Annotated in this window: 59 protein-coding genes and 1 tRNA gene (1 of these 60 only partly in view); 28 read left to right on the top strand and 32 right to left on the bottom strand. The window is 65.3% G+C overall.

The window, feature by feature from the left end; all coding sequences use genetic code 11:
• Positions 1-6 precede the first annotated feature (6 nt).
• The 7 genes from Q1U94_RS03990 to Q1U94_RS03960 all read left to right on the top strand — a co-directional run bounded on the left by Q1U94_RS03990 (position 7) and on the right by Q1U94_RS03960 (position 7166).
• On the top strand, positions 7-657 hold the full coding sequence (locus Q1U94_RS03990; RefSeq protein ID WP_300542173.1) for a 50S ribosomal protein L25/general stress protein Ctc: 651 nt from the start codon (positions 7-9) through the stop codon (positions 655-657).
• 96 nt (positions 658-753) lie between these two features.
• Positions 754-1353, top strand: a complete 600-nt coding sequence (gene pth / locus Q1U94_RS03985; protein ID WP_300542171.1) for an aminoacyl-tRNA hydrolase — start codon at positions 754-756, stop codon at positions 1351-1353.
• A gap of 66 nt (positions 1354-1419) precedes the next feature.
• Positions 1420-2517, top strand: a complete 1098-nt coding sequence (gene ychF, locus Q1U94_RS03980) for a redox-regulated ATPase YchF (protein WP_300542170.1) — start codon at positions 1420-1422, stop codon at positions 2515-2517.
• A 413-nt stretch (positions 2518-2930) separates the two neighbouring features.
• Complete coding sequence (locus Q1U94_RS03975) at positions 2931-3368, top strand: group III truncated hemoglobin (RefSeq protein WP_300542168.1); 438 nt, start codon at positions 2931-2933, stop codon at positions 3366-3368.
• A gap of 96 nt (positions 3369-3464) precedes the next feature.
• Positions 3465-4709 carry a multidrug effflux MFS transporter gene (locus Q1U94_RS03970; RefSeq protein ID WP_300542166.1) on the top strand — a complete coding sequence of 415 codons (1245 nt, stop codon included), beginning with the start codon at positions 3465-3467 and terminating at the stop codon, positions 4707-4709.
• Between the two features lie 49 nt (positions 4710-4758).
• On the top strand, positions 4759-5637 hold the full coding sequence (locus Q1U94_RS03965) for an enoyl-CoA hydratase-related protein (protein WP_300542164.1): 879 nt from the start codon (positions 4759-4761) through the stop codon (positions 5635-5637).
• Positions 5638-5684: 47 nt separating this feature from the next.
• Positions 5685-7166 carry a triacylglycerol lipase gene (locus tag Q1U94_RS03960; protein WP_300542163.1) on the top strand — a complete coding sequence of 494 codons (1482 nt, stop codon included), beginning with the start codon at positions 5685-5687 and terminating at the stop codon, positions 7164-7166.
• On the opposite strand, the gene Q1U94_RS03955 is transcribed toward Q1U94_RS03960, so the two are convergent.
• The 4 genes from Q1U94_RS03955 to rlmJ form a co-directional block, all read right to left on the bottom strand.
• Entirely contained in the window at positions 7163-8068 is a 906-nt protein-coding gene (locus Q1U94_RS03955) for a PhzF family phenazine biosynthesis protein (RefSeq protein ID WP_300542161.1), read from the bottom strand. The genes Q1U94_RS03960 and Q1U94_RS03955 overlap by 4 nt on opposite strands.
• Positions 8069-8076: 8 nt before the next feature.
• Entirely contained in the window at positions 8077-8838 is a 762-nt protein-coding gene (locus Q1U94_RS03950) for an ABC transporter permease (RefSeq protein WP_300542159.1), read from the bottom strand.
• Positions 8835-9761, bottom strand: a complete 927-nt coding sequence (locus tag Q1U94_RS03945) for an ABC transporter ATP-binding protein (RefSeq protein ID WP_300542157.1) — start codon at positions 9759-9761, stop codon at positions 8835-8837. The genes Q1U94_RS03950 and Q1U94_RS03945 overlap by 4 nt, the downstream gene beginning before the upstream one ends.
• Before the next feature lie 102 nt (positions 9762-9863).
• A complete protein-coding gene (gene rlmJ / locus Q1U94_RS03940; RefSeq protein WP_300542155.1) occupies positions 9864-10757 on the bottom strand; it encodes a 23S rRNA (adenine(2030)-N(6))-methyltransferase RlmJ in 894 nt (297 codons plus the stop codon).
• A 118-nt stretch (positions 10758-10875) separates the two neighbouring features.
• On the opposite strand from rlmJ, the gene Q1U94_RS03935 reads away from it, so the two are divergent.
• A complete protein-coding gene (locus Q1U94_RS03935) occupies positions 10876-12354 on the top strand; it encodes a peptidase S10 (protein WP_300542153.1) in 1479 nt (492 codons plus the stop codon).
• Here the strand turns inward: Q1U94_RS03935 and Q1U94_RS03930 are convergent.
• The 8 genes from Q1U94_RS03930 to petA form a co-directional block, all read right to left on the bottom strand.
• Positions 12351-13007 (bottom strand): hypothetical protein, encoded by a 657-nt coding sequence (locus Q1U94_RS03930; RefSeq protein ID WP_300542151.1) that lies wholly within the window; start codon positions 13005-13007, stop codon positions 12351-12353. The two genes, Q1U94_RS03935 and Q1U94_RS03930, sit on opposite strands and share 4 nt — an antisense overlap.
• Positions 13008-13032: 25 nt before the next feature.
• Positions 13033-13560 carry an adenine phosphoribosyltransferase gene (locus tag Q1U94_RS03925; RefSeq protein ID WP_300542149.1) on the bottom strand — a complete coding sequence of 176 codons (528 nt, stop codon included), beginning with the start codon at positions 13558-13560 and terminating at the stop codon, positions 13033-13035.
• A gap of 21 nt (positions 13561-13581) precedes the next feature.
• The gene (locus Q1U94_RS03920) at positions 13582-14223 is read right to left on the bottom strand and encodes a glutathione S-transferase family protein (RefSeq protein WP_300542147.1); all 642 of its coding nucleotides are present in this window, start codon (positions 14221-14223) and stop codon (positions 13582-13584) included.
• Position 14224: 1 nt separating this feature from the next.
• A complete protein-coding gene (locus Q1U94_RS03915; protein WP_300542145.1) occupies positions 14225-14623 on the bottom strand; it encodes a lysozyme inhibitor LprI family protein in 399 nt (132 codons plus the stop codon).
• 83 nt (positions 14624-14706) lie between these two features.
• Entirely contained in the window at positions 14707-15579 is an 873-nt protein-coding gene (locus Q1U94_RS03910; protein ID WP_300542143.1) for an S-methyl-5'-thioadenosine phosphorylase, read from the bottom strand.
• Between the two features lie 102 nt (positions 15580-15681).
• Positions 15682-16482, bottom strand: a complete 801-nt coding sequence (locus tag Q1U94_RS03905; RefSeq protein ID WP_300542141.1) for a cytochrome c1 — start codon at positions 16480-16482, stop codon at positions 15682-15684.
• A 16-nt stretch (positions 16483-16498) separates the two neighbouring features.
• The gene (locus tag Q1U94_RS03900) at positions 16499-17770 is read right to left on the bottom strand and encodes a cytochrome b N-terminal domain-containing protein (RefSeq protein ID WP_300542139.1); all 1272 of its coding nucleotides are present in this window, start codon (positions 17768-17770) and stop codon (positions 16499-16501) included.
• Positions 17767-18411: a ubiquinol-cytochrome c reductase iron-sulfur subunit gene (gene petA, locus Q1U94_RS03895; protein ID WP_300542137.1), complete on the bottom strand. Its 645-nt coding sequence runs from the start codon at positions 18409-18411 to the stop codon at positions 17767-17769. The genes Q1U94_RS03900 and petA overlap by 4 nt, the downstream gene beginning before the upstream one ends.
• Positions 18412-18484: 73 nt before the next feature.
• Here petA and Q1U94_RS03890 point away from each other — a divergent pair, with 73 nt between their 5' ends.
• On the top strand, positions 18485-19063 hold the full coding sequence (locus Q1U94_RS03890) for a tRNA (cytidine(34)-2'-O)-methyltransferase (protein WP_300542135.1): 579 nt from the start codon (positions 18485-18487) through the stop codon (positions 19061-19063).
• Between the two features lie 97 nt (positions 19064-19160).
• Positions 19161-20591 carry an erythromycin esterase family protein gene (locus Q1U94_RS03885; protein ID WP_300542133.1) on the top strand — a complete coding sequence of 477 codons (1431 nt, stop codon included), beginning with the start codon at positions 19161-19163 and terminating at the stop codon, positions 20589-20591.
• A 24-nt stretch (positions 20592-20615) separates the two neighbouring features.
• Here the strand turns inward: Q1U94_RS03885 and Q1U94_RS03880 are convergent, their stop codons facing one another.
• The gene (locus Q1U94_RS03880; RefSeq protein ID WP_300542131.1) at positions 20616-21029 is read right to left on the bottom strand and encodes a hypothetical protein; all 414 of its coding nucleotides are present in this window, start codon (positions 21027-21029) and stop codon (positions 20616-20618) included.
• Between the two features lie 128 nt (positions 21030-21157).
• Between Q1U94_RS03880 and hemF the strand changes: the two genes are divergently transcribed.
• The gene (gene hemF, locus Q1U94_RS03875; protein ID WP_300542129.1) at positions 21158-22057 is read left to right on the top strand and encodes an oxygen-dependent coproporphyrinogen oxidase; all 900 of its coding nucleotides are present in this window, start codon (positions 21158-21160) and stop codon (positions 22055-22057) included.
• Here hemF and Q1U94_RS03870 read toward each other — a convergent pair.
• From Q1U94_RS03870 to Q1U94_RS03850, 5 genes are all read right to left on the bottom strand, one after another.
• Positions 22054-22626 carry a hypothetical protein gene (locus Q1U94_RS03870; RefSeq protein ID WP_300542127.1) on the bottom strand — a complete coding sequence of 191 codons (573 nt, stop codon included), beginning with the start codon at positions 22624-22626 and terminating at the stop codon, positions 22054-22056. The two genes, hemF and Q1U94_RS03870, sit on opposite strands and share 4 nt — an antisense overlap.
• Before the next feature lie 195 nt (positions 22627-22821).
• Complete coding sequence (locus tag Q1U94_RS03865; RefSeq protein WP_300542125.1) at positions 22822-24063, bottom strand: CCA tRNA nucleotidyltransferase; 1242 nt, start codon at positions 24061-24063, stop codon at positions 22822-22824.
• Complete coding sequence (locus Q1U94_RS03860; protein ID WP_300542123.1) at positions 24060-24377, bottom strand: DUF6111 family protein; 318 nt, start codon at positions 24375-24377, stop codon at positions 24060-24062. Before Q1U94_RS03860 ends, Q1U94_RS03865 begins: the two co-directional genes overlap by 4 nt.
• A 3-nt stretch (positions 24378-24380) precedes the next feature.
• Positions 24381-24998: a CoA pyrophosphatase gene (locus tag Q1U94_RS03855; RefSeq protein WP_300542121.1), complete on the bottom strand. Its 618-nt coding sequence runs from the start codon at positions 24996-24998 to the stop codon at positions 24381-24383.
• Complete coding sequence (locus tag Q1U94_RS03850) at positions 24985-25560, bottom strand: DUF1285 domain-containing protein (RefSeq protein WP_300542119.1); 576 nt, start codon at positions 25558-25560, stop codon at positions 24985-24987. Before Q1U94_RS03850 ends, Q1U94_RS03855 begins: the two co-directional genes overlap by 14 nt.
• An 84-nt stretch (positions 25561-25644) precedes the next feature.
• Here Q1U94_RS03850 and Q1U94_RS03845 point away from each other — a divergent pair, with 84 nt between their 5' ends.
• From Q1U94_RS03845 to Q1U94_RS03815, 7 genes are all read left to right on the top strand, one after another.
• Complete coding sequence (locus tag Q1U94_RS03845) at positions 25645-26643, top strand: MoxR family ATPase (protein WP_300542117.1); 999 nt, start codon at positions 25645-25647, stop codon at positions 26641-26643.
• A 3-nt stretch (positions 26644-26646) separates the two neighbouring features.
• Entirely contained in the window at positions 26647-27543 is an 897-nt protein-coding gene (locus Q1U94_RS03840; protein ID WP_300542115.1) for a DUF58 domain-containing protein, read from the top strand.
• Positions 27544-27548: 5 nt separating this feature from the next.
• A complete protein-coding gene (locus tag Q1U94_RS03835; RefSeq protein WP_300542113.1) occupies positions 27549-30269 on the top strand; it encodes a DUF4159 domain-containing protein in 2721 nt (906 codons plus the stop codon).
• The gene (locus Q1U94_RS03830; protein WP_300542111.1) at positions 30266-32326 is read left to right on the top strand and encodes a hypothetical protein; all 2061 of its coding nucleotides are present in this window, start codon (positions 30266-30268) and stop codon (positions 32324-32326) included. Before Q1U94_RS03835 ends, Q1U94_RS03830 begins: the two co-directional genes overlap by 4 nt.
• A gap of 81 nt (positions 32327-32407) precedes the next feature.
• Positions 32408-32608, top strand: a complete 201-nt coding sequence (locus Q1U94_RS03825) for a hypothetical protein (RefSeq protein WP_300542109.1) — start codon at positions 32408-32410, stop codon at positions 32606-32608.
• Positions 32609-32717: 109 nt separating this feature from the next.
• On the top strand, positions 32718-33218 hold the full coding sequence (locus Q1U94_RS03820; RefSeq protein ID WP_300542107.1) for a hypothetical protein: 501 nt from the start codon (positions 32718-32720) through the stop codon (positions 33216-33218).
• Positions 33219-33370: 152 nt separating this feature from the next.
• Positions 33371-33928 carry a hypothetical protein gene (locus Q1U94_RS03815; RefSeq protein ID WP_300542105.1) on the top strand — a complete coding sequence of 186 codons (558 nt, stop codon included), beginning with the start codon at positions 33371-33373 and terminating at the stop codon, positions 33926-33928.
• 3 nt (positions 33929-33931) lie between these two features.
• On the opposite strand, the gene queE is transcribed toward Q1U94_RS03815, so the two are convergent.
• Both queE and queC read right to left on the bottom strand, forming a co-directional pair.
• Positions 33932-34567 (bottom strand): 7-carboxy-7-deazaguanine synthase, encoded by a 636-nt coding sequence (queE, locus tag Q1U94_RS03810; protein WP_300542103.1) that lies wholly within the window; start codon positions 34565-34567, stop codon positions 33932-33934.
• Positions 34564-35277 (bottom strand): 7-cyano-7-deazaguanine synthase QueC, encoded by a 714-nt coding sequence (queC, locus tag Q1U94_RS03805; protein WP_300542101.1) that lies wholly within the window; start codon positions 35275-35277, stop codon positions 34564-34566. Before queC ends, queE begins: the two co-directional genes overlap by 4 nt.
• 38 nt (positions 35278-35315) lie before the next feature.
• On the opposite strand from queC, the gene cutA reads away from it, so the two are divergent.
• On the top strand, positions 35316-35645 hold the full coding sequence (cutA, locus tag Q1U94_RS03800) for a divalent-cation tolerance protein CutA (RefSeq protein WP_300542099.1): 330 nt from the start codon (positions 35316-35318) through the stop codon (positions 35643-35645).
• Positions 35646-35745: 100 nt separating this feature from the next.
• The gene (locus Q1U94_RS03795; RefSeq protein WP_300542097.1) at positions 35746-37368 is read left to right on the top strand and encodes an ATP-binding protein; all 1623 of its coding nucleotides are present in this window, start codon (positions 35746-35748) and stop codon (positions 37366-37368) included.
• 25 nt (positions 37369-37393) lie between these two features.
• On the opposite strand, the gene Q1U94_RS03790 is transcribed toward Q1U94_RS03795, so the two are convergent.
• The 4 genes from Q1U94_RS03790 to Q1U94_RS03775 form a co-directional block, all read right to left on the bottom strand.
• Positions 37394-37648, bottom strand: coding sequence for a hypothetical protein (locus Q1U94_RS03790; RefSeq protein WP_300542095.1), 255 nt, complete (start codon positions 37646-37648; stop codon positions 37394-37396).
• A 203-nt stretch (positions 37649-37851) separates the two neighbouring features.
• A tRNA-Met gene (locus Q1U94_RS03785) sits at positions 37852-37928 on the bottom strand.
• 97 nt (positions 37929-38025) lie between these two features.
• Entirely contained in the window at positions 38026-40083 is a 2058-nt protein-coding gene (locus Q1U94_RS03780; RefSeq protein WP_300542093.1) for a methyl-accepting chemotaxis protein, read from the bottom strand.
• Between the two features lie 131 nt (positions 40084-40214).
• Positions 40215-40550 (bottom strand): energy transducer TonB, encoded by a 336-nt coding sequence (locus Q1U94_RS03775; RefSeq protein ID WP_300542091.1) that lies wholly within the window; start codon positions 40548-40550, stop codon positions 40215-40217.
• Between the two features lie 329 nt (positions 40551-40879).
• Between Q1U94_RS03775 and Q1U94_RS03770 the strand changes: the two genes are divergently transcribed.
• Positions 40880-41947, top strand: a complete 1068-nt coding sequence (locus Q1U94_RS03770; protein ID WP_300542089.1) for a malate/lactate/ureidoglycolate dehydrogenase — start codon at positions 40880-40882, stop codon at positions 41945-41947.
• Here the strand turns inward: Q1U94_RS03770 and Q1U94_RS03765 are convergent.
• On the bottom strand, positions 41944-42438 hold the full coding sequence (locus tag Q1U94_RS03765) for a thioesterase family protein (RefSeq protein WP_300542087.1): 495 nt from the start codon (positions 42436-42438) through the stop codon (positions 41944-41946). The two genes, Q1U94_RS03770 and Q1U94_RS03765, sit on opposite strands and share 4 nt — an antisense overlap.
• A 248-nt stretch (positions 42439-42686) precedes the next feature.
• A complete protein-coding gene (gene lpdA, locus Q1U94_RS03760) occupies positions 42687-44114 on the bottom strand; it encodes a dihydrolipoyl dehydrogenase (protein WP_300542085.1) in 1428 nt (475 codons plus the stop codon).
• A 188-nt stretch (positions 44115-44302) separates the two neighbouring features.
• Between lpdA and Q1U94_RS03755 the strand changes: the two genes are divergently transcribed.
• The gene (locus Q1U94_RS03755) at positions 44303-44992 is read left to right on the top strand and encodes a 2OG-Fe(II) oxygenase (protein ID WP_300542083.1); all 690 of its coding nucleotides are present in this window, start codon (positions 44303-44305) and stop codon (positions 44990-44992) included.
• 96 nt (positions 44993-45088) lie between these two features.
• A complete protein-coding gene (locus tag Q1U94_RS03750; RefSeq protein WP_300542081.1) occupies positions 45089-46594 on the top strand; it encodes an aldehyde dehydrogenase (NADP(+)) in 1506 nt (501 codons plus the stop codon).
• A gap of 734 nt (positions 46595-47328) precedes the next feature.
• On the opposite strand, the gene Q1U94_RS03745 is transcribed toward Q1U94_RS03750, so the two are convergent.
• From Q1U94_RS03745 to Q1U94_RS03735, 3 genes are read right to left on the bottom strand one after another with little or no spacing between them, the layout of a single operon-like run.
• The gene (locus Q1U94_RS03745) at positions 47329-48594 is read right to left on the bottom strand and encodes a dihydrolipoamide acetyltransferase family protein (protein WP_300542079.1); all 1266 of its coding nucleotides are present in this window, start codon (positions 48592-48594) and stop codon (positions 47329-47331) included.
• Between the two features lie 3 nt (positions 48595-48597).
• Entirely contained in the window at positions 48598-49611 is a 1014-nt protein-coding gene (locus Q1U94_RS03740; protein ID WP_300542076.1) for an alpha-ketoacid dehydrogenase subunit beta, read from the bottom strand.
• A 3-nt stretch (positions 49612-49614) separates the two neighbouring features.
• The gene (locus Q1U94_RS03735) at positions 49615-50844 is read right to left on the bottom strand and encodes a thiamine pyrophosphate-dependent enzyme (protein WP_300542074.1); all 1230 of its coding nucleotides are present in this window, start codon (positions 50842-50844) and stop codon (positions 49615-49617) included.
• 185 nt (positions 50845-51029) lie between these two features.
• Here Q1U94_RS03735 and Q1U94_RS03730 point away from each other — a divergent pair, with 185 nt between their 5' ends.
• Positions 51030-51509: an Lrp/AsnC family transcriptional regulator gene (locus Q1U94_RS03730; RefSeq protein WP_300542072.1), complete on the top strand. Its 480-nt coding sequence runs from the start codon at positions 51030-51032 to the stop codon at positions 51507-51509.
• On the opposite strand, the gene Q1U94_RS03725 is transcribed toward Q1U94_RS03730, so the two are convergent.
• Complete coding sequence (locus tag Q1U94_RS03725; protein ID WP_300542070.1) at positions 51506-52078, bottom strand: TetR/AcrR family transcriptional regulator; 573 nt, start codon at positions 52076-52078, stop codon at positions 51506-51508. The two genes, Q1U94_RS03730 and Q1U94_RS03725, sit on opposite strands and share 4 nt — an antisense overlap.
• A 53-nt stretch (positions 52079-52131) precedes the next feature.
• Here Q1U94_RS03725 and Q1U94_RS03720 point away from each other — a divergent pair, with 53 nt between their 5' ends.
• From Q1U94_RS03720 to Q1U94_RS03710, 3 genes are read left to right on the top strand one after another with little or no spacing between them, the layout of a single operon-like run.
• Positions 52132-52509, top strand: a complete 378-nt coding sequence (locus tag Q1U94_RS03720; RefSeq protein ID WP_300542069.1) for a hypothetical protein — start codon at positions 52132-52134, stop codon at positions 52507-52509.
• 4 nt (positions 52510-52513) lie between these two features.
• Entirely contained in the window at positions 52514-52882 is a 369-nt protein-coding gene (locus Q1U94_RS03715; RefSeq protein WP_300542067.1) for a hypothetical protein, read from the top strand.
• Positions 52883-52896: 14 nt separating this feature from the next.
• Positions 52897-53343, top strand: coding sequence for an ABA4-like family protein (locus Q1U94_RS03710; protein WP_300542065.1), 447 nt, complete (start codon positions 52897-52899; stop codon positions 53341-53343).
• Between the two features lie 132 nt (positions 53344-53475).
• Here Q1U94_RS03710 and Q1U94_RS03705 read toward each other — a convergent pair whose 3' ends face one another.
• On the bottom strand, positions 53476-54666 hold the full coding sequence (locus tag Q1U94_RS03705; RefSeq protein ID WP_300542063.1) for a thiolase family protein: 1191 nt from the start codon (positions 54664-54666) through the stop codon (positions 53476-53478).
• A gap of 44 nt (positions 54667-54710) precedes the next feature.
• Here Q1U94_RS03705 and Q1U94_RS03700 point away from each other — a divergent pair, with 44 nt between their 5' ends.
• Complete coding sequence (locus tag Q1U94_RS03700; protein WP_300542061.1) at positions 54711-55217, top strand: CPBP family glutamic-type intramembrane protease; 507 nt, start codon at positions 54711-54713, stop codon at positions 55215-55217.
• On the opposite strand, the gene mnmA is transcribed toward Q1U94_RS03700, so the two are convergent.
• Positions 55214-55411, bottom strand: partial view of a tRNA 2-thiouridine(34) synthase MnmA gene (gene mnmA, locus Q1U94_RS03695; protein WP_300542059.1) — the 3' end only. The gene runs 1017 nt beyond the window's last position; only the last 198 of its 1215 coding nucleotides appear in the window; its start codon lies beyond the right edge, outside the window; the stop codon is at positions 55214-55216. The genes Q1U94_RS03700 and mnmA overlap by 4 nt on opposite strands.

Here is a 55411-nt window from a genome sequence, read left to right as displayed (position 1 = left end):
GGACCGATGAGCTCCAACATCGTTCTCAACGTCGACGTTCGTGAAGGCACCGGCAAGGGCGCGGCGCGCGCTGCCCGCCGTGAAGACCTGGTCCCGGGCGTTCTCTATGGCGGCAAGCAGGGTCCGGTCGCGATCAATCTGCGCGGCAACCAGATCCGCAAGGCACTGCTGACCGGCCAGTTCATCTCCCACATGATGGAGCTCGAGCACGAAGGCAAGCGCCAGAAGGTGATCGCCCGAGACATCCAGTTCCACCCGGTTTCCGACGCCCCGCTGCACGTGGACCTGTTCCGGGTCGACGAGAACACCCGGATCGACGTCGAAGTGAGCGTGCACTTCATCAATGAAGAGAAGTCCCCGGGCCTCAAGCGCGGCGGCGTTCTCAACGTGGTGCGTCACGTCGTCGAACTGAACTGCCCGGCCGGCTCCATTCCGGAGTCGATCGAAGCCGACCTGACCGGCCTGGATATCGGCGATTCCATCCACATCTCCGCGATCCCGCTGCCGAAAGGCGTCGAGCCGACCATCACCGATCGCGATTTCACCGTGGCGACCCTGCAGGGTTCGCGCGCCGTGCTGACGCCGGAGACCGAAGAGGTCGAAGAGGCGCCGGAAACCGAGGTTATCAACCAGAAGAGCGAAGACGACGAGGAATAGTCCTCGACACATCGTCTGGTCCGGACCACACGATCAGCGAAGCCGGCCCGGCTTCGCTGATTTTGTATCCGGGCCTTGAAACGGGAGCGTCGGGCGATGATGATCCTGGCCGGGCTCGGCAATTACGAGCCGAAATACCTGAGAAACCGTCACAATGTCGGCTTCATGGCGATGGATGTGATCGCCCGTGCCTGGAGCGCCGGTCCCTGGCGCAAACGCTTCCAGTCGCTCGCCAGCGAACTGACCGTGGGACCGGACAAGCTGCTGCTCCTCAAGCCGCAGACCTTCTACAACAATTCCGGCCATGCCGTGGGAGAGGCCGCGAACTTCTTCAAGGTGCCGCCGGAGAATGTGGTGGTCTTCCACGACGAGCTCGACCTGGCGCCCGGCAAATTCCGCATGAAGACCGGCGGCGGCGCGGCCGGAAACAACGGGATCAAGTCGATCGCCCAGCAGATCGGTCCGGATTTCCGCCGGGCCCGCATCGGCATCGGCCATCCCGGCGACAAGGGCCGGGTGACCGGCTATGTCCTGTCCGACTTTGCCAAGGCGGAAGAGGGCTGGCTGATCGACCTCCTGGATGCCATCGCCGGCAGTATCGACCTCCTGGCCCGCGGCGAAGTCGACGCCTTCCAGACCCGGGTCACGCACAAGGCGCCGGCGCCCGGCACCACCCGGCCGGACCGTCCGGACTGACAGACCGCTCGCATCGCGTCAGCTCTTTCCCTATAAGGCGCGCTCGAACCAGGAAGGGATATCCAAATGGGATTCAAATGCGGCATCGTCGGGCTTCCCAATGTCGGCAAGTCGACCCTGTTCAACGCGTTGACCCAGACCGCGGCGGCCCAGGCGGCGAATTATCCCTTCTGCACCATCGAGCCGAATGTTGGCGATGTGGCGGTGCCCGAGCCGCGCCTCGGCAAGCTGGCCGAGATCGCGGGCTCGAAAGAGGTGATTCCGGCGCGGATGAACTTCGTCGATATCGCCGGTCTGGTGGCCGGTGCATCCAAGGGCGAAGGCCTGGGCAACCAGTTCCTCGCCAATATCCGCGAGACCGACGCCATCGCCTATGTGCTGCGCTGTTTCGACGATGACGACATCACGCACGTAAACAACAAGATCGATCCGCTGGCCGATCTGGAGACGGTCGAGACCGAGCTGATGCTGGCCGATCTGGAAAGCCTTGAAAAACGCCGCACCAATCTCGAAAAGAAGGCCAAGACCGGCGACAAGGAGGCCAAGGCCAGCCTCGTCCTGATCGACCTGGCCCTGGAACAGCTCAACAATGGCAAACCGGCACGCTTTGCCGACGTTCCCAGGGACGACCGCAAGGCCTGGCGCGGACTTCAGCTCCTGACCACCAAACCCGTCCTCTTCATCGCCAACGTCGACGAGGACTCGGCCGCCACCGGCAATGCCTATTCCGAAATCGTCATGAAACGTGCCGAGGAGGAAGGTGCCCAGGCCGTGGTGATCTCCGCCAAGATCGAGAGCGAGCTGGCGCTGCTGGAAAACGAGGAGCGCGCCGAATACCTGGAAACCCTGGGCCTGGAAGAGGCCGGTCTCGATAGGCTCATTCACACTGGCTACAAGCTGCTGGGCCTGCAAACCTATTTCACGGCCGGTCAGAAGGAGGCCCGGGCCTGGACGATCCGCGAGGGCTGGACTGCCCCGCAGGCTGCCGGTGTCATCCATGGCGATTTCGAAAAGGGCTTCATCCGCGCCGAGACCATAGCCTTCGACGACTATGTCGCCTGCGGCGGCGAAAGCGGCGCCAAGGAAGCCGGCAAGATGCGGGCCGAAGGCAAGGAGTATGTCGTTCGCGATGGCGACGTGATGCTGTTCCGCTTTAACGTGTAGTTATTTTCAGCACACGCTATAATGGCGTTTATGACGGACGCCCCGCAACCCCGCTTTCGCCGCTTGACCCGACGCGTCGGTGACTATCTCGGAGATGTGTTGAAATGGACCGCACAGATGACGATTTCGGCCGGCGTGCTCAGCCCGCTCCTCGTTGAGGGGGATGCCCGATTCACGTTGCTGGGAGCCTTCGTCGCCGCATTGACCATCGCGGGATTGGGCGCGTTTGTGATATACACATCCGAGGAGTGTGACGAAGATGCTTGAAGACTGGCGCATAATGATCGTTTTGCCCGTCCTGGCATTCCTGTGGGGATCGGCCCTCATCGGTATCGGGCTCATTGTGTCGCATTTCGAACGGCGGCGGCGCGAGGCAGAATAGGGCCGTCAACAGCCAGACCGAGTCCCGTCCCATGTCTGCCAGCGATCAGGTGCGCGTCACCGAAGCCCGCGAAACCGCCCGCCGCGAAGCGGCAGAGATGGGCATTGCCCCCGAAACCATTTCCGATCTGGTCGATACCTTCTACGGCCATGTGCGCGCCGACGACCAGCTCGGCCCGATCTTCGCCAAGGCGATCGGCGATGACTGGGATCCGCACCTGGCGACGATGAAACGCTTCTGGTCGGCCATCGTCTTTCATGACGGCGGCTATTCCGGACGCCCCATGCCGGCACACATGAAACTCAAACCCGACCTCACGCCCGGGCATTTTTCGCGCTGGCTCGGCCTGTTCGAACAGGCCCTCGACGAGATCGGCGCATCGCAGGACGCCAGGACGGCGTTTCTCGACCGCGCAAACCGCATCGCGGACAGTTTCCAGATGCACCTCTTCTATTCGCCATACGAATAATGCCGGCCGGGCATGCGCGGCTTGGACTTGCACTTTGTGCGATCAGGTCTCATGTGAGGGTCTGGCGCGGTTCTGCGCCAATCCCCGGAGACCGTCATGACCGCTTCCCAACGCCCGGCGGGCGAAACCCTCCCGCTACCGCTGACAGAACTTGTCGCGCTGCTGGTGGCGATGACCGCCGTCGTGGCGTTGGCGATCGACATGATGCTGCCCGCGCTGGATGACATCGCCGGCGATCTGGGAGTCGTCGAGGCGAACGACCAGCAATTCGTCATCACCTCCTATCTGGCCGGTTTCGGTGCGGCCCAGCTGATCTACGGCCCCCTCTCCGACCGGTACGGACGCAAGCTCGTGATCCAGTGCGCGCTCGCCTTCTTTCTGCTGACCAGCCTGATCTGCACGCTGTCACCTTCCTACGACCTGCTTCTGATCGCCCGTTTCTTCCAGGGTGCCGCCGCGGCCGCCTGCCGCGTGATCGCGGTGGCCATCGCGCGCGACGTGTCGTCCGGACGGCGGATGGCCGAGATCATGTCCATGGTGATGACCGCCTTCATGGCGGTCCCCGTGCTGGCGCCGTCGATCGGCCAGATCATTCTGTCCTTTGCACCCTGGCGCTGGGTCTTCGCCTTCCTGATGGTGTTCGGCGCCGGGCTGATGGTGTGGCTGCATGTGCGCCTGCCGGAGACCCTGCACCCGGAATTCCGCGTGCCATTGAAGCTGAAATCCACCCTGTCGGCCTTCATGGAGACCACGCGCCACCGGCTGATGATGGGCTATACTCTGGCCGCCATGCCGTTTTTTGGCGGACTGTACGGGTTCCTCGGCACGTCCCAGCAGGTCTTCGTCGACCATTACGGCCTGTCCGACAACGCCTTTCCCGTCGCCTTTGCCGTGATCGCCGGCGGGATAGGCCTGACGAGCTATGCCAATTCCCGCCTGGTGATGCGGATCGGGCAGCGGCGGCTGTCGCATGGTGCGCTGGTTGCCTTCACACTCATCAGCGCAGTGCATGCCGCAATCCTCATGGCCGGGGTCGACAATCTCTACATCTTCCTGGTCCTGCTGGCGGCTGCGATGGCCTTCCTGGGTCTCATCGCCGCGAACTTCTCGGCTTTGGCCATGGAACCGGTCGGCCATATCGCCGGCACGGCCTCGGCGGCCTACGGATTCATGACCGGCGTGGTCGGCGCCCTCATCGGTTCGGTCATCGGCCAGATGTACAATGGTACCGCCGTCCCGCTCATTGCCGCCCAGGCTGTGCTGGCGGCCCTGGCGCTCGTCCTGGTCTTCGTGACAGAACGCGGCAAGCTGTTCGCGGTCGTCGAGGACTGGGAGGACTAGCCGCAGCGGGCCGCGCCGTCCATTCTGCCGGCAACAAGGGAGGACGGACTTGAGTTTCCAGAGCATTCGCTACGCGGTCGAGGACCACGTCGCCACGATCACGCTGAACCGGCCGCACCGGCTGAACGCCTTCACCCTGGACATGGGCGAGGAGATCATCGCCGCCTTCGATGCGGCCGATGCCGACGACGAGGTCCGGGCGATCATTGTCACCGGCGAACCGCCGGCTTTCTGTGCCGGCGCCGACCTGTCCACGGGAGCCGACACGTTCAATCGCGTCGCCGACGAGACCCAGAGCGGCGCGTTCGACGACAATGATCCGAAATGGCGCGACAAGGGCGGGCGGGTCAATCTGCGCATCTGGGAGAGTGCCAAACCGGTGATCGGCGCCATCAACGGCGCGGCGGTGGGGATCGGCGGCACGATGATCCTGCCGATGGATATCCGCCTGGCCTCGATGGAGGCCAAGTTCGCCTACCCCTTCGCCAAGCGGGGTATCGTCTGGGACGGATGCGCCAGCTGGTTCCTGCCGCGCGTGGTGGGGATTTCGACGGCGATGGACTGGGGCCTGACCGGCCGCACCTTCACTGCCGCGGAAGCCTTCGAGAGCGGCCTTGTGGCCCGCGTCGTGCCGGCCGGGGACCTGTTGCCCGAAGCGCGCGAACGCGCCCGGCTGATCGCCGAGAAATGCGCCCCGGTCTCGGTCTCCCTGATGCGCCGCATGGCCTGGCGCATGCTGGGCGCCAGTCATCCGATGGAGGCCCATCGCGTGGAGACGAAAGGTATCCTGCACGCCGGCATGGGAGCCGATGCGAAGGAAGGCGTCATGTCCTTCCTGGAAAAGCGCGATGCCGACTTCCCGCTTCGCGTTTCGCAGGACATGCCGCCCTGGTACCCGTTCTGGGACGCATCCGAGGATCAGTATTGAGATCGCCCAAACCGTGCTAGCCTGCCGCGATTAACGCGGGGGTTGCCATGACGAGACACGTGCTGCTTATCCATGGCTGGAGCGCCGAGGATGATTCGATGCGTGCCGTCGGCGAACTGCTGGCCGCCAATGACTATCAAACACGGGATCTGTTCCTGGGCGGATACCCCTCGATGGACGATGTGGTGCGGATCGAGGATGCGGCCCGGCGCATGCGCACGGTGATCCTGGACATGCAGGCCGATGGCCGCCTGCCCGACCGTTTCCACCTGATCGTACATTCAACCGGCGCGCTGGTCGCCCGGCGCTGGCTGGCGGACAATCATCCGGAAGGCGGCGGACCGGTGGCCAATTTCCTGATGCTCGCGCCCGCCAATTTCGGCTCGCCGCTGGCCGCCTTCGGCCGATCCATGCTGGCGCGGATCGTCAAGGGCTGGAAGCGCGGCTTCCAGACGGGCACCGAATTCCTGCACGGGCTGGAACTGGGTTCGCAATTCCAGGAAGATCTGGCCCTGTGCGACCGGCTTAGTACGGACGGGTCGACCGGCAGCCCCTTTTCCGAAGACGGAACCCGTCCTTTCGTCATCGTCGGCGCCACACCGATCATGGGCACCCAGATCACCGGCGAGCGCGCCTGGGACGGCACGGTGCGCATCGCCAGTGCCAATATCGATCCGCGCGGCGTGACCGTGGATTTCACGCAGGGCACGATCACCAAACCGAAATTCACGCCCTGGACCCGGCGGGGCCCCGGGGAAACCCCCTTCGCCGTCATCCCGGACCGTACCCATCTGAGCATTCTGCGCCCCGATGCCGGCAATAGCGGCTCGCAGGATCCGGAAACCGCCGGACGCCTGAAGGAAATGATCCTGGCGGCGCTCGCCGTCGAGACACCGGACGATTACCGGGCCCTGGCGAAGGACTGGCAGGCGATCTGCGGAGAAACCCGCAAACTGGCCCAGGACGGACCCGATGCCGATGCGCTGCGCGAACGGATTTTCGGCAGCGCGCACGCCGACCGGCAACGCTTCAACGAATTCTACCAGGTCGTGGCCGATGTCCGTGACGATACGGGCCTTCCGGTCGACGACTTCGAGCTCTGGCTGACAGCGCCGAAGCGGGGCGAGACGGTCTTCCGTGGCGGCGAGGACGTCTCGCCGATCGAGATCGATGCGCGGCTGAACCTGATCCAGGACGATCACGCCAATACACGCCACAGGCACCGCCGCGTGCTGCATGTCGACAGGCGTGCCCTGATGTGGCGCGACGGCTTCTTCCGCGGGGCCCTGTCGGAGGAGTATGAGGAGACGCTGGCTGCGGGCATCACGGCATCGGCGCCGGGCAGCCGTATTGCCTATTTCAGCCGCGACAGCGACCAGGCCAGCGCCCTGATCCAGCTGCGGGCGCTCAATCCGGAAGCGGGCGATGAAAGTGACCGGTTTCTTCGGCGCTACACCACGCATTTCCTGCGCGTGATCGTACCGCGTGTGGCGGATGACGATGTGTTTACCGTCAGACCGCTGGGCTAGAGCAGCGTTCCCTCGGCGATTTTCACCGCATCGCCACCGAGCATGAGCTCGCTCAGGCGGCCGTTTTCCAGGCGCAGACGCAGACGGATCAGGCTGGGCCGGCCCATTTCCACGCCCTGGTAGAGCGCCACCGAATGCTCGCCATCGCCCGCACCAGCCTGTTCCGCGATCAGGCCGGAGAACGCCGCCGCCGCCCCGCCGGTGGCCGGGTCTTCGTCGATGCCCAGGTGAGGCGCAAACATGCGGCAGCGCCAGTCGGTCGTGTGCTCTGTCGCGCTGGCCTTGGCCACGGCGTAGACGCCGACCGGGTCCGCCCCGCCGAACACCTCGCCGAGAACCGCCCGGTCCAGCGCGATCCGTTCCAGCACGCCCGCATCGCGCAAGGGGATCATGGCGAAGGGTACGCCGGCCGACCAGATCCCGCCATTGAGCGGCGCGTCCATCAAGTCGCCGGGTTTCAGCCCCAGCGCCTCGGCAATGCCGTCGAAATCGGGCAGGTCGCCTGCCTGTTCCGGCAGGCGCGGAGCGAAGAAGCGGGCCGAACCGTGCCGCGGGCCGTTGATACGCCCGTCGGCGGTAATGTCGCCAATGGTTTCCTCGAACACAAAGCGGCGCACTTCGCCCTCGCCCGCCCCGCTGTCCATTGCCAGGGCGACGGTCGCGCCGATTGTCGGATGACCGGCAAAGGGCAGTTCGCTCACGGGTGTGAAGATGCGCAGGCCGTAGTCGGCGTCCCGGCCTTTCGGCTCGGTGACGAAGACCGTCTCCGAGAGGTTGAATTCGCCGGCGATGGTCTGCATGGCGATGTCGTCGAGATCATCGGCGCCGAACACCACGGCGAGCGGATTGCCGGCATAGGCCGTGGCGGTGAAGACATCGAATATGGCGTAGCGAAGCGGCATGGGCGAACTCACGTCTTGAGGCGATAGCCGGTGCGGAACATCCACCAGACGATGATCAGGCAGAGCAGGAAGAAGCCCAGCACGGCCAGCAGGCTGATCCCGACATCGACGTCGGATACGCCGTAGAAGCTCCAGCGGAAACCGGAGATCAGATAGACGACCGGATTGAACAGGGTCACCGTCTGCCAGAAGGGCGGCAGGACGGAGATGGAATAAAAGCTCCCGCCCAGGAAGGTCAGCGGCGTCACGATCAGCATCGGCACGACGGAGAGCTGTTCGAAATTGTCGGCCCAGATGCCGATGATGAAACCGAACAGGGAGAAGGTCAGCGAGGTGAGCACCAGAAAGGCCAGCATGGCCAGCGGATGCTGAACCTCCAGCGGCACGAAGAAAGCCGCCGTGGCCAGGACAAGCGCGCCCAGGATCAGCGATTTCGTCGCTGCCGCGCCGACATAGCCGATCACGATTTCGAAGGCCGATATCGGCGCGGAGAGGATCTCGTAGACCGTGCCATTGAACTTGGGAAAATAGATCCCGATCGATCCGTTGGAGACGCTCTGCATCAGGATCATCATCATGACCAGTCCGGGCACGATGAAGGCGCCGTAACCCACACCGTCGATCTCCTCGATGCGCGAACCGATGGCCGCGCCGAAGACGACGAAATAGAGCGAGGTCGAGATGACCGGCGCCAGCACCGACTGCATCAGCGTGCGGCCGGTACGCGCCATTTCGGCGTGGTAGATGGAAGCGACGGCCCGCATATTCATGACTGGCTCCCCACCAGATCGACGAAGATCTCTTCCAGCGAACTCTGCCGCGTCTCCAGATCCCGCACCGACAGGCCGGCCCGGTTGAGATTGGCCAGCAGCGTTGTGATGCCGGTCCGGTCGGCATGCGTGTCGTAGTCGAAATGCAGCTCGGTGCCGCCGGCGGAGAGTTCCAGCCCGTTCACACCCAGCTCGGCCGGCAGTGCCGCCAGCGGTTCGGAGAGATAGAGAATGAGCTGTTTGCGGCCCATCTTGTTCATCAGGGTTCCGGTTTCCTCGACCACCACGATCTCGCCCCTGGAGATCACGCCCACCCGATCGGCCATCTGCTCGGCCTCCTCGATATAGTGGGTGGTGAGAATGATGGTGACGCCGTGCTCGCGCAGCCTTCCGATCACCTGCCACATCGACTGGCGCAGCTCGACGTCGACCCCGGCCGTGGGCTCGTCGAGGAAGAGGATTTCCGGTTCATGGGCGAGGGCCTTTGCGATCATCACCCGCCGTTTCATGCCACCCGACAGGGTCCGGATCTGCTCGTCCTTCTTGTCCCACAGGGACAGGTCCCGAAGCACTTGTTCGATATAGGCGGGATCGGGCGGTTTGCCGAACAGGCCCCGCGAAAAGGAAACCGAAGACCAGACGGTAGTGAACATGTCGATCGACATTTCCTGGGGCACCAGACCGATGCGCGACCGGGTCGCCCGGAAATCCCGGATGATGTCGTGCCCGTCGACGGTGACCGTCCCGGCCGTCGGCGTGACAAGGCCGCAGACGACGCCGATCAGTGTCGTCTTGCCGGCGCCATTGGGACCGAGGAGCGCGAATATCTCGCCCTCGCCGATGTCCAGATCGACCGATTTGAGGGCCTCGAAGCCGCCGGCATAGGTTTTCGAGAGTCCCTTGATGGAAATGATTGAAGACATGCAGAAATCTGCCTTCCGGGAGATGGGGGGCCAAGAATGGCCCGAATGCGCTTAATTGGGTAGGCGCCGGATCGTTTCAACCCCGGATGGCGGGATTTCCCGTCAGTCTTCCACCTGTTCTTCCACATCCTCGTCGGTGAGCCCGCCATCGACGCGCCAGCCATAACCATCGCCCTGGGCCAGCGTGTCGGCGAGCCAGGGCAGAAGACCCAGCAGCTTGTCCTCCAGCGTATAGGGCGGATTGACGACGACCACGCCGGCGCCGGCCAGCTTGCCCTCGCTCGCCAGGTCACGCACCCAGAGGTCGGCACGCAGGATCTTCTCCGGCTCCAGCCCCTTTTCCGCGATCAGCCATTCGGCGAGCCCGTTGTCAAAACGGTCGGCGGCCCAGAGGTTTTTCAGCGAGCGCCAGAAGATATAGGTCCCCGTCGGCCACTGCCCGAACGCGCCGGTGACAGCCTCGGCCATATGGGCCAGCTCGTCGCGGTCCTCGAACGGCGGATCGATCAGCACCAGGCCGCGCTTTTCCTTCGGCGGAATCAGGCTTTTCAATGCCTTGTAGCCATCGCGCCGCTCCACCTTCACCCGCTTGTCGCGGGCGTAGCGGGCATCCAGCGTCTTGGCGTCGGCCTCGTGCAATTCGCACAGATGGATGCGGTCGTCGCCCCGCAGCAGGCGCGCAGCGATCTCCGGCGAACCGGGATAGTGCTGCATGCCGTCGGGATTGATACCCCTGACCACGCCGAGGTACGGCGCGAGGGCCCCGGACGCGGCCTCGGGCATGGCGGCATCCAGCAGGCGGCCGATCCCGTCCTTCCATTCCGGCGACCGCTCAGCCTCGCTGGAGGCGAGGTCGTAGCCGCCGATTCCGGCATGGGTGTCGATATAGCGGAAGGGTTTCGGCTTGGCCTTGAGATGGTCCAGACACAGCGCGAGAACGCAGTGCTTGAGGACATCGGCAAAGTTTCCGGCGTGATAGGCGTGGCGGTAATTCATGGCGACCGCCTTATCCCATTCCGGCGGCGTTCCCAAGCGGGTTGAGCGCACACGCCCCCTTTCCCGCACCGCGCCCGCCCCCTAGTCTTTCGCCAAACATCCATTCGGGGAGCAAGCCATGATCCGCATGATCGCGGCCGCCATCATTGCGGCCACACTGACACTTCCGGCCTCGGGCCAGGAGGAGAGCGAGGCGCCGGAGCCACGCATCTTCGAGAGCCGCGGCCAGGTGACCGTGGACGGTGAGCGCATCCGCTACACTGCCATCGCCGGGGAAACCTTCCTGCGCGACGAGGACGGCGATCCAACCGCCTCCATCTTTTCCACAACCTATATCGCCGACGGTACCGACGATCCGCGCAACCGCCCGGTTGCCTTCGTGTTCAACGGCGGACCGGGGTCGGCCAGCCTGTGGCTGCACATGGGCGTGTTCGGACCCCAGCGCATCGCCCTGCCCAATGCTGCCGACGACGGTGCGGCGCCCTACGACATGGTCGAGAATGTCCATTCCATCCTGGACGTCGCCGACCTGGTCTTCGTCGACCCTGTGGGCACCGGCTGGAGCCGGGCGCTGGGCGAGAGCGGCGGCGACGATTTCTGGGGGGTCAACGAAGACGCCGAGAGCCTGGCCCAGTTCATCCGCATCTGGCTGACGGAGAACCGGCGCTGGAATTCCCCGAAATATCTCCTGGGCGAAAGCTATGGCACGCTGCGCATCGGCGCGCTGCTGAACCAGCTGGAGGGCGGTTACACGGATGTGGCGATCAACGGCGTTGCCCTGATCTCCACCGTGCTGGACTTTCGCTATGACGACACGTCCGAGGGCAATGATGTCGGCTATGTCGGCCTGATGCCCGGCTTTGCCGCAACCGCCTGGTATCACGGCAAGGTCGACCGTTCGGCCTGGAACAATGATATCGAGGCCTTCCTCGACGAGGCGCGCACCTTCGCCATCGAGGAATACATGCCGGCGCTGATGCATGGCGTCACCCTGGACGCCCAGCGCCAGGCCCGTATCATCGGTGAACTGTCGCGCTTTACCGGCCTGTCCGAGGACTTCCTGCGCCGGGCGAACATGCGGGTCTCGCTGCGCCGTTTCCAGCGCGAACTGCGCCGCGACGAAGGCCTGTCAGTGGGCCGTCTGGACAGCCGGTTCACCGGCGTCGAGGTGGACGGCGTCGGCGAGTCCCCGGAAACCGATCCCAGCTTCTACGGCATCGACGGCAGCTATACCGCATCCATGCTGGACTATTTCACCCGCACGCTGGGCGTGGACATCACCGAATACTATTCCACAATCGGCGGCGTGCGCGGCTGGAACTGGGATGCCGGGCGTACGGGCAACAACAACTACATCAATGTTGCGCCCTGGATCGCCCGGGCAATGCGCCAGAACTCCGATCTCGAAGTGCTCGTGGCCCAGGGCTATTACGACCTGGCGACGCCCTTCTTCGCGGCCGAGCTGATGTTCAACCAGCCGGGTTTCCCGCAGGACCGGGTCACCTTCACCTACTACGAAGCGGGCCACATGATGTATATCCACGAGCCGTCGCTGGTGACGTTCACGCAGGATGTCCGCGCGCTGATCGCAAACTAGCGCGCCCGCCGCGTCAGATCGCAGATCGCGGCCAGGCCCGTCAGCACGATGAAAGTCGCCGTCGCCATGTATCCGGCGGCGGCGGCGCTCTCGGGCGGCGGCAGGGTATGGTTGGCGTATTCGGCCAGGACCAGGAGAGCGAGGAACGCCCAGGGCCAGATCCGGCCGGTCGCGTTCTTCGCCTCGGTGACGCGCAGATAGAGGAACAGGCCGGCCACCAGAACCGCCATCTCGGCGGTCAACGCCAGCGGGTAATTGTTCCACAGGCCCAGCCCCACTTCCGGCCCGCCGGGCCAGAGCGGCAGGTCGGGCACGTGGACGATCAGGTCGAGCAGCCAGTGGGAGAATACGGCGGCAGCGATCACCACGCCGCCCAGGCGTTTCTGCGACCGCGCCCAGATCGCATAGACCAGCCCCGCCCCCACGGACCAGACCAGCGCGCCCGGCAGGGAATGGGTGAGCGGCATGTCGTAGAGATCGAGCGGATTGGCCTCGGTGAAGCCCGGCACGATGCGGACATGCTCGATCCCGTTGGCGACGAAAATGCCCCAGGCCACATCGACCAGCTGGACGGCGAAGAACAGCGTCCAAAGCGGCACGCTTTTGGCGACCGCCTTGCCGGCAAGGGCCGGACCGTAGTGACCGACGAACATGGCGCCCCTCCCCGGGTTGCGGCCGTTACTCGCCCTCGTACTGTACCAGCGAGGACACGGGCACGCCCAAATCCTCGATCCGCTTTGCCCCGCCGAGATCCGGCAGGTCGATAACGAAAGCAGCCCCGACAACGGTGGCGCCCGCACGCTGCAGAAGTTTGATCGAAGCCTCTGCCGTGCCGCCGGTGGCGATCAGGTCGTCGACGAGCAGGACCCGGTCGCCCTCCGAAATCGCATCGACATGGATCTCGATGGCGTCCTGGCCGTATTCCAGCTCGTATTCCTCGATAAGGGTGCGGTGCGGCAGTTTCCCGCGCTTGCGCACAGGGGTGAAACCGACCGAAAGCTGGTGCGCCACCGCACCGCCCAGGATGAAGCCTCGCGCCTCGGTGCCGGCCACACGGTCGATCTTCGCGCCGGCCCAGGGCTGGACCATGCGATCGACGGCGACACGAAAAGCCCGTGCATCGCCGATCAGCGTCGTGACGTCGCGGAACATGATGCCCGGCTTGGGATAGTCCGGAATGGTGCGGATCGCGGCTTTCAGGTCCATCGGCTCGATTTCCGTTCGCGGTCAGGTCGTCTTGTCGGCGGGACTGGGAAGGCCTTCCTGCAACGCCGCCCCCAGCCAGTCGCGATAGTCTTTATCGTTCAGCAGCGTATCGCAATAGGCCTGGGCTTCGGCATGCAGGGGTATGTCATAGGCATGGAAACGGGCGGCGACCGGTGTGTAGAAGGCGTCCGCAATGCTCCACTGCCCGAACAGCCAGGGGCCGTCGACGCTGCGAACGTCGTTCCACAGGGCCTGGACGGCCGCGATGTCGGCGCGCGTTTCGTCATTGAGTGCGATGGCTTGCGGGACGCGGCCCAGATCCATCGGGCAATGCTCGCGCAAGGCCGTGAAACCGGAATGCATCCGCGCCGCCACCGCCCGGGCCAGCGCGCGCCGCGCTTCGTGTGCCGGCCACAATTCGGGCACGCTCTCGGCCGCCCATTCGGCGATCGCCAGCGAGTCCCAGAATACGGTATTGCGGACCTGCAGCGCCGGCACGCTGCAGCCCGGCGATATGGCGGCAACAGCCTGACGTGTGTCCGGTGTGTACAGCGGGATCAGGTTTTCCTCGAACGCAATGCCGGCCTTGCGCAAAACCAGCCAGGCACGCAGCGACCAGCTGGAGAACCGCTTGTTGCCGATATGCAGAACCGGCCGGTCCACGCTACATCTCCCGAAGTTCGCGAGCCCGGGCCCGGGTCAGCATGATACGGCAGTCCAGGCCGATCTCCTCGCGCGACTCCTCGGAAATGAACATCAGTGCCCCGCGCCGGTCGCATTCCGCATCGCGATAGGCGAACCAGGCCGTCTGTGCAGCCTCGAAATACGCTTCGGCACCGAACCGGCCACCGGAGTCCGCATCCGACAGGCGCGCTTCCTCCAGGGCAGCGGATGCGGCCCGGTCGAGCCCCGCCTCTGCCGTCTCCAGCAGGTCGCGCAAACAATTGCGGCGCGCCCGCCAGTCCGTGAGATGCTCGGCGCATTCCACGGCGGGCCGCGGCGGTTCGAATTGCGGCGGTTGCAGGCCTGCCAGCAGAAGGCTGGCCAGTATCGATGGCGGCATGTCACTCCCCTCGTCCACGCAGGCGCAGTTATGGACGAGTGCCGGGAGCGGGAAAAGGACTCTTCGCCGTCAAAACCCGTGTCCTAGAGAAGGCGGGCCGCGATACACCGCAGTTTCTCCACCGTGACCGGATCGCGCGCGCCTGGTGCGTTGATCAGGGCAGTATCCAGCACGGTCTCGGTGCCGTCGGGCGCCGGCGTGCGCTCATGCTCCGACAGCCGGTGCGCCAGCCGCTCCAGCAAGGCCTTGGCCTTGACCGTATTGTCCCGCATCACGCGCAGGACGGACGGCACGTCGACACTCTCCTCGCCATCGTGCCAGCAGTCGTAATCGGTCACCATGGCGATCGAGGCATAGGGCAGCTCCGCCTCGCGGGCGAGCCGGGCCTCGGGCATGTTTGTCATGCCGATCACGTCCATGCCCCAGTGGCGGTAGAGCTCGCTTTCGGCGCGGGTGGAAAATTGCGGCCCCTCGATCGCGAGGTAGGTTCCGCCGCGCTGAACCGGAATGCCTTCCGCCTCGCCCGCATCGCCGATCAGCCCCGCCAGCCGCGCACAGACCGGCCTGGCCATGGGCACATGGGCAACACAACCCTCGCCGAAGAAAGAGCGTTCACGCCCGACCGTCCGGTCGACATACTGATCGACGATGACGAACTGGCCCGGCGCCAGGTGTTCGCGCAGGGAACCGCAGGCGGAGACGGACACGATATCCGTGCAGCCCGCCATCTTCAGTGCAGCAATATTGGCACGAAAGGGAATGGCGGACGGCGGCAGGCGATGGCCCGCTCCGTGGCGCGGCAGGAAGACCAGGTCGACACCGTTGAGCGTCCCGTGCGTCAGCGGTGCCGACGGCGCGCCCCAGGGCGTGTCCACGGCCTCGCTGCAGACATTCTCCAGCCCGTCGAGCGCATAGAGGCCCGATCCGCCGACAATGCCGAGTTTCCAATGCGTCATGATTCCAGCTCCCGGCCTCTCCGGCCCAGGCTGCGGACGAAACAAAAGGGCCGCGAACGTTTCCGCCCGCGGCCCTTCGAAACCACAGCCAAGCCGTCGGCTCTAGTGCTTCACATTCTTCCAGACCTGGCGATAGGCCAGATAGACCAGAATGGCGAAGATGAAGAGATAGATCAGCACCATCACGCCCATCTGCTTGCGCGCTTCCATGTGCGGATCGCCGGCCCAGGTCAGGAAGGTGACCACATCCTCGGCCATCTGTTCCACCGTCGCCTCGGTACCGTCGTCATAGGTGACGATGCCCTCGACGAGCGGGGGGGCCATGGCGATGGCGCCACCCTCGAAATACTCGTTGTAGTACTGGCCGGGCGCCAGGTGGCTGTCCTCCGGCGGATCGGTGTAACCGGTCAGCAGCGAGTAGAGGTAGTCCGCGCCGCCGGAACGCGCCTTGACGATCAGGGTCAGATCCGGCGGATAGGCGCCGCCATTGGACGCGCGGGCCTGTTGCTCGTTGTCGAACGGCGCCGGCCACGCATCGGACGGCAAACCGTCGCGCATGAACATGTCGCCGTCATCATTCGGGCCGTCCTCGATCTGATAGCCGGCCGCGATCTGCATCACCACCGGATTGTCGTTCGGATTGGGATATTCCTCCGACTCGAACGGACCGCCGCGCTGACCCAGATTGCGGAAGCGCAGGAGGTCCATCGAATGACACGACGCACAGACTTCCTGGAAAACCTGGAAACCGCGCTGAACGGCCTGACGGTCAAACGTGCCGAACGGGCCCTCATGGTGCCATTCATGATCTTTCGGCGCGTGCGCATCGCCTTCAAGTGCTGAGGCGGCTGCGGTGAGACCGGCAGCTGCCAGGGCAGCGGCGAAAATACGGGTCATCATCATGATCTCGTCGCTCCCTTTAGGACTTGGCTTCGCCGAGGACAGAGGCCTCGATCGAGGCGGGCCGTTCCTTCGGTTTTTCGATAATGCCCAGCACCGGCAGGATCACCAGGAAGTAGGCGAAGTAGTAGGCCGTCAGGAACTGTGCCAGGTGCACGAACTTGATGGCGCCGACAAAGGGATCGTCCGGATTCTTCGCACCGCACCAGCCCAGGCCCAGCGCGGCGATCACGAAGAAGATGAAGAACCAGCGCGTCAGCGGCCGGTAGCGCATCGAGCGCACCTTCGACGTGTCCAGCCAGGGCAGGACGAAGAGGATGGCAATGGCGCCGAACATGGCCAGCACACCGCCCAGCTTGGCGTCGATCGGGCCGATGTCGAAGGTCACCGCCCGCAGGATCGCGTAGAAGGGCAGGAAATACCATTCGGGCACGATGTGCGCCGGCGTCGAGAGCGGGTTGGCCTCGATATAGTTGTCGGCATGGCCCAGAACGTTCGGCATGTAGAAGACGAAGACCGCAAAGACCATCAGATAGACGATGATCGCGAAACCGTCCTTCACCGTGTAGTAGGGGTGGAAGGGCAGTGCGTCCTTCTTCGGATCCTTGATTTCAAGCCCCGCCGGATTGCCATTGCCCGGCACGTGCAGCGCCCAGATGTGCAGGCCGACAACGCCGGCGATCACGAAGGGCAGCAGATAGTGCAGAGAGAAGAAGCGGTTGAGCGTGGCCTGGCCGACCGAGAAGCCGCCCCACAGCCACTCCCGGATGGCATCGCCCACGAAGGGCAGCGCGCCGATCAGATTGGTGATCACCATGGCGCCCCAATAGGACATCTGGCCCCAGGGCAGGACATAGCCCATGAAGGCGGTCGCCATCATCAGCAGGTAGATCACGACGCCGAGAATCCACAGCACTTCGCGGGGCGCCTTGTAGGAGCCGTAATAGAGACCGCGGAACATGTGCAGGTAGACAGCGACAAAGAAAAAGCTCGCCCCGTTGGCGTGCATGGACTGGAGCAGCCAGCCGAACGGCACGTCACGGACGATGCGCTGGACGCTGTCGAACGCCATGTCCTCGTGCGCCACATAGTGCATGGCCAGCACGATGCCGGTGACGATCTGGATTACCAGGAAGACGGCCAGGATGCCGCCGAACGTCCACCAGTAGTTCAGGTTACGCGGCGTCGGGAAATCGACGAAACTGTCCCAGCCCAGGCGGATGATCGGGAGACGCGAGTCGAGCCATTTCTCGACGCCGGTCTTCGGCTCGTAGGTCGAATGTCCGCTCATGCCACAGCCCCCGCAGAGTCAGCCACTTCCCAGCCCGCTTCCGCCGCTTCTTCCGGCGACAGGCCGATTTTCACCGTCGTGTCGGTCTCGAAATAATAGTCCGGAACCGGAAGGTTTTCCGGCGCCGGGCCGCGGCGGATGCGCGCGGACGTGTCGTAGTGCGACCCGTGGCACGGGCAGTACCAGCCGTCATAATCGCCGGTATTGGCGCCCAGGCCCAGCGGCACGCAGCCCAGATGGGTACAATTGCCCTTCACGATCAGGAATTCCGGCCGCAGGACGCGGTTGGCGTCGAAACCGGGCGCGCCGGCAGGCAGGTTGTCGTTGCGGGCATCCTGATCCGGCAGGACGCGCAGCTCGACGGCGCGCGCCTCGGCGATTTCGTCTTCGGTACGGTGCCGGATGAAGACCGGACCGCCCCGCCACATCACGGTGATTTCGGACCCTTGCGGGATCACCGACACATCGACGCGGATGGAACCCAGCGCCAGCGTGTCCGCTGCGGGGTTCATCTGGTCGATAAACGGCCAGGCCACGAGACCGCCACCGACAGCGGCCGCGCCGCCAGCAGCGATATAGATGAAGTCGCGGCGGGTCGGTTCTTCACCGTGGCCGCCGGGCGCGCCGTTCTCTTCCGTCACGAGCCGACCTCTTCTCTTATCCAATAAGGGCCACACCGAAGGCGGGCCCAGCCCCAGAAAACATGCGTCAAACTTGACGACCCCGCCGCAGCGGGGTTTGACGCGGTATAAACTACTCCCGGACGCACTGACCAGTAGGCGGCGCAATGCCGCATGCACATGGACAGGTCCGAACTGTGCGCGGCTTAAAATGCGGATCGTATTTTTTCAACCAGATATTCCGCAAAACCTCGGCGCTTCGATGCGCGTGGCGGCCTGTTTCGGCGCCGGTCTCGACATTGTCGAACCCTGCGCCTTTCCCCTTACGGACAAGAAAATCCGCAAGGCCGCCATGGATTATGGCGCAGCTATCCAGCCCGTCCGCCACGCATCCTGGCACACTTACAGGCAAAGTGCAGAAGGCGCTTCGGGCCGTCTGGTCCTGTTCACCACCCGCGCTGCAACAGACCTGTGGGAATTTTCGTTCCAGCCAGGCGACCGCCTGCTTTTCGGCCGCGAAAGCGCCGGCGTCCCGGACGATGTGCACGACGCGGCGGATTGTCGCGTGCGGATTCCGATTCGCGCGGGAATGCGCTCGCTGAACGTGACGGTGAGCGCGGGGATCGCCCTGGCCGAGGCGTCGCGGCAACTGCGCGCGACCACGTCCGATTGAGGGCGGGACGGAGTACACGCCAATCCCGGTATGCCCGACACGCTGCACCGCCCTAGCGTGCCGCCTGCGCCGGGGGGCGCCACGAGGGAGTAGACACATGTTTTGGACAGGCATTGTCGCCGGCGGACTGGCCCTGACCGGTTTTGCCCAGGCTGATTCCGGCAACGGCCCCTATATCAACGGCGATTTCGACCAGGTGACGCCGCAAGGCCATCCCGCCTACTGGTATGCCGAAGCCGATCCGGCCGCCGCCACCATCCTTGTCGACCGCTCCGGTGCGGATCCGGCCCTGCTGCTGGGGGCAGCGGGCGATACGCCCGCCGTGCTGTACACGCCCCTGTCGCTGGGCGCGCGATGCGTCGCCAGCATTTCCGCCTCGGCGGCGCTGCTGTCGCGGGATGACGGGCTCACGGTCTCACTGTTCTTTCTCGAACCCGGCCAGGCGCCCGGCATGGGGGATGCCGGGGCCGGCCAGGGCCGCATTTCGGTCAGCCAGAATGCAGGCGGGGACTGCCTGCCTCCCAATCTACTCGTCGGCCTGTTGGCAAGCGGTGAGGGTCAGGCGCGGGTCGACGACATCCGGATCGTCGCCGACGGCGAGGCATATGCCACCGCGCCGCCTCCGCGCATGCAGGCACGGGCGAGCGATATCGCCTGGATCGACCGGAATGCCCTGTCCGTTTCCACCCTGGAGCCCGACGCACCGCTGGACGATCTGGCGCCCCTTCGCGACGCGCTGGGCGCTGCCGGAATTGTCGGCCTGGGCGAGAATTCCCATGGCGCCCGGGCGCTGTTCCGCCTGAAGCATCGCCTGTTGCGTCTTCTGGTCGAAGATGAAGGCTTCACGGCGCTTGCCGTCGAAATGCCCGCCGCCGGCGCGGATACCGTGAATGCCTATATCCATGGCGAGAGCGACGACGACCGTGCAGCACTGCTTGCGCTGGGCTATCCCAGCTGGCAAAGCGCGGAGATGTGGGCCGTCATCGAGTGGCTGCGGTCCCATAATGCCCATGCCGAAACCCGGGTGCGGGTCTACGGGCTGGACCTGGCCGATCGCGGCGGGCTGAGCGTCGACGCCAGCATGGCGGCCGAGGCCGGCCGCATCGCAGGGGAACACGAAAGCGGTATCGTCATCTGGGCCGACAACACGCATGTCACCAGGGCCGAGGGTGCGATGGGACACGCGCTGGCACAGACTTTCGGCGCCGAGTACATCGCCGTGGGCCTGACCTTCGGTTCGGGCCACTATTCCGCCTACGGGCCCGAACAGCGCTACGCCGCCCACCCTGCCTATCCGGGCACGCACGAAGCCGTGCTGGACCGGGCGGCGGTTCCGGCCTTCTTCCTCGACATCACGGACCTTCCCGGCGGACATGTCCTGGGAGGGACCCTGGGCTTTCGCTATCTGGGATCCCGTCCGCAGGAACTCACGCAATTCTATCCTCACCGGCTGGCGGAGCATTTCGACCTGATTGGCTATGTCGAGGAGACGGACAGCACGCAATACCTGTTCGAACACGATTTCTAGCCGTGTGCGGAAACGGCGGGGCTGTCAGTCCCCCCGAGACCTGGCCGCGAAATACAGCAGCAGGGCCGTGCCGAATTCGATGGCGAAGTTTATGTAACCGGCGGTGCCATCATAGAAAGGATTTGCGCTGAGCGTCAGGAAGACGACGAGGTGCGGCACCATGGCCAGCACCACCCACAGCCAGGCGCGGGCACGTCCCGTCCAGCAGGCCCACACCGCCGCGGCCAGAAACAGGGTCCACAGCCAGACCGAAAAGCGAGCCCAGACCGGCACGAATTCCAGCGTGCCCGCGGTGTCCAGTGAACCCAGATGCGTGGGAGCCAGCCCGGTCCAGGCCCAGATCAGCAGACCCGACCAGAACGCCGAATAGAGCGCGATCAGGACCGTCAGCCCGCGCAGGGCCCAGCCATAAGGGGTTGTGCTGTTTCCTGGTCTCATGATTTCGCCGCCGTCCGGACCGCTATCTCCTGTCGCTGGAACATAGCTCCCGGGTCCGGCAATTCAAATTGCGGGAATCCGGCGGCCTGCGCTTGCAGGTACGCGGCGGTGCCGATTAAACAAGCGCCATGACCGCATCCTCCAAAACCGCCACCGCCGGTTCCGACCTGCAATGCCAGTCCGCCCAGGCCTGGTTTGAAGACCTGCGCGACAAGATCTGCGCCGAATTCGAACGCCTTGAGGACGAAGCCCCGGCGGGGCTATATGCCGGCGATCCCGCCCGCTTCACCCTGGAGGACTGGACGCGTGGTGACGGCTCCAGGGATGAAGGCGGCGGCACGATGGGGCTGATGAAGGGCCGGCTGTTCGAGAAGGTCGGTGTCCACGTCTCCGCCGTAAAGGGCGAATTCTCGGAGATTTTCCGCCAGCAGATCCCCGGCGCCAGGGAAGACCCGCGCTTCTTCGCCACCGGCATCTCCCTCATCGCACACATGTGGAACCCGCATGTTCCGGCTGTGCACATGAATACCCGTTTCATCACCACGACCCGGTGGTGGTTCGGCGGCGGCATGGACCTGACCCCGGTGCTGGACGCTGCGCGTACCCAGGAACACCCCGACGCGAAGGACTTCCACGCCGCCTGCAAGGCCGTGTGCGACGAACACGGCGAGGACTTCCATGCCCGGTTCAAGAAGTGGTGCGACGAGTATTTCTACCTGCCCCACCGCAACGAGCCGCGCGGCATTGGCGGGATATTCTACGACCGTCACAATACCGGCGACTGGGATGCCGACTTTGCCTTCACCCGCGATGTCGGCCTGGCCTTCCTCGATATCTATCCCCGGCTCGTCCGCCGCCGCATGGGCGAAGCCTGGACACAGGAGGAGCGCGAGGAACAGCTGGTGCGCCGCGGCCGCTATGCCGAATTCAACCTGCTCTACGACCGCGGCACGAAATTCGGCCTGGAGACCGGCGGAAACGTGAAGTCGATCCTGTCATCCATGCCGCCCAAGGCGACGTGGCCCTAGACAGGGCGGCAGATCAGCTGCAAACCGACGATCGGATTGGTCTGGCCACGTGGCTCCTGGCGAAAGTGAGCACGCAGTCCGGTGGCTCGTGTGCTCTCCGGGCACTCGGCCCGATCCCCCCAGCGTCCACGGTTTCCCCGGCAATTGGGCTGCAACTCGGATACCACCCCGCCGAAATTGCCCCCGTCGTGATAAAGGCGCAGTCCTTTCAGGCGACCGCTGCGACGGTTGAAACACGCTTCCATTCCGACAATCCGCGCACCTTCCGGCACAACGACTTCCCAGTATTGAGACGTATTGATGCGATTGGAGCATTCCGCATCGATTATGGCGCGGTCACGGCTCGACTGTCCGGTCCAGGCCGCAAGGATGACCATACAGGGACGGTCGCCCAGCTCGCCGAACCGCACGACACGCATGCCGTGTTCTATCTCGTGCGTGACATCGCCTGCCGCTCCGGAAATTTCCGACAATGAAGCCTGGGAGACCGGTGCGAGCGGGCGTTCAATCGATCTCCGGATCTGTCCGAAGGCCTCACTTGCGAGCAAACAGGCAGCCATCGCGGCCAAAAGACCTGCGCGAACAAGCTCCGACAGCGCAGGGTGTCTCATCGGACTCTCCCCTCTGCGGCGGCCCCGCGCTCCTGGATCGGTCCGGATTGCGCAAAGGGGCGAGCGGCAAGCCTACCTCCCGAGCCGGTTCGAGCCAACAAAAAACCCCGGCACGGTGGCCGGGGTGCTCAATGTCTGCGAAGCGGGTGAAGATCAATGCGCCTTCAACCGCGCGATCAGCTCGTCCTTGGTCGGCTCGAAGCGCTCGGCGATCCAGTGCGCCTTCAGCTCGTCGAGCGCGTCGCCCAGCATCGGGCCGGGCTCGTAGCCCAGGAGGATGAGATCGCCGCCCGTAACCGGGAATTCCGGCTCTTCCCATTCGCGGGCGAACCTGGCCAGCAGCGTCCAGTCGCGCGGTGGCGGGGCCACTTCGCCGGCCGCCTGCAGGCGGACCTGGTCCTCGAAGGCGCGGGCGCCGAGTTTCATCAATGCGCGTTCGGCGGCCGCGAGGTCGGAAAATGCCTCGGTAACGTCTTCGCGGGCCGACGGGTCGACGGCGCCCTGGAGGCGGCGCGCTTCGGCGTTCGACATTTTCAGCTTGGCTGCCATGGTCCTGATCCTTTCCGGTCCGCCATCGGCGAGCGCCGCAAATCTCAGCATCGAATCGGGCGCTAATCCGTATTGTACATCTTGCGCAACAATACCGCCCATGACTCTTAAGGATCCGTTCACTCCGAGGATCAAATCCAGTATTCCGCTCTCGGACATCCGGGTAACGGCGCCCATCGGATTCGGTGCCGCCAGCAGTTTCTTCAGCTCCATCCAGACCCGTTCCGCGGATAATTTATGCAGGCCGTCCCTGAGCTTGACGGCCGCGGCATGGGCCACCGGATCCGACTCGCCACGGCCGTACCAGGCCTCGAAGCGGAACAGGCGCAGGATGCGCAGATAATCCTCCTCGATACGTTTCTCGGCATCCCCGACGAAGACGAAGCGCCGGTTTTCCACGTCTTTCAGACCGCCCGTCGGGTCGTAGATCCTGCCCTCGGCATCGGCATAGAGCGCATTCAGGCGGAAATCGCGCCGCTGCGCATCTTCGGCCCAGTCCTGCGTGAAACGCACCACGGCACGGCGGCCGTCGGTGGCGACGTCCCTGCGCAGCGAGGTCACTTCGAACGGCTTGCCCCGGCAGACGACGGTGATCGTGCCGTGCGCCTTGCCGGTGGGAACGGGTTTGAGCCCGGCCGCCCGGGCTGCGGCGATGGTCTCGTCCGGCCTCAATTGCGTGGCAATATCGACGTCCCCCACCGGCTCACCGAGCAGCGCATTGCGAACACATCCGCCGACAAAGCGGCTGCCACCGGGCCGGGCCGCGTCCAGCGCGGCCATGACAAGACGCGTCTCCGGCGCACGCATCCAGGTGTGCCGGGCCGGATCGAGACGCGGAGGTGTCATTGCGGGTCGTCGTCCTCTTCACCCGCATCGGCCGGCTCATCGCGTTCGGAAGGGGGCACGAAATGCCCGGGTACGATTTCCCCGTCGACCATTCGCGGGGGGACATATTGATCGCCCTCATGTCCGCCGCGCATGGCGTCCAACACGACGAGCACGATCATCATGGCAATCGCCAGCGCCGCACCGGCCAGGCCCAGCCTGAGTGCCGGCGTGGCGGTCAGCTTGACATCGGCCTGGGTCTGCCAGCGCCAGATGAAGAACAGCGCAAAGGGCAGCAGGAAGGAGGCAATTTCGATCAGTGTGATCCGGATCATGATCTAACCATATAGCCTGTCGTGCAGGGATTTCAGCATGCCCGCCGTCGCCCCCCAGATATAGCGCCCTTCCCACGGCATGGCGTAGAAATGCCGTGTATGGCCCTGCCAGGCCCGCGAATGGCGCCGGTGATTGGCCGGGTCCATCAGAAAGTCGAAAGGCGTTTCGAACACGTCCGCAACCTCGCCCGGGTCGGGCCGCAGGACATAGCCGGGCCGCAGCACGCCGACGAAGGGCGTGACATGAAAACCGGTGACGGTGAGATAGCCGTCGAACCGGCCGATCAGCTCGACATGCTCCGGCGCTATGCCAACCTCCTCCTCCAGTTCGCGCACGGCGGCCTGGGCCGGGGTTTCCCCGGCAGGATCGACACGGCCGCCGGGAAAGGCGATCTGGCCGGCGTGCCTGGGCAGGTGCGCGGCCCGCTCGGTAAGCAGGAGGCGCGGCGGCCCGTCATGCACGATCAGCGGGGCCAGCACGGCCGCCTCGCGCGGCGGGGTCACGCGGTCGGGCAGGCCGCCATTGAGATCGCCATCGCTGCGCACCGGCGCGGCGGCGGGAGCATCAACGGGGTCGAGACGGTCACGCAGCCGGCCGATCAGCGCCTCAGCCGGGTCCATGACCATCTCCCAGCGGGAAGAATTCGCCCCCGCTCCAGACCCCCATCACACCATCGTTTTCCACGGCAAGTTCCGCGAGTTCGTAGAAGACCGGGCGCGCGAGCAGCGCATCCAGACGGCCACGCACCCGCACCAGCGGTGTCGGTTCACCGGTTTCGGGATCGATCCGGACACTCAGCGGATGCCCGGGCCCGGCCTCGGCCAGATCGCCCACATTGGTGGTGAATATCAGCGACTGCTCGCGCCCCTCGCCCACGGCGTCGACGCGTATGGCGACAAAGGGCGCAACCTCCACCTCGATGCCGATCTTCTCGACCGGCGTCACGAGATAATGAATGCCGTCATCATCTTTCCGCAAGATCGTGGAAAACAGCCTTACAAGACGGTCACGTGTAATGCGCGTGCCTTCATGCCACCAAGTCCCGTCGCGTTTGATGACGAGGTCCATCTCGCCGCAATACTCGGGATTCCACTTGTCGACCGGCGGCAGCCCCCCGCCCGCCTTTCGGGCGGCATCGAGGAGCGACTGCATCGGATCGCTTGTGGTGGTCGTGGAGGGCATGGACACCTTTCATGTGCAACGCCATGCTCGCCGTGAGCATTATGGCCTATAGATCATGTCTGTATCGCAAAGGAATGTAGGACGATGAGCGAGACGAATGAACCCGGTGCAGAACTGATTGCAGAAGCCGATGCCGCGACCGAACGCCTCAAGGCCGTCAAGGACAGTATCGGACGGGTGATCTACGGGCTCGAGGACGAGGTCGAGCTTTGCCTCGCTGCGGTCCTGTCCGGCGGCCACACCCTGCTGGTCGGCGCGCCCGGTCTCGCCAAGACCCGCCTTGTACAGACCATCGCCGTGGCTACGGGCCTGGATACCAAGCGCGTCCAGTTCACGCCGGACCTGATGCCCGCCGATATTCTCGGCTCGGAAATCCTCGAGGAGAGCGATGACGGCAAGCGGCATTTCCGTTTCCTGCCCGGGCCGGTCTTCTGCCGCCTGCTGATGGCCGACGAGATCAACCGGGCCAGTCCGCGCACCCAGGCCGCCCTGCTGCAGGCCATGCAGGAGGGCCATGTCACGGTCGCCGGCGAACGCCACGACCTGCCCAGACCCTTCCACGTCCTGGCCACCCAGAACCCGATCGAACAGGAAGGCACCTATCCGCTTCCGGAAGCCCAGCTCGACCGCTTCCTTCTGCGCGTCGACGTGCCGTATCCCAAGCGCGAGGCCGAACGGGCCGTCTTGCTGGCAACGACCGGCGCGGAAGAGGCCGAGGCGATTGCAGTCCTCAATCCGGACGAGGTGATGAAGCTGCAGGCCCTCGTCCGCCGTCTGCCCGTCGGCGAGCGCGTGCTGGAAGCGATCCTGGACCTTCTGCGTCTCGCCCGGCCGGACGAATCCGATGTCGATGCCGTACGCGACGGGGTCTCCTGGGGACCGGGCCCGCGCGCCGGTCAGGCGCTGATGCTGGCCTGCCGCGCCCGCGCCCTCCTGCGCGGCCGCCTGGCACCGTCCACCGAAGATGTGGCCGCACTGGCCGAGCCGGTGCTGAAACATCGCATGGCCCTGTCCTTCGCCGCCCGGGCGGACGGGCATACGCTGGAAGGCCTGATCAAGACGCTCGCGGACCGGGCCGCCTGATCCATGGTCCAGGGTGCGGATCGCCAGACCGAAGCCCGGGTCGTCGCTCTCAGGCATGAGGGCGAGGATGCCGCGGCGCGCCTGCCGGCTCTCCTGGCCGAGGCCGATCGCATTGCCGCGACGGTAGCCCAGGGCGTGCACGGCCGGCGGCGTTCCGGCATCGGCGAGACCTTCTGGCAATACCGCCACCACCGCCCGGAAGACGGCCGCGCCGCCGTCGACTGGCGCAAATCCGCCAAGTCCGACCAGCTCTTCGTGCGCCAGAACGAATGGGAGGCGGCCAATACGGTCTCGCTGTGGCGGGATGGGTCGGCATCCATGCAATTCGCCTCCGGCCGCAATCTCGCCAGCAAGGCCGATCGCGCGGCCGTCTGCCTGATTGCCGTGGCCGCGCTTTTGACCCAGGGCGGGGAACGTGTCTCCGTCCTTGGCGAAAGCGCCATTGCCCGCACCGGCGCGCTGGGCCTGGAACGGGTCTCCCGCCGGCTGATCCTGGGGCCGGGTGCCCACACCGCCGTCGAAGCGCCGCACATCGCGCGGTTCAGCCGCATCGTGCTCGCCAGCGACTTCCTCGATCCGCCCGAGACCTGGTCGGCGCGCCTGTCGCGCTTTGCCACCCGGGAGGCCGGCGGTGTCCTGCTGCGCATCGTCGATCCGGCCGAAGACGATTTTCCCTATGCCGGACGGACCCGCTTCGAGGCACCCGGCAGCGGTGAGACCCTGCTGTTCGGCCGTGCCGAGGAAGCCCGCAACGCCTATCGTGAGCGCTGGGCCGAGCACGGCGAAAGACTGGACGTGCTGGCCCGCCAGTTCGGCTGGACGCTGATCACCCACCGCACGGACCGGCCGGCCACCAGCGCCGTGCTATCCTTGTTTAAAACCCTGGCACGAGACGTCTGACACGCATGTTCGCCCTGGGCCCCCTTTCCTTCGCCGCGCCGTGGGCGCTGGCCGGCCTTCTCGCTCTTCCGGCGCTTTGGTTTCTGCTGCGGGCGACGCCGCCTGCCCCCAAGCGCGCCGTCTTTCCCCCACTGCGCCTGCTGCTCGGCGCGCCCGACGACAGCGAGACCCCCCAGCATGCGCCCTGGTGGCTGATCCTGTTCCGCCTTCTGATCGCCGCACTCGTGATCGTCGCCCTGGCCCGCCCGGTCTGGACGCCGCACGCCGCCGAGGAAGAGACCCGTCCGGTCCTGGTCGTGATGGACAATGGCTGGGCCAGCGCCTCGGCCTGGGACGCGATGCGCCGCGAAGCCGAGCGTCAGATCTCCGATGCCGACCGCGACGGCCGCCCGGTTGCCGTCACCACAACCGCGCCAACCGGCAACACCCTGCCTCCGCTGCGCCTGGCGGATGCCGATGCGGCACGCCGGGCGCTCGACATGATCGCGCCCCAGCCCTGGTCCGCCGACCGCGCCGGTGCTGCCGAGCGCATCGCTGCGGCAAGCGCCGCCGGCGAACTGGACGGTCCCCTGGCGATAAGCTGGTTGAGTGACGGGCTCGACTCCCGCGATGCCGGGGAACTCGCCCGCACCCTGTCCGATCTGGGCACGCTGCGTGTTTTCGAACCCGATGGCGGCCGGGCCGCCCTGGCACTCGCGCCGCCCCAGACCGCGCCCGATGGCATTGCCATCGAAGTGCGCCGGGCCGCAAACGAGTTCCCGCGCACTGCCGGTGTCACGGCGCTGGGCGCCGATGGCCGGGCCCTGGCCCGCCGCGACGTGCAGTTCGAGGCCGGCTCCGGCATCGCCGGCGCCACGATTTCCCTGCCCCTGGACCTGCGCAACCGGATCGCCAGCATCCGTATCGACGGAACCGCTTCGGCCGGGGCCGTGCGCCTGCTGGGCGATACCTGGCAACGGCCGCGCGTCGGACTCATCGAATTGACCGGTCGCGAGGGCCAGCCGCTGCTCTCGGACCTGCACTACATCCAGAGCTCCCTTGCTCCCCGCGCCGAACTGGTTCGCGGTACGCTGGACACATTGCTGGACGCAGACCCGGCCATTCTGGTGATGACTGACGAGGCGCGCAGCGACGACCAACGCATCGCCGATTTCGTCAATAATGGCGGCGTCCTGATCCGTTTTGCGGGGCCTCGCCTGGCAGCCCGCGGCGATGCCTTTTTGCCGGTCGACCTGCGCCAGGGCGGCCGCTTGTTCGGTGGCGCGTTGAACTGGGAAGAACCCCAGCCGCTGGCCGATTTCCCCGCCAGCTCGCCCTTCGCCGGCCTGCCGGTGGACACAAGCGCGACCGTCGACCGCCAGGTCCTGGCCCAGCCGGGCTCGGCCACGCCCGACAAGGTCTGGGCCCGTCTCGAGGATGGCACGCCCCTGGTCACCGCCGAGCGCCGTGCGCGCGGCTGGATCGTCCTGTTCCACGTCACCGCCAGCCCGGAATGGTCCGACCTGCCGCTGACCGGGCTCTTTCCGCGCATGCTGCAGCGCCTGATGGGGCTGGCCCAGGGCGGATCCGCGGCATCGCCGGCCACGGGCGCCTGGGTTCTCGACCGGGCGCTGGACGCCGCAGGCCAGCTGGCCGGCGCCCCGGCTTCGGCCCGCCCGATCCCGGCCGATACCTTTGACACGGCCCGGCCGGGCCCGTCCTCCCCGCCCGGCCTCTACCGCCTGGGGCCGGCCTCCGCCGCGCTGAATGTCGTGGCCGCCGATACCCGCATGGATGCGCTGCCGCGCGACCTGCACGGCGCCATCTTTGCCGGCCTGGACGGTCCGCGTCCGCTGCATTTCACGGCGGGCCTGCTGGCAGCGGCCCTTGTCCTGCTGGCGCTCGATGTGGCGATCGCACTGGCCCTGGCCGGCCGTCTGGGCTTTGTCCGCCTGGGCGGAGCCGCGGCAGCCACTGCCCTGGCCCTCGCTCTCATGCCGGGAGCGCCGGACGCCATGGCCCAGGACGATGACGACAGTTTCGCCATGGAGGCCGCGCTGCAACTGCGCTTTGCCTATGTGCGCACCGGCAACGCCAATACCGACCGGCGCAGCGAAACGGGATTGAGCGGCCTGAGCCGCGAGATCACCCGGCGCAGCGCCATGGAACCGGCCGGGCCGATGGCGATCGATATCGACACCGATCCGCTGATCTTCTTCCCCCTGATCTACTGGCCCGTTTCCACCGATGCCCCGCCGCTGGCGCCGGAGACGGCCGAGCGTGTCAGTGCCTATCTGCAATCGGGCGGGCTGATCGTATTCGACACCCAGGACGCCGACGTCGCCATGCTGCGCGCCGGGGCCCCGCATCCCGGCCTCGTGGCCGTGCTGGAAAGCATCGACGTTCCGCCCCTGGCCCAGATCCCGCCGGATCATGTCCTGACGCGGTCCTTCTACCTGTTGCAGGAGTTTCCGGGCCGCTTTTCCGGAAGCCCTGTCTGGGTGGAAGCCAATCCGGACGGCGCCTCGCGGGACGGCACGTCCGGTGTGATCATCGGTGCGCATGACTGGGCCGCCGCCTGGTCGCAGGGAGCAGGCGGAGAAGCCCTGGCCCCGGTCGAGGGTGGCGAGCGCCAGCGCGAGATGGCCGTACGGTTCGGCGTGAATATTGCCATGTATGCCCTTACGGGGAACTACAAGGCGGATCAGGTCCACGTACCCGACATTCTCGAGAGGCTGGGCCAATGAACGCCACAGTGACCGCCCTCGATTTCGCCCCCCTCCTGCCCTGGCCCGCTATCGCCGGTCTGGCGGGTCTGGCCCTGCTGGCAACACTGGCCGGCGCCGCGCAGCGTCTCTCCGGCTGGATCTGGCGCGGCCTGGTCGTCCTGGGGATCGCCCTGGTGCTGGCCAATCCCTCCCTGGTGGAGGAAGAACGCGATCCGCTGCCCGATGTCGCCGTTCTGGTGACCGATACATCGTCCTCGATGGAGATCGGCGGACGCACCGAAGCCGCCGCGGCGCTGAGCCAGGCGCTGCGCCGCGAGGCGGAGACAGACCCGCTGCTGGATCTCATCGAGGTAGAGGCGGGGGAAAGCGCGGACGGCAGCATGCTGTTCGACGGCGTCAATGCCGCGCTTGCGAGCGCGCCGCCGGACCGGATTGCGGGTGTCGTCCTGGTCTCGGACGGCCAGGTTCACGACGCGCCGGGCGAGCCTTCCGCCCTCAATGTGGACGCACCGATCCATCACGTCATGCCGGGCGACATATCCGCCGGCGACCGCCGACTGGTGATCGAGGAAGCCCCGCGCTACGGCATCGTCGGCAATACGGTCCAGTTCACCATTCGCGTCGAGGACGATGCGATCCAGGGGACCGCCGCCGTTTCGTTCCGCTTCGAAGGCGGCGATCCCCAGACCCACCGTATCCCGATCGGCCGCTCGACCCGGGTCGAAGTGCCCGTCGAGCGCCGCGGGCCCAACGTGATCGAGGCCGAGGTGGCGCCAGGTCCGGCAGAATTGTCGTTGATCAACAATCGCGCGGCTGTCTCGGTGAACGGCGTGCGCGACCGCTTGCGCGTACTGCTGGTCACCGGCGAACCGCACAATGGCGCGCGGGCCTGGCGGGATCTCCTGAAGTCCGACCCGTCGGTCGATCTGGTGCATTTCACCATCCTGCGTCCGCCGGACCGGCGCGACGCCACCCCGGTCGATGAACTCGCACTGATCGGATTTCCGGTGCAGGAACTCTTCGTGGAACGCCTGTCGGAATTCGACCTGGTGATCTTCGACCGCTATCGCCGGCGCAATATCATGCCGCCGCTCTACTACGACTATATCGCACGGTATGTGGACAATGGCGGCGCGCTTCTGGTCACGGCCGGACCACCCTTCGCCGGACCGCCGAGCCTCTATCGCACGCCGCTGGCAGCGGTCCTGCCGGTACGTCCGACGGGCTATATCACCGATGGCGGTTTCACGCCGGAGACGACCGAGACCGGGATGCGCCATCCCGTCACCGCGGGACTCGACGGCGGCGGCGAAACACCGCAATGGGGCCGCTGGCTGCGCCACATTCACGGCACAGCGCTGGGCGGCGACACGCTGCTGGAAACGCCCGACGGCCACCCGCTCCTCGTTCTGCAGCGCTCGGGAGAGGGCCGCGCCGCCATCGTGATGAGTGACCAGACCTGGCTGTGGGCACGCGGTTTCGAGGGCGGCGGGCCCTATGCGGAGATGTTCCGCCGCGTCGCCCACTGGCTGATGCGCGAACCGGAGCTGGACGAGGAACGCCTCACCGCCTACGCCACCGAGGGCGAACTGCATGTTGATCGCGTCACCCTGGCCGACGAGGCCCCGCCGCTCCGGGTCACCTGGCCGGACGGGCGCGAGGATGTCGTCAGCATGGACGAGATCGGGACCGGCCGCTTCGCCGCCCGGATGGCGGCAGAAGGCTCCGGACTTGTGCGCCTGCGTTCGGGGGACCTGACAACCGTTGCCGCCCTGGGGCCGATCAATCCTGCCGAATATGCCGACCTGCGCCCCACCGCAGATATCCTCGATCCCATCGTCGACGCCACCGGCGGCGGCCACTACGCCATCGGCGACGGGCCGGATGCCAGCCTGCCGGCCCTGCGCCGCACCCGCGCCGAAGCCGACCAGTCCGGCCGCACCTGGCTCGGCCTCAAGCGCAATGACCGCTACATCGTCCGCGCCTCGACGCGGACACCGCTGCTGCCGGGCCTGCCGGCGGTTCTGTTGCTGCTGAGCCTGCTCGGCCTGGGCTGGTGGCGCGAGGGGCGTTGACGGAGCGCGATCAGCCCGCCTTCACCTTGCGGAAACCCGCCAGGTGCGAAGAGGGGGCCACTGGTTGACCGGAGACATCCCATGCGCACAGTCCGTGCCCTGATCCTCGCCCTCCTTCTCGCCCCGTTGCTGCAGGGCTGCCTGGCTGTCGGCGCCGCCGCGCTGGCGACCGACGTTGCCATCGGCACGGTGGGAACGGCTGTCGGTGCAGCCGGAGCCGTCGGCGGTGCCGCTGTCGATGTCGTCACGCCCGGCAAGGACGACGACGAAGACGAGGACTGATCCCGCCCGGGAGCGCCCTCGCCGCCTTACATGCCTTTCATTTCTCTGTCACACGCCTATCTGCTAGATTGCGCGCGAGGGACAAGACGTTGTTGAAAGGAGGCGCACGATGAGGCGCACCATCACAGCCCTGTTCGCCATGGCCGCCCTGGCTGCCCCGACCCTGGCCGACGACCCCGTCGCGATCGGCGAAATCGGGTTCGGCCAGGCGCTTCTGGACAAGGCGGAAGAGTATGGCCAGCGCGAACTCGACTATCTGGCGCGGGAAATGCGCGAGGATCTCGAGCGCGAACTTGCCGGCATGCTCGGCGAGAACGGGCTGACCCTGCAGGTTACCATTCTCGACGCCACGCCGAACCGCCCGACCATGCAGCAGATGGGCGCGCACGGCCTGCACCATTCCTCGATCAGCATCGGCGGTGCCAGCCTGGAAGCCGAACTCGTCGATGCCGGGGGAAACACGCTGGAAACATTCAGCTATTCCTGGCGGTCCTACGACATCCGCAATGTTGTCGGCTATAGCCGCTGGACCGACGCGCGGCGAGCCATGAACCGGTTCGCTTCAGATGTCGGCGAAAGCCTGGCGGAGCGCAACGCGACCGCTTCATAGCCGGTCAGCATTGTCGAATGCGTTCGAAACGGGGCGTGCCGGACCGGCGTGCCCCGTTGTCTTGTCGCGCTGCACAACAAGCTTCGCTCCGGCGCGGGACCGGATCGTGCTAGGCTCTTCCGCATGGGGGGACCTGGAACGAGGAGAGCGCGATGCGTACTCTGGCGTGTGTCCTAGTCAGCCTGTCCCTGGCAACCCCGGTCCTTGCGCAGGACCGGTTCCAAGCCAACATTTCCGCTCCGGCCACAGGCTCCATCGAGATCGGCCATATCGGCTTTTCCGACACCCTGCGCAGCAAGGCCGACTTCCTGGGCCAGGACGAGCTGACACGGCTTGCCGGCTATCTTCGGGAGGATCTGGAGAATGCCCTGATCGGTTCCAGCTGGCACGGCATCTCCGCGCAGGAGACCGTGTTGACGGTGACCATTGTCGACGTCGTGCCCAACCGGCCGACGCTGTCGCAGATCCAGCAGATGGACACGGCCCATTACAACGAACACGTGGCCGGCGGAGCGGATGTCGATGCGGCGCTCGTGAACGATACCGGCGACACGATCGCCCGCTTCAGCTTCAGCTGGCACAATCCGGACACCGAAGGCGGTGACGGATATGGCGTATGGACCGACACACGGACCGCCTTCGCGCGCTTCGCGGTTCAGCTGGCCGAAAGCCTGGGCGAGGCACCGATGCCGCGGGGGTCGGACAGCTAACGCTCAGGGCGCGCCGATCCATTTGTGGGTTTGCAGGCTGAGCGACCATTGCGGATGCGCCAGGCAGTATTCGAAGGCGGCCCGGGCATTTTCCATCATCCGGTCGCCGTCCATGGGCTGCAGGGAAAAACGCTTGAACTTCCAGCCGGTATAGTTCTGCGGATCTAGTCCGGCCTGGGGAAAGACGAGTTTCAGCTCGTCGCCTGAGCGCTGTACCACGGTAGCCGTGCCCTTGGGGCTGACGGTGATCCAGTCGATCCCCTCCGGCGCGGCAATCGTCCCATTGGTCTCGACCGCAATCTCGAACCCGGCTTGGTGCAGGGCATCGATCAGGCTGGCGTCCAGTTGCAGCAAGGGCTCGCCACCCGTGCAGACGACCAGCGGCCGTCCGGCCCGGACATCGGGCCAGAAACCGCGCACATGCCCGGCCAGGGCTTCCGGTGTCTTGAAACGGCCGCCACCAGGCCCGTCCATGCCGACAAAATCGGTGTCGCAGAAATCGCAGACGGCCTTGGCCCGGTCCTGTTCGCGCCCGCTCCACAGATTGCAGCCGGCAAAGCGCAGAAAGACCGCCGGGCGCCCGGCCTGGGCACCCTCGCCCTGGACCGTCAGGAAGGTCTCTTTCACCGAATAGCTCATGCCGGTACCGATGCACGCCAGGCGGCCCAGCCCTTCGCCCTGAGTTCGCAGGCCGGACAAGTGCCGCAACCATAGCCCCAATCGTGCAACTCGCCGCGCTCCCCGAGATAGCAGGTATGCGACGTCGTGCGCACGATCTCGACCAGTTCATCGCCGCCCAGCCGGTGCGCCAGCGCCCAGGTCTCGCCCTTGTCCAGATACATCAGCGGCGTCTCGACGGTCACGCCGGTATCCAGCCCCAGGCTCAGCGCCTGCTGCATTGCGTCAATCGTCGCGCGGCGGCAGTCGGGATAGCCCGAATAGTCGGTCTCGCACATCCCGCCCACCAGGACGCCATGTCCGCGCCGGTAGGCCAGGGCCGAGGCCACCGTGAGAAACACCAGATTGCGCCCGGGCACAAAGGTCGAGGGCAGGCCCGACGCGTCCATCTCGATCGCCCGCTCCGCCGTAAGCGCGCTTTCGGCAATGGCTCCGTAGCCGGACAGGTCAACCACGAAATCCTCGCCAAGCCGCTCCCCGCCCGGCCGCGCCGCCAGCGCTTCGCGCACATCCAGGCGGGCCTGCATCTCGACACGATGGCGCTGGCCATAGTCGAAACCCACCGTCTCGACACGCGCATGGCGCTCCAGCGCCCAGGCGAGACAGGTGGCGGAGTCCTGACCGCCGGAAAACAGGACCAGCGCGGAGGTGGAAGGAGATTGGGTCGTCATGTCAGGCTTATATAATGAAGCCGACAGGGATGACCATCATGAGCTATAGCTGGACCTACACGACATGGCCGGATCCGGACACAGCCGAAGCCGCCGCGGAGCGCCTGCTCGAGGAACGCCTGTGCGCCTGTGCCAACATCATCCGTGGCATGAACAGCGTCTATCGCTGGCAAGGCAAGGTTGAAACGGCCCTGGAAACGGTCATGATCTTGAAAACACAGGGCGATATCGCACCCACCCTGTGCGCCCGCATTGTGGAACTTCATCCTTATGACGAACCCTGCGTCTTGAATCTGCCCGTCGACCCGGGTGGCAGCGCGGCCGGTTTCCTTGCCTGGATCGATTCCGAGACCGGTGGAAAAGCATGACACTTCAATGAAGTTTTGGTGAAACCCTTCAGGCGTTTAACCCTTGGAAAGCGTATTCGGACAGGGTCCGCTCGTCCTTAGAATGAGGGGTATTGAGGGGATGAGTCGTCTGGTTCGCGATGTCTTGATGGAAGCGCCGGTTGTACGACCGGATGCGACCGGCGAATACGTTTACGATCTTCTGTCCGACGATGAGGACCTGCTGGTTCTCGCAGTGGTTGAAAACAACCGTCCTGTCGGCCTGGTGTCCCGCGACCGCTTTTTTCTGAAAATGGCCAACCGGCACGGCCGCGCCCTGTTTGGCCGGCGCCCGGTCACCTTCCTGATGAGCAAGACGCCTCTGATTGTCGAGGCGTCGACTCCGGTCACCGATCTGAACGCCCTGATCGTCCGCGATTGCCCGTCCGCACTGATGGAGGGCTTCATTGTCACGCGCGACGGCGAATATGCCGGTGTCGGCACGGCGCTGGAACTCTTCCGCCTGATGTCGCGCGAGAGCGCCGAACGGACCCACAAGCTCTCCGCCCTGGTAGAACAGCTCGGACGGGCCCGCATCGAGGCGCTCGCCGCATCCAAGGCGAAATCAGAGTTCCTGGCCACGATGAGCCATGAGATCCGCACTCCGCTGAACGGCGTTCTGGGCGTGACACAATTGCTGATGGCGTCCGAACTCAACGAAAATCAGGCCGACTATGTGCGCGTGATCGACGACAGCGGCAAGATCCTGCTGCGCCTGCTCAACGACATTCTTGACCTGTCCAGGATCGAGGCGGGCAAGATGGATCTCGACATACAGACTTTCGACCCGCACCGCATGGCGGCCGACACGAGGACGCTGTGGATGGCGCGCGCATCGGAGAAGCAGCTCGGCTTCTCGATCGATGTCCGGGCGCCCGGGGATGCAGAATATGAAGGCGATCCGGTTCGCCTGAAGCAGATCCTGTTCAACCTTGTCGGCAATGCGATCAAGTTTACCGACACCGGCTCGGTCGACGTGGAAATGAGCTTTCACGCCATCGGCCGCCGCCGCACTGTCATGCGGGTAGAGGTGAGCGACACGGGCTGCGGCATCCCGGACGACGCCAAGACCCGCCTGTTCGGTGCCTTTACCCAGGCCGACGCGGAAACCACACGCCTGCACGGCGGTTCCGGCCTGGGCCTGACGATCTGCAAGCGCCTGGTGGAACTCATGGGCGGCACGATCGGCTTCAGGAGCACCGAGGGTGAAGGCTCGACATTCTGGTTCGAAACGCCCCTGCGCCGCGTCATCTCCGGAAACACCCCGAAGGCGGCACCGGAGGTCCCGACACCGTCGGCCATTGCCGGCCCTGTCCGGGTGCTGGTGGCCGAGGACAATACGGTCAATCAGGCCGTGGCTGAGGGCTTCCTGAAATTGCGCGGCCTGCAGGCGGATTTTGTGGAGAACGGCAAGATGGCCATCGAAGCGGTTCAGGCAAACGCCTACGACCTGATCCTGATGGACATGGAGATGCCGGTCATGGACGGTCTCCAGGCTACAGCCGAAATCCGCAAACTGCCGGAGCCGCGATGCCGGGTACCGATCGTGGCCCTGACGGCCAATGCCGTAATCGGGACGGCCGAGCGCTGCCGGACCGCCGGCATGAACGGCTATGTCTCCAAACCGATCGACCAGACCGCCCTGAACGAGGCGATCGACGCCTGTCTGTTGGATGCAGCCACCGACGCCAGCGCCGCTGCGTGATTCGAAACGCCGGTCCCGAACCCCGCTAGAGATCCGGCTCGCTATCCTTGAACACTTCGTGGGCGGCCTCGTCATAGCCGCGGCGGCGCGAGATGATCAGGATCGCCGCAAGGCCACCACCGACCACGACGCTCAACACCGTGCCCAGGCCCAGCGCGAGCCATCCATGCACACTCATATGCACTTCGGGCAGGCTGGCAAAGCCGAAGCCGAGAAAGGCGATACACGCCAGGACTGATGCCGCTGCGACGGCAAAGAGCGACAGGCTTGTTCTTGTCATGAGATCTCGCTTGGCTGCCTGCCGGCACGCATCGCCGACAGTGGGACCTATATGGCGATGACCGGAATGTCTGTCACCGTGACGCCGTGGCGGGGGCGGATATGTCGCAGGCGCCAGGGAAGGCGGCCGCCCATCCGGGCGAAGACAGGGCCCGGAGGACACGGTGATTGGTTTGCGAAACGCGAGGCCCCGAAGGCGAAGTTTGGTGGCGAGGGAGAGACTTGAACTCTCGACCTCACGATTATGAGTCGTGCGCTCTAACCAGCTGAGCTACCTCGCCACACATGGGCTCTCCCGCTTGGGAGAGGGACGCCATATACGCGGAGCGCCCGCGACTGGCAAGCCGCGGGCGCTCCCCGATTTCAGTCGCCGGTATATTATGCGGCGCGCACTTCCGTGAGGAATTGCTCGACCGCCGTTTTCAGCGAGTCGGACTGGCGCGACACGGCCAGGGAGGCTTCCAGCACCTCGCCCGCGCTCTCGCCGGTTTCCGAGGTCGCCTGGTCGACTTCCTGGATGTTGGAGAACACGTCGCGCGTGCCGTCGGCAGCTTCCTGGGCCGAGCGGGTGATCTCGCCGGCAGCCGCACGCTGCTCCTCCATCGCCGCGGCGATGGCGGTGGCGATCTCGCTCATCTCGTGGATCGTGCCGCCGATGGAGGACATCGCCTCGACGGCCTTGGCCGTCGCCGACTGAATGCCGGAGATGTGCTCGGAGATGTTCTGCGTCGCGGCACCCGTCTGGCTGGCCAGCGCCTTGACCTCGGAGGCCACGACGGCAAAGCCCTTGCCGGCCTCGCCCGCACGCGCCGCCTCGATGGTGGCGTTCAGGGCCAGGAGATTGGTCTGTTCGGCGATATCGTTGATGAGGCTGACGATATTGTCGATCGACTTGGCCGCGTCGTCCAGCCGCTGCACATCGCCATTGGTCTGTTCGACCTGGTCAACGGCCGTACCGGCGATCTCGGTCGAGCGGGCGATCTGCTGGGAGATCTCGCCGATCGAGGACACCATTTCCTCGGCGGCGGCAGCCACTGTCTGCACGTTCTGAGACGCGCCCTCGGAAGCCTGGGCCACCGCGGCGGACTTGCCGGTCGTGGCGGCTGCCGTCGAGCTCATGGCGCGGGCCGCGGTTTCCATGCGGGTGGCAGCCTCGCCAACCTGGCCGAGCGCGTCCGAGGAGGCTTGCTCGAAGGCCTGGATCAGGCTTTCGATGGCCGCGGAGCGCTTCTCCTTCATGCGGCGTTCCGCTTCGGTCTCTTCTTCCAGGCGGGCCCGTTCCTTGGCGTTCTGGCGGAACACGTCGACCGAGCGGGCCATGTCGCCGATCTCGTCCTTGCCGGGCGTGAAGCCCAGATTGACGTCATTGTCACCCTCGGCCAGTGCCCGCATGGTGTGCGCCATGGCGCTCAGGCGCTTGAGCAGCATGTTGTTGACGTAGAACCAGCCGATCGCGGCCGCGATCACCAGGCCGACCGCGGCAATGGCGATCAGCAGCACGCGGCCGGCCGTGACGGCACCATTGGCGGCACCGGTCGCTTCGTCAACGCGTGTGTCGACCTGTTGCTTGAAGGCGTCCACATTGGCCAGCAGGGTTTCCGCCGACAGGCGGGCTTCCTCGGCCACCGCTTCGGCAGCAGCCACCGCCGCGAGTTCGGACTTGCGAAGTTCGAAGACGCCGGTGTCACCCTCGCCATAGGCGATCAGGCTGTCGGCCTGGCCGCGCATCACGTCGGACACGATGGGCCCCAGAATCGCCAGGTTCACATCCAGCTCGCCGACTGCCTCGTCCCAGCGGTCATAGACCGCGTCCACATCGGGATTGGTCGCGGCAATGTCGACCTCGGTGTACTGGATCATCATCTGGTTGGCCGCCAGGAGGGCGCGCAACAGGCTTTCGATGTCCGCGTCGGAACTGGCGTCGAGTGCGTTTTCCACGCTGGCCGCAAATTCCGCGCGCGCCGAGCGGGCATCGCCGGTAACGGCATAGCGCTGGTCGCGGATCTGCAGACGGCGGTCGACAACCTCGTTCATGCTGACGACGAGTTCGGACAGATCGGCCACCGAGCTCGCCAGAGCTTGCGTCTCTTCGGTGCCGGACAGGCCGCGCAAGGTCTCGAGTTCGCTGACCAGCGAATCACGGAATTCGACCACACGATCGTAATTGTCCTGGCGGGCCTGAACCGTCGGTGACAGAGCGAAGCCGGCCAGCGCCTCGGACAGCGCCTGACTGTCCTCGCTGAGCGAATCGACAGCCTGAGTTTCCGGGATCGCCTGTTCGGCGATCTGCTGGACCGCGTTGTTGGCAGAGTTGAAGCCGGTCACACCCACGATCGCAGCGATCAGCGTCATGGCCGAAGTCAAGGCGAATGCAGCGAGCAGGCGGACCCGGATGCTTGTGGTCTTGTCGAGGACCTTGGCGAGCACAGAATTCATTTGGCGGCCCCTTAGGGTTAATGGCCTTGATGGTAAAAAACACGGCGACGCTACCGCGCCGCCGTAAATGAATTCTTATTGTTGTGAACGCGTATCGGTTCTTTTGCCGAATGGCGTTTAGTCTCTGAGGCTTAGCCGCCAGCGAGATTGAAGTCGAAACGCTGCTGCATGCCTTCGGTCGCGGCCGCCGCCGGAGCGTAGGACCAGCCTTCGATCGCTCGCAGGACGGCGCGGTCGAACACGCCTTCCGGATCGGCTTCGACAACCGTCGCATTTTCGATGCTGCCTTCGGCATTCACGGTGTATTCCACCACCGCATAGCCTTCGATACCGCGGCGCTCGGCGCCACGCGGATACTCCGGCGCTTCAACCTCGGTACGTTCGCGGTCCTGGGCCAGAGCCGGAGCCGCGCTGAAAGCCATGGCGGACATTGCCGCCGCCAGGATCATGGTTCCCGTCTTGTTCATCGACTTACCCTTCATCCAATAGTCCAAGGCGCTGCCCGGGATATTCCCCGTGTTCAAACGCCGCTCGATTTCCTTCAGGTCCGCAGCGACCCGACGAGAGGGAGAATGACCGATAGCGGTTGCCAAACGCTTAAGTGCGATTCGTTTTTCTGCGTTCGGGTGGAAAAATATTATTGAACATTTTCAATATGTTAGACGATTCAAACTTGAAGAAATGGTTACCTGTGCCAAAACGCGACAGATCGGGCCCGGATTCATCCTTAATATCGCCCTAACGCGATAGAAATAATTCGAGACAATCAGCATCCCTCGGCCAAGAGTATCCATTCATGCCCTCTACGGATCGCCGCATCGCCCCCGCTACGCTCAACGCGTTCGCTGCCAGCCTCCTGGCCGCAGCCGGCGCTCGAGACGCCGATTCGGCGATCGTGGCGAATCACCTGGTCGAGGCCAATCTGAAGGGCCATGACAGTCACGGTGCCGGTCTCCTGCCCGCCTATATTCACCATGTCCGGCGCAATCTGGTCGACCCGTCTGGCCAGGACCGCACCCTGCGCGAGACCGCCATTCTGCTGCAGGTCGACGCCGGAGGGGGCTGGGGAGCTCCGGCCGGCTTCCGCCTGATCGACCGCGCGGGCGAAAAGGCGAAGGCCGAGGGTCTGGCCGCCGCAACCATCGGCAATGTCCACCATCTCGGCCGGGTCGGCGCCTATGGCGAGCGCGCGGCGGAGGCGGGCCTTGTCTCCCTGCATTTCGTCAACGTCACCGATCATGCTCCCCTGGTAGCGCCCTATCGCGGCTCGGACGCCCGTTTCGGCACCAATCCGGTCTGTATCGCCTTCCCCGGAACCGCGAAACGGCCCGCCTTCGTGCACGATATGGCAACCAGCCGGATTGCCCTGGGCAAGGTCCGGGTCGCCGCGAACAAGGGTGTGCCCGTGCCCGCCGGCAGTCTGATCGATGCGGCCGGTCTGCCGACAACGGACCCGTCCGGCATGGCGGGCTTCGATATCCAGGGTGCCCTGACCCCGGTGGGCCGGCACAAGGGCTACGGCCTCGCCTTCGCCTGCGAACTCCTGGCCGGCGTGCTCTCCGGCACCGGCACGATCCAGCCCGGCAACCGGCGGCGCGGCGGGTTGCAGAACAGCATGCTCTCGATCCTGGTCGACCCGCAGGCTTTCGGCGACCGGGACTGGATGGAGGCCGAGATCGAAGCCATGGCCGACTATGCCCTGGCCTCGCCCCCGATGGACTGGGACAGCCCCGTCCTCTATCCGGGCGACCCCGAACGCGCCAGTGCCGGCAAGCGCCGGCGCGAGGGCATTCCGATGGACGAGACGACGATCGACCAGCTCAACAAGGCGGCCGAAACGGCGGGATGCGTGGCGCGGCTTTAGCCCGGATCCAGTGCTGTCAGGCCGAACGTCTCCAGCACGCTATCGCCGATCCGCTTGGGCCGGCGCGTGCCGCGGTCGATGCGGCACCATTCCGTGGTGGCCCGGGCGGAATAGCGCCTGGCGCCGGGCTTGCGGATATCGACATGGCGGTCGAAGCGCGGCCCGTGAACCCGGCCCAGCCAGGTACGGATCTCGGCCGTTTCTCCGGGCAGGATGGGATCGCGGTATTCGATCGTGTGCTTCAGCGCCACCCAGATGTCCGACGCGATCATCTCCGGCGGCGCGACGCGGTGCCAGTGGGTGATGGCGATGTCCTGTACCCAGCGCAGATAGACGACATTGTTGACATGACCCAGCTCGTCGATATCGCCGGCACCGGGCACGACGCGGCGCACAAGGGCGGTCTCGAAGGACACACAGCCCAGCCCTTCGCCGTCCACCGCCTGCTCGGGCCCGATCACACCGGCCAGCCGGATCGCCTCGTCGTCCATCGCTCGCTCCTTCGCACTTGCACAAAGGATATACGCGCGTACGCGCGCGAGGGAAGGGCATGGAGGGTATCGGTTTTTGTTGGCGCTTTTCGTCCTCCCCCTTGATGGGGGAGCGGCACCGCAGCTTTGCTGCGGTGGAGAGGGTGGGGGCGAGGTGTTTCACGGGATGAGCACCGGGATTCACCCCTTCCGACCCGGCGCTGCGCGCCGGCCCACCTTCCCCATCAAGGGGAAGGATGAACCAAGACTCACTTCGGTGCAGAAATGTGGATCGGGTGCCCCAGCGCCGTCAGCGCGGATTCCGCAAAGCCCTCGGTCAGCGTGGGGTGCACATGGATCGTGCCGGCGATGTCCTCCAGGCGCGCACCCATCTCGACCGCCAGGGCGAACTCGCCCGACAGTTCGGAGACATGCGTGCCCACGGCGTGGATGCCCAGGATGACATGATCGTCCTTGCGCGCAGTAACGCGGACGAAACCGCCGTCCGTGCCGGCGTCCATGGACAGATAGCGCCCCGAGGCGGCCAGCGGGAACTTGCCCGTGATCACCTCTTCGCCCCTCTCCTTCGCCTCGTCCGGCGTCAGGCCGACGCCGACGACTTCCGGTTCGGTGAAACAGACGGCAGCAATGGACACCGGATCGTGCACACGGCGATGGCCGGCGATGATCTCGGCCACCATTTCGCCCTGGGCCGTGGCCTTGTGGGCCAGGAGCGGCTCGCCGACCACATCGCCGATGGCATAAACGCCTCGCATGCCGGTGCGGCACTGATCGTCGACCCGGATGAATTTCCCGTCCATGTCGAGGCCCATGTTTTCCAGGCCCCAGCCCTCCAGGCAGGCCTTGCGGCCGACGGCGACGAGGATCTTGTCGGCCTCGATCGATTGGCTCTCGCCCTTGGCGTCCTCATATTCGAGAACCGCCTTGCCGCCCTTTTTCTCTTTCACGCCCTTGGCCTTGCAGGACAGGTGCACATCCACCTTGTGCTTCTTCAGCCACATCGTGATCGGGCGGGTGATCTCCTTGTCATAGAGCGGAAGGATGCGGTCCAGCGCCTCGATGAAGGTGACCTCGGTACCCAGCTTGCGATAGGCGATGCCCAGTTCCAGCCCGATATAGCCGGCCCCGACGACGACCAGCTTGTCCGGCCGTTCGGTGAGCTCGAGCGCCTGGGTCGAACCGATCACCGACTTGCCGAAGGGCATGAAGGGCAGTTCCACTTCCACCGATCCCGTCGCCAGGATCACATTCTCCGCCGTGATCTCGACCTGTTCGCCATCCTCCCGGGTCACCACACAGGTCTTGGCATTGGAGAATTCAGCCCAGCCGGCGATGTGCTCGGCGCCGGCGGCCTTGATCAGCTGGGCCACGCCGCCGGTCAGCTTGGAGACGATGCCGTCCTTCCAGCCCACCAGCTTGCCCATGTCCAGCTTGGGCGCCTCGGAAAGCGAGATGCCGAAACGGTCACCCTTGGCGGCCTCGGACATGTGCTCGAATTCGGTCGCCGCGTGGATCATCGCCTTGGAGGGGATGCAGCCGCGATTGAGGCAGGTGCCGCCCAGACCGTGCTTGTCGACAATGATCGTGTCGAGGCCCAGCTGGCCGGCGCGGATCGCGGCCGGATAGCCGCCCGGGCCGCCCCCGACGACGAGGACTTGGCAAGACCGTGTCTGCATCACAGGCGCTCCTTGGAAGATAAAGGCTCGAAAACGCGTTTTCCGGGGACGGATTTAGCGGTTCGCAACGATGAGGGAAAGAGGCGGACTGAACTCCCCGCCGGGCGCCCGCAAGCCGTGTGGCAAGAATCGGAATGCGCTCCCCTCCCACTCCGGTCAGCATTCAGGCCTGCCGCAAGGAGAGCCCCATGACACACATCGCTCCACAAACCCTGACCGCCGAACTCGATGCGAAGGGCTGGAGCCGGATCCCGGCTTTCCTGTCCGGCGATGCCTGCCGCGACCTTGCCGGCCTCTACAGCGCCAATCCCCGATTTCGAAGCCGGGTAATCATGGCCCGGCACGGCTTCGGTAGCGGCGAATACAAGTATTTTGCCTATCCCTTGCCCGTGCAGGTCCAGACCCTGCGCGAAACGCTCTACCCCTCGCTCGCGCCGATTGCCAATGCCTGGCACGAACGGCTGGGCATCGCGCGGCGCTTTCCCGCCAGCCACAAGGCCTTTCTCGCCGAATGTGCAACGGCGGGGCAATCGCGCCCCACCCCGCTCCTGCTGCGTTACGGGCCGGGCGACTACAACTGCCTGCACCAGGATCTTTATGGCGAACAGGTTTTCCCGCTGCAGGCCGCCATCCTGCTGTCACGTCCCGGGGGCGATTTCGAGGGCGGCGAGTTTGTCCTGACCGAACAGCGCCCCCGTCGTCAGTCGCGCGCCCATGTGGTTCCGCTCGAACGGGGCGATGCGGTGATTTTCGCGGTCAATACGCGTCCCGTCGACGGCGCACGGGGCAGTTATCGCGTCACCATGCGGCACGGGGTCAGCGAAGTGAGGCGTGGCGAACGCCTCACCCTGGGTGTGATTTTCCACGACGCGCTGTGATCGGGATGTTTGATGATGGGTTTTCCGCGGATTGACCGTTGAATAACTCAGACAATTAAGGCATGACACGGATCTCAGCGGAAACGAGGACGTGTCATGATTACCGGGAAACATCTCGTCGCGGGCGACTGGATTGACAGCGCTGTAAAATTCTCTTCTGCGCCGGCTCACGGACCGTCGTACGACTTTGCCGCCGGCACGCCGGAACTGGTCGATCGCGCCTGCCGGGCCGCGGAAGACGCTTTCTGGAGCTATGGCTATTCCTCACGCGAGGAGCGTGCCAAATTCCTGGAAACGATCGCCGATGAGATCGACAGGCGGGGCGCGGCCATCACCGAGATCGGCACCCAGGAGACCGGCTTGCCGGAGGCCCGCCTCAATGGCGAGCGCGGCCGGACTGTCGGACAACTTCGCCTTTTCGCCGACCATATCCGCAAGGGCGATTATCTCGACCGCCGTCACGACCAGGCCCTGCCGGACCGCGAGCCCCTGCCCCGTCCGGACCTGAAAATGGTACAGCGGCCGATCGGTCCGGTGGCCGTGTTCGGCGCGTCCAACTTTCCGCTCGCCTTTTCCACCGCCGGCGGTGACACCGCCGCAGCGCTGGCGGCGGGCTGTCCGGTTGTCGTGAAGGGCCATTCCGCCCATCCCGGCACGGGCGATATCGTTGCCCAGGCCATCGAAGCTGCGATCAAGGCCTGTGGCGTGCATCCCGGTGTGTTCAGCCAGATCCAGGGCGGCGACCGCGCTGTCGGCCAGGCCGTGGTTCAACATCCGCTGATCAAGGCCGTGGGTTTCACCGGTTCGCTCGCCGGCGGACGCGCACTCTACGATCTCTGCGCCGCGCGCCCGGAGCCCATCCCCTTCTTCGGCGAGCTGGGCTCGGTCAACCCGATGTTCCTTCTGCCCGCCGCCACAAAGGCGCGGGGCGCGGAAATCGGCACGGGCTGGGCCGGATCGCTGACCATGGGCGCGGGCCAGTTCTGTACCAATCCGGGCATCGCCGTGGTGATCGAGGGCGATGCGGCCAAGACCTTTGTCGAGGCCGCCGCCACCGCGCTCAAGGAGATCGGGCCGCAGACCATGCTCACCGACGGCATCGCCGGGGCGTATTGCAAGGGTTTCGAGACCTTCCGCAAGCAGGCCGGCGTGACCGAGGTCGTTGCTTCAACGCCGGAAGGCCGCACCGCCACGCCGCATCTCTACACGGTCCCGGCCAAGGACTGGCTGGGCAATGAAGCCCTGAGCGAGGAAGTCTTCGGCCCCCTGGGCCTCGTCGTGACCGTGGCCGACGACGCGGAAATGCTCGACGTGGCGCGGGCCCTTCAGGGCCAGCTGACGGCCACCCTCCACCTGGACGGCGGCGATACCGCGCTGGGCCGGAAGCTGATGCCGGTGCTGGAACGCAAGGCCGGCCGCGTTCTTGTCAACGGCTTCCCGACCGGTGTGGAAGTCTGCGATTCCATGGTGCATGGCGGCCCCTACCCGGCCTCCACGAATTTCGGGGCCACATCGGTGGGCACCCTGTCCATCCGCCGCTTCCTCAGGCCCGTCTGCTACCAGAACATGCCCGACGCGCTGCTGCCGGGGGACTGGGGATAGACGCAACGCCGCGACCGGCGGGCGCTGCGCGCCGTCCGGGAGAAGTGTGTGGATGAGGCGCACGCGGATAGCGCTAAGCCGATCTCCCCCTCCCACCACAGACATTTTTTCCCGGAAGCGCGACCGCGCTATCCGGGATCGACGATCGCCGGTGCCGAGCGGTCCGCTCGCTCCGTGGATCCCGGCTCGGCGCTGCGCGCCGTCCGGGAAAAGTGTGTGGTGAATGGCCCTTATCCCGCCGGCCCGGCCGGCATGGCGGGCTGCAAAGCCCGATGACAGGCGGCCGGGCGGGCTGTTCTGGAAAAACTTGTCCCCGCCGGGTGTGGGCCGCCTAGAGTCGTCGGCGGTTCCCCGGGACGGGAGGCGTTGAGCTCCGTCACTTGGCGCCCGGGGGGCGTGCGGAGCGCGCTCGCGCCTGCAGGGTGACGCCTGCAGGGTGACGCCTGCAGGCTCCGGCGCGGCTACGGGGCGGTCCGGCGGCATGTTTGACCATCCAGACCGTTTTACCGTCCCGTCTGGTAACCGAGGCGAGAGCCGAGGGGAAATCTCCGCGTGCGGGATGTCACGGGATGTCACGCTTTAAAATCAAACCGGTTTACCGGCACCCGCCGGCATCCCGCACCCCTCCCATCGCTCCAGCGCAAACGCGCGTGGAGGGTTTGGCTGTGCCTCAAATTCCCGGCGCACGTCCGGGGAAAGAGGAGAGCAATGGTGCAGCGCGGCAGACGGTGCGATTACATGAACAGTGTCGCCGGGTTTTCCAGAAGACCTTTCACGCGCTGGATCAGCATGGCGGCGTCATAGCCGTCCACGATGCGATGGTCGAAGCAGCTGGACAGGTTCATCAGCTTGCGGGGAACGACCTGACCGCCGGCATTGTAGCGCGGCAGGGTCTGCATCTTGTTGACGCCGATGATGGCGGTTTCCGGCGCGTTCAGGATGGGCGTGGTCACCAGTCCGCCGACGGCCCCCAGCGAGGTGATGGTGATGGTCGAACCGGTCAGTTCGTCCTTGCTGGCCTTGCCCTCTTTCGCAGCCTTGCCGAGCCGGCCGAGCTCGGCAGCGATCTGCCAGATATCCAGGCTCTCGGCATGCTTGATCACCGGCACCATGAGCCCGTTCGGCGTGGCCGCAGCGATGCCGCAATGCACGGCGTCATACTTGGTCAGAACCATGGCCTCGCCATCGAAATGGGCATTGGCCTGGGGCGTTTCCGGCAGGGCTTTCGTCAGTGCCAGAACCAGGAAGGGGATGAGGGTCAGCTTGGGCTGGTCGTCCGCCTTGGTCGCGTTGAGGTGCTGGCGCAGATCTTCCAGCGCCGTCACGTCGATCTCCTCGACATAGGCGATGTCCGGAACGGTGCGCTGGACGTGGGACATGTTCTCGGAGATGCGCCGGCGCAGGCCGATCACCTTCTCCTCGGTCACACCGGTGCGCGGTGCACGAACGGCTGCCCCCGCGCCGCCGGCCCTGGCCGCCAGGCGGCCGCCGGACTTGATGAAATCATCCAGGTCTTCGTGCGTGATGCGACCGGCCGGACCGGTGCCGGGCACGGCACCCAGATCGATATCCGCCTCCAGGGCCCGCTTGCGCACCGCCGGACTGGCCAGCGGCCGCTCGCCCGCAGGGCGGGCCGCAACGCTGGGCGCCTGGGCGGCCGGTGCCGGTTCGGCCGGCTTTTCCGGCTCGGACCCGGGCTTGTCCTTGGGTGCATCGGCCTTGCCTTCAGCCGGGGATTCGTCCTCGGCGGGAGGCGCTCCCTCGGTGGCGATGAACATGATCTCGGTGCCCACGGCGATCACATCGCCCGGCTCGCCGACCAGCCTGGTGACCGTGCCATTGACGGCACAGGGGATCTCCACCGTCGCCTTGTCGGTCATCACATCCAGCACGTGCTGGTCCTCGGAGACGGTGTCGCCTTCCTTGACGTGCCATTCGACGATCTCGGCCTCGACGATACCTTCGCCGACATCGGGCATCTTGTAGCGGTATTCGCTCATCGCTTAAGCCTCCAGCACGGCGTGCATCGCATTGATGAAACGTTCCGGACCCGGGAAATATGACCATTCATGCGCATGCGGATAAGGCGTATCCCAACCCGTCACGCGCTGTATCGGGGCCTCGAGGGCATAGAAGCATTCTTCCTGCAACTGGGCGGCCAGCTCGGCGGCAAAGCCGGAAGTGCGCGGCGCTTCCTGGGCGACGATGCAGCGGCCGGACTTGTTGACCGAGCGCGCGATCGTCTCGATGTCGTAGGGCACCAGTGTTTTCAGATCGATCACCTCGGCATCGACCCCGGCCCTTTCGGCCGCGGCCTGAGCCACCAGGACCAGCGTGCCATAGGCGACGATGGTGACGTCCTTGCCTTCGCGAACCACTTCGGCCTTGCCGATGGGCACGGTGAAATGGCCCTCCGGCACCTCGCCCTTGGGGTGCTTGCCCCAGGAGGCCAGCGCTCCGCCGGAATGGCCCTCGAACGGGCCGTTATAAAGACGCTTCGGCTCGAAGAAGATCACCGGATCCGGACTTTCGATGGCAGAGATCAAAAGACCCTTGGCGTCGTAGGGATTGGACGGCATCACCACCTGCACGCCGGGGATCTGCGTGAAGAAGGCCTCCGGGCTCATCGAATGGGTCTGGCCGCCGCGAATACCCCCGCCGCAGGGCGTGCGGATGGTGACCGGGACAGTGAACTGGCCGGCCGTGCGGTAGCGGATGCGGGACAGCTCGGACACGATCTGGTCGAGACCGGGGAAGATGTAGTCGGCGAACTGGATCTCCGCGACCGGCTTCAGCCCCTTGGCCGCCATGCCGATGGCCATGGCCACGATTGCCGCCTCGTTGATCGGCGCATCGAAGGAACGGTCCAGGCCGTACTTCTTCTGCAGGTTCGCCGTGACCCGGAACACACCACCGAAATAGCCGGCATCCTCACCGAAGCTGACAACGTCGGGATCGCGATCCATCGTCACGTCCAGGGCCGAGTTGAGGGCCTGGATCATGTTCATCTTGGCCATGTCCTAAACCCCCAGATCCTGGCGCTGGCGGCGCAGGCGCCAGTCCTGTTCGGCGTAAACATCCTCGAAGATCGACTCGACCGGCGACAGGGGGCCGTCATGCAGCGTGCCGTAGCGTTCGGCCTCCTTGTACGACGCGATCACCAGCTCATTGAGCTCTTTTTCCAGGGCGGCGTGACGGTCCTCATCCCATTCACCCAGGCCAATGAGATGGTTTTTCAGGCGTGCGATCGGATCGCCCAGCGGCCATTTCTCGTTTTCGCCCTTGGGACGGTAGCCGGAGGGGTCGTCCGAAGTGGAGTGCGCATCGGCGCGGTAGGTGAAGGTCTCGATCACCGTCGCGCCATGGCCCTTGCGGGCCCGCTCTGCGGCCCATTGCGTGGCCGCATAGACGGCCAGAAAATCATTGCCGTCGACCCGCAGCGAGGCGAGGCCGTACCCCAGCCCCTTGGCCGCAAAGGTCGGCGCCTCGCCGCTGGCAATGCCGTGGAAGGTGGAAATGGCCCACTGATTGTTGACGACATTGAGGATGACCGGCGCCTTGTAGGTAGAGGCCAGGACCAGTGCGCCATGAAAATCGCCCTCGGCCGTCGATCCCTCGCCGATCCAGCTTGCGGCGATCTGGCCGTCGCCCTTGTAGCGGCAGCCCAGCGCGTAGCCGACCGCCTGCGGGAATTGCGTCGCCAGATTACCGGAGATGGAGAAGAAGTTCCCCTCGGCCCAGGTGTAGTGCACCGGCAGCTGTCGGCCCTTGAGATTGTCGCGGCTGTTGGAGATGCAGTGGCACATCATGTCGACAATGTCGCGGCCCCGGGCGAACAGGATGCCCTGCTGGCGATAGGACGGAAACACCATCTCGTCCTTGCCCAGCCCCATCGCACCGGCGACGGCAACCGCCTCCTCGCCCGTCGACTTCATGTAGAAGCTCATCTTGCCCTGGCGTTGCAGTTTGAGCATCCGGTCGTCATAGACCCGCGTGAGCACCATGTGACGCAGCCCTTCGCGCAGGACGTCCGGCTGCAGCTTGGGATCCCATTCGCCCACCGCCTGGTGATTGTGGTCCAGAACACCGATCAGGCCGAGCGCGAGATCGCGCGTCTCCATGCCGGGAACGGACGTGTCCGGGCGCTTCGCCTCGCCGGCGGGCTGCAGCTCGAAATGGGAGAAGTCAGGCGTGTCGCCGGGCCGCACATGCGGCGCCGGGACATGAAAGCGGGGTGCGTCTTGGGCCATGGGCTCTCATTTTATCTGACGGGGCGAACCCCAAAAAGCGCGGCCGGTTATATGCCATGCGGGCGCGAAGGGCGTCTAACGCGGAAGCGCGTGTCTTGTCCACCATTGGAATGCGGTGCCATTTCGGGGTTCGCAAGTGCGAAAGCTTGGATTAATTTCGCAGAAAATTCTGATTTGAGGCAATAATGACGGCTACACTGGACACGATCGACGTACGTATACTGGAAGCTCTGCAAGAAGATGCCGGCCGCTCGGTGGCCGATATCGCCGAGATCGTCGGTCTGACGCCCTCGCCCTGCTGGCGCCGCATCCGGCGCCTGGAGACCGAGGGCATCATCAAGCGCCGCTCGGTCCAGCTCGACCGCCGCTCCATCGGCCTGATGTTCACCGCCTATCTGGAAGTGAAAATACAGCCGGCGCGCAAGGCCAATTACGAGAAGTTCGAGAGCGCCATCCAGAGTTTCGAGGAAGTCGTGGAAGCCTGCACCATGACGGGTCCCTACGACTATCTTCTCAAGGTCGTCGCACCGGACATCGATGCGTATAACGACTTCATGCAGGACAAGATGATCCCGCTGGACGTGGTCGGGGATTTCCGCACTTCGGTGCAGATCCGCAACGTCAAGGAAGGCCGTGGCCTGCCGCTGAACCATGTCGACGGCTAGCGCGGCCGGTGCCGCTCATAGAGCGTGCGGTAGGCAGCGGCGACATCATCTTCCAACCCGTCAGGCAAAGGCCGGTCCGGCAGGTAGAGTTTGACCGCGCCGAGCGGAAACCCGACCAGGCCGAGACTGGCCGCATCCGGGGAAAGCCCCTCCCGCTCGGCGAAGGCCTCCAGGGCCGAGAGCACGCGGTCATTGGCACGGTCCAGCGCCGCCGCAACATCCTTGGGCACATCCGGCGTTATCAGCTCGCTGCGCCGGCAGCAGACCAGGATCAGGGCCCGGTCCGGCTCGTCCCGGCAAAAGCGCGGCGTGGCAAGCGCGGCTTCCAGGCCGGGCCAGTCGCCCTGCGTTTCCAGCGCCTCCAGGAAACGTTGGTGAAAGGCAGTGAGCGCGTCCAACCAGGCCCGCGCCAGCAGCCCGTCGCGCGATCCGAAGCGATGATAGAGCGACCCCACGGACACGCCAGTCTCCGTCACGATAGATTGCAGCCGCACATCCCCCTGGCGCATCAGGGCCCGGCCGACGGCGGCATAAATTGTCGCATCCTGGAAGCTTGACTTGCGGCCCATTTTGGAATTCATTTTCTAAAATAACAATTCTAATATTTTAGGAGAACAACGCCGTGATGACGAGCCTTTTTGCAGCCGCGGCCGTGCTGGGTCTGGTGACCTTTGCCATACATATCTTTGCGGGCGGCCCGGTTGTCGCCCGGCCCCTGCTGGCCGACACGCACCTGCCCGCAGCCTCGAAGTGGCTGAATTACTATTGCTGGCATATCACCACCGTGCTGCTGGTCTTCATCGCGGCCGGCTTCGCCGCCGCGGCGGTCCGACCGGACGCCTGGGTGCTTGCAATCTTTCTGACCGTGCTTTGCCTGGCCCTCTCGGTTTTGAGTGCAGGGATTGCCCTGCGTGGCGGCTTGGCGCCTTTGCGTCTGCCGTCGACCTCGCTTTTCGCGCTCACCGGATGCCTTGGACTGGCCGGAATTATCGCGGGATAAGATCATGCTTCATCTGGCTGCCCTGCTCACCATCCTCATCGGTCTGCATCATTCCCTCAGAGGAGAACGGTCGCTCATCCGCCCGCTACTCGCCATGGAGGGCCTGCCATCCATTCTCGGCGATGTTCGGCAGACCAGACGCACGCTGCGCGTCGCCTGGCACATCACAACCGCTGCCTGGTTCACGATGGCAGCCAGTATGCTCTGGTATGGCACGACCGGTACGGACGGAGCGGCCCCCTTCCTCATTCCTACCGCCATCCTGTTCGGTGTGAGCGGCGTGCTGGCGCTTGTTCTGAGCCGCGGGCGGCATCCATCCTGGATGTTTTTCCTGCCCATCGGCGCGCTGACAGGTTATGCCGCTCTCGCCTAGCAGGAGGATTGGATATGAGTTGGGATATCGCCTACCTGGCCCTCAATGCGCTCGTCCTGCCAGCGTGGGTTTTACTGATCGTCCTGCCGCGATCCGGCCTCACGCGGCAGCTCGTGCATTCCATGCTCTATCCGCTCGTCATCGGCGGCATCTATCTGGTCTCGCTCGGCGCCGCGATGGCCTTCGGTGTCAGCGATCCCGATGCCGGCATGTCTTCGCTGAGTGCGGTGATGAGCCTGTTTGATCATCCCAACGGCATCATCACCGGCTGGTCCCACTACCTGGCATTCGATCTCTTTGTCGGCGCCTGGATCGCAAGGGATGCGGCGCGCCGGGGCATCGGACATCTCGTGACTGTACCGGCCTTGCTCCTGAGCTTCAGTTTCGGGCCGTTGGGGCTGATGACCTATGCGCTGACAGGGCTGATTGTGCGCAAGCCGGTTTGGCGCCTGGAGCAATAGCTTTCACCGCGTCGTTTCATCCCGAACGGATGGCCCGCGAAGGTCGGCAAAAAGCGCGTCGCGGCACGGCTTCGGTCAAAAAAGGGCGGTGCCATCGGCACCGCCCTCATTCTTTTCCTTCTGCAGCAGAACCTACTGCATCCGCTCCACGGCCACGGCCGTCGCCTCGCCGCCGCCGATGCAGAGCGAAGCCACACCCCGGGTCAGCCCCTTGTTCTCCAGCGCGGATAGCAGGGTGACCATGATGCGGGCGCCGGAGGCGCCGATCGGGTGGCCCAGGGCGCAGGCACCGCCATTGACGTTGATGATGTCGTGGGAAATGCCCAGCTCCTTCATCGCGATCATAGGCACGACGGCAAAGGCCTCGTTGATCTCCCACAGATCCACATCCTCGATCTGCCAGCCGGCCCGCTCGACGACCTTGCGCATGGCCGGAACCGGCGCGGTGGTGAAATAGGCCGGCTCGTGGGCATGGGCCGCCGTTGCCAGGATCCTGGCGATCGGCTTCAGGCCGCGGCGCTCGGCTTCCGAAAGACGCATCATGACGAGAGCCGCCGCGCCATCGGAAATGGCCGAGGCATTGGCCGCCGTCACCGTGCCGTCCTTGGAAAAGGCCGGGCGCAGGGACGGGATTTTTTCCGGCATCGCCTTGCGCGGCAATTCGTCGGTATCGACCGTCACATCACCCTTGCGGGTCTTGATGGTCACCGGCGTGATCTCGCGCTTGAAGCCACCATCCTTCGTGGCCTGCTGGGCGCGGGACAGGGTTTCCAGCGCATAGGCATCCTGCTGCTCGCGGGTGAACTGGTGCTCCTCAGCGATCATGTCGGCAAACACGCCCATCGGCTTGAACTCGTAGGCGTCTTCCAGACCATCCTGGGCCATGTGATCCTTGATCGTGTCATGGCCATATTTGAAGCCACCGCGGTGATTGGGCAGCATGTGCGGTGCGTTGGTCATCGACTCCATGCCGCCGGCGATGATGATTTCCGCATCGCCCGAGGCGATCGCCGCGCGGCCCATGATGGCCGCCTGCATGCCGGAGCCACACATCTTGTTCAGCGTCGTGGCCTCGACCGATTTCGGCAGCCCCGCCTTGATCGCCGCCTGGCGGCCCGGCGCCTGGCCCTGGCCGGCCATCAGCACATTGCCCATCAGGATCTGGTCGACATCGTCGCCGGCAATACCCGCCTCCTCCATCGCCGCCTTGACGGCGATCGCACCGAGTTCGTTGGCCGAGAGCGGCGCCAGTTCGCCCAGCAGGCCGCCCATCGGGGTGCGGGCCATGCCGACGATGACGATGGGATCGTCGCTAGCACTCATGTCGTGTCTCCTCAGGGGTTGTTTGTCTCGATAGTCTGGCGCGCATGATCGAATTATGTCGCACAGCGTCAAGTTTTTTCGCAGATGCAATACGGGCTGCACGGACATGGCCCGACACGCACGAATGGCGGCAAACCTTTCTTATATTTGCCATTCTCCTTCTCGCGGCGACCCTTGTAAGCAAAGTTGAATACACATTCAACTTTTCTGCACCCGGCGGGCGGACCGGTCTGTTAGCGATAGCAGCAGTGGCTATCGTCGTGCCGGCCCTCGGCGAGGAGATGGTGTTTCGCGTCCTGCTCGCAGGCCGCAGAGGCTGGTGGCGCGGCACTGTCGCCCTGGCGGCCTTCGTGCTGTGGCACCCGGCGCAGGTCTGGCTGGGCCTGCCGATGGCGCAGGATGTGTTTCTGAACCCGGGCTTTCTGGTGATCGTCGCGGCGCTCGGACTGGGCTGCACGGTGGCCTACCGGACCAGCGGCTCGATCTGGCCGCCCGTCGCTATTCATTGGGCAATGGTGGTCGTGTGGAAGGGCACAATCGCGCCGGTCTAGCCGATCAGCCGCACCCCGCCCGATCCGCCCTTCCCGCTCGTACTGGCAATCCAGCCACCGCCCAGGACGCGATCCTCGTCGTCCGGCGAATAGAATACGCAGGCCTGACCGGGTGCCACGCCCTCCTCGCCCGCGGCCAGGACGACGCCCACCGCGTCGCCCTCAACGGACAGCGCAGCGGGCACCGGCGGACG

This window comes from Maricaulis sp., from assembly GCF_030149515.1.
Lineage (GTDB): Bacteria > Pseudomonadota > Alphaproteobacteria > Caulobacterales > Maricaulaceae > Maricaulis.
The sequence above is the reverse complement of the archived record's forward strand: the minus strand, read 5'-3'. Positions and strand labels throughout refer to the sequence as shown.

Coding starts and splice junctions, on each gene's coding strand:
- Q1U94_RS03745 (WP_300542079.1), bottom strand. CDS start 48,594: ATGAGCGAATACCGCTACAAGATGCCCGATGTCGGCGAAGGTATCGTC.
- Q1U94_RS03735 (WP_300542074.1), bottom strand. CDS start 50,844: ATGGCCCAAGACGCACCCCGCTTTCATGTCCCGGCGCCGCATGTGCGG.
- Q1U94_RS03885 (WP_300542133.1), top strand. CDS start 19,161: ATGTTTTGGACAGGCATTGTCGCCGGCGGACTGGCCCTGACCGGTTTT.
- Q1U94_RS03945 (WP_300542157.1), bottom strand. CDS start 9,761: ATGTCTTCAATCATTTCCATCAAGGGACTCTCGAAAACCTATGCCGGC.
- Q1U94_RS03970 (WP_300542166.1), top strand. CDS start 3,465: ATGACCGCTTCCCAACGCCCGGCGGGCGAAACCCTCCCGCTACCGCTG.
- Q1U94_RS03740 (WP_300542076.1), bottom strand. CDS start 49,611: ATGGCCAAGATGAACATGATCCAGGCCCTCAACTCGGCCCTGGACGTG.
- Q1U94_RS03725 (WP_300542070.1), bottom strand. CDS start 52,078: ATGGGCCGCAAGTCAAGCTTCCAGGATGCGACAATTTATGCCGCCGTC.
- Q1U94_RS03950 (WP_300542159.1), bottom strand. CDS start 8,838: ATGAATATGCGGGCCGTCGCTTCCATCTACCACGCCGAAATGGCGCGT.
- Q1U94_RS03915 (WP_300542145.1), bottom strand. CDS start 14,623: ATGCCGCCATCGATACTGGCCAGCCTTCTGCTGGCAGGCCTGCAACCG.
- Q1U94_RS03780 (WP_300542093.1), bottom strand. CDS start 40,083: ATGAATTCTGTGCTCGCCAAGGTCCTCGACAAGACCACAAGCATCCGG.
- Q1U94_RS03975 (WP_300542168.1), top strand. CDS start 2,931: ATGTCTGCCAGCGATCAGGTGCGCGTCACCGAAGCCCGCGAAACCGCC.
- Q1U94_RS03700 (WP_300542061.1), top strand. CDS start 54,711: ATGATCGAATTATGTCGCACAGCGTCAAGTTTTTTCGCAGATGCAATA.
- Q1U94_RS03715 (WP_300542067.1), top strand. CDS start 52,514: ATGCTTCATCTGGCTGCCCTGCTCACCATCCTCATCGGTCTGCATCAT.
- Q1U94_RS03990 (WP_300542173.1), top strand. CDS start 7: ATGAGCTCCAACATCGTTCTCAACGTCGACGTTCGTGAAGGCACCGGC.
- Q1U94_RS03795 (WP_300542097.1), top strand. CDS start 35,746: ATGAGTCGTCTGGTTCGCGATGTCTTGATGGAAGCGCCGGTTGTACGA.
- Q1U94_RS03855 (WP_300542121.1), bottom strand. CDS start 24,998: ATGGACCCGGCTGAGGCGCTGATCGGCCGGCTGCGTGACCGTCTCGAC.
- Q1U94_RS03710 (WP_300542065.1), top strand. CDS start 52,897: ATGAGTTGGGATATCGCCTACCTGGCCCTCAATGCGCTCGTCCTGCCA.
- Q1U94_RS03820 (WP_300542107.1), top strand. CDS start 32,718: ATGAGGCGCACCATCACAGCCCTGTTCGCCATGGCCGCCCTGGCTGCC.
- Q1U94_RS03775 (WP_300542091.1), bottom strand. CDS start 40,550: ATGAACAAGACGGGAACCATGATCCTGGCGGCGGCAATGTCCGCCATG.
- Q1U94_RS03925 (WP_300542149.1), bottom strand. CDS start 13,560: ATGGACCTGAAAGCCGCGATCCGCACCATTCCGGACTATCCCAAGCCG.
- Q1U94_RS03905 (WP_300542141.1), bottom strand. CDS start 16,482: ATGATGATGACCCGTATTTTCGCCGCTGCCCTGGCAGCTGCCGGTCTC.
- pth (WP_300542171.1), top strand. CDS start 754: ATGATGATCCTGGCCGGGCTCGGCAATTACGAGCCGAAATACCTGAGA.
- Q1U94_RS03770 (WP_300542089.1), top strand. CDS start 40,880: ATGCCCTCTACGGATCGCCGCATCGCCCCCGCTACGCTCAACGCGTTC.
- Q1U94_RS03755 (WP_300542083.1), top strand. CDS start 44,303: ATGACACACATCGCTCCACAAACCCTGACCGCCGAACTCGATGCGAAG.
- Q1U94_RS03960 (WP_300542163.1), top strand. CDS start 5,685: ATGACGAGACACGTGCTGCTTATCCATGGCTGGAGCGCCGAGGATGAT.
- Q1U94_RS03790 (WP_300542095.1), bottom strand. CDS start 37,648: ATGACAAGAACAAGCCTGTCGCTCTTTGCCGTCGCAGCGGCATCAGTC.
- Q1U94_RS03845 (WP_300542117.1), top strand. CDS start 25,645: ATGAGCGAGACGAATGAACCCGGTGCAGAACTGATTGCAGAAGCCGAT.
- queC (WP_300542101.1), bottom strand. CDS start 35,277: ATGACGACCCAATCTCCTTCCACCTCCGCGCTGGTCCTGTTTTCCGGC.
- queE (WP_300542103.1), bottom strand. CDS start 34,567: ATGAGCTATTCGGTGAAAGAGACCTTCCTGACGGTCCAGGGCGAGGGT.
- Q1U94_RS03825 (WP_300542109.1), top strand. CDS start 32,408: ATGCGCACAGTCCGTGCCCTGATCCTCGCCCTCCTTCTCGCCCCGTTG.
- rlmJ (WP_300542155.1), bottom strand. CDS start 10,757: ATGAATTACCGCCACGCCTATCACGCCGGAAACTTTGCCGATGTCCTC.
- Q1U94_RS03930 (WP_300542151.1), bottom strand. CDS start 13,007: ATGTTCGTCGGTCACTACGGTCCGGCCCTTGCCGGCAAGGCGGTCGCC.
- cutA (WP_300542099.1), top strand. CDS start 35,316: ATGAGCTATAGCTGGACCTACACGACATGGCCGGATCCGGACACAGCC.
- Q1U94_RS03730 (WP_300542072.1), top strand. CDS start 51,030: ATGACGGCTACACTGGACACGATCGACGTACGTATACTGGAAGCTCTG.
- Q1U94_RS03865 (WP_300542125.1), bottom strand. CDS start 24,063: ATGACACCTCCGCGTCTCGATCCGGCCCGGCACACCTGGATGCGTGCG.
- Q1U94_RS03830 (WP_300542111.1), top strand. CDS start 30,266: ATGAACGCCACAGTGACCGCCCTCGATTTCGCCCCCCTCCTGCCCTGG.
- Q1U94_RS03750 (WP_300542081.1), top strand. CDS start 45,089: ATGATTACCGGGAAACATCTCGTCGCGGGCGACTGGATTGACAGCGCT.
- Q1U94_RS03900 (WP_300542139.1), bottom strand. CDS start 17,770: ATGAGCGGACATTCGACCTACGAGCCGAAGACCGGCGTCGAGAAATGG.
- Q1U94_RS03860 (WP_300542123.1), bottom strand. CDS start 24,377: ATGATCCGGATCACACTGATCGAAATTGCCTCCTTCCTGCTGCCCTTT.
- ychF (WP_300542170.1), top strand. CDS start 1,420: ATGGGATTCAAATGCGGCATCGTCGGGCTTCCCAATGTCGGCAAGTCG.
- Q1U94_RS03765 (WP_300542087.1), bottom strand. CDS start 42,438: ATGGACGACGAGGCGATCCGGCTGGCCGGTGTGATCGGGCCCGAGCAG.
- Q1U94_RS03850 (WP_300542119.1), bottom strand. CDS start 25,560: ATGCCCTCCACGACCACCACAAGCGATCCGATGCAGTCGCTCCTCGAT.
- hemF (WP_300542129.1), top strand. CDS start 21,158: ATGACCGCATCCTCCAAAACCGCCACCGCCGGTTCCGACCTGCAATGC.
- Q1U94_RS03935 (WP_300542153.1), top strand. CDS start 10,876: ATGATCCGCATGATCGCGGCCGCCATCATTGCGGCCACACTGACACTT.
- Q1U94_RS03815 (WP_300542105.1), top strand. CDS start 33,371: ATGCGTACTCTGGCGTGTGTCCTAGTCAGCCTGTCCCTGGCAACCCCG.
- lpdA (WP_300542085.1), bottom strand. CDS start 44,114: ATGCAGACACGGTCTTGCCAAGTCCTCGTCGTCGGGGGCGGCCCGGGC.
- Q1U94_RS03835 (WP_300542113.1), top strand. CDS start 27,549: ATGTTCGCCCTGGGCCCCCTTTCCTTCGCCGCGCCGTGGGCGCTGGCC.
- Q1U94_RS03840 (WP_300542115.1), top strand. CDS start 26,647: ATGGTCCAGGGTGCGGATCGCCAGACCGAAGCCCGGGTCGTCGCTCTC.
- Q1U94_RS03880 (WP_300542131.1), bottom strand. CDS start 21,029: ATGAGACCAGGAAACAGCACAACCCCTTATGGCTGGGCCCTGCGCGGG.
- Q1U94_RS03955 (WP_300542161.1), bottom strand. CDS start 8,068: ATGCCGCTTCGCTACGCCATATTCGATGTCTTCACCGCCACGGCCTAT.
- Q1U94_RS03910 (WP_300542143.1), bottom strand. CDS start 15,579: ATGACGCATTGGAAACTCGGCATTGTCGGCGGATCGGGCCTCTATGCG.
- Q1U94_RS03705 (WP_300542063.1), bottom strand. CDS start 54,666: ATGAGTGCTAGCGACGATCCCATCGTCATCGTCGGCATGGCCCGCACC.